The following is a 55434-nucleotide window of genomic DNA, read 5'->3' as shown; positions in this document are numbered from 1 at the left end:
TTCTCCGTCTTTCTGTTGGCCTGGAGAACGCAGACGATATTATGAAAGATTTTAATGCAGCTTTATCTGCAGTCGAACAAACAAAGCAATCCATTTTACAGCGGGGGTGATACTTTGAGTTTCCTGGATAAATTAAAGAATGAAATCATCATAGCAGATGGAGCGATGGGAACTCTTCTTTACTCCTATGGCACCGACAGCTGTTTTGAGGAATTAAATCTATCGCAATCTGAGCAGATCCAGCACATCCATGAAGCGTACATAGGCGCAGGGGCTGAGTTGATCCAAACCAATACGTATGCAGCGAATTATCTGAAGCTGCAGCGATATGGGCTTGAAGACTCTGTGAAAGAGATTAACAGTGCGGCAGCCCGGATTGCCAAAAAAGCTGCCGCGGGACGCGCATATGTTGCCGGTACAATCGGCGGGATCAGAGGATTCAAACCGAACATGATTACACTGGAGGAAATAAAAAGAAGCTTTCGTGAGCAGCTTTATTGTCTGCTGCTTGAGGATGTAGATGGTATTTTGCTTGAAACCTATTATGATCTAGAAGAACTTGAGACGGTTCTGGCAATAGCCAGAAAAGAAACCGATTTGCCGATTATCGCACAGGTTTCACTTCAGGAAGCTGGAGTTCTTCAGAACCAGACTCCTATAGCAGACGCATTAACAAAGCTTGACGGCATGGGCGCAGATGTGGTGGGAATCAATTGCAGGCTTGGCCCCCATCATATGCTGAAAACGCTCGAAAGTGTACCTTTGCTAAAACATGCCCATTTATCGGCATATCCAAATGCCAGTATTCCAGCTTATACGGACGGCAAATTCCATTATGAAGGTGATGCGGAATATTTCCGGCAGTCCGCAATAGAATTCCGGAATCAGGGTGTCCGCCTTCTTGGAGGGTGCTGCGGAACAACACCTGACCATATCAAGGCGTTTGCTGATGTATTAAAAGGACTTCCTCCAATCGAGGAAAAAGAAATAAAGGCAGTTAATAAAGTCATAGTTTCAGAGAAACCGGAATCATCCAGAGAGCTTCCTCCTCTTCAGGATATTGTCAGAGAGAGGCCATCGGTAATTGTTGAGCTGGATCCGCCAAGGAAGCTTGATACTGCCCGCTTTTTCGAAGGTGCAAAGGCATTGAAGAATGCTGGAATCGATTCTATTACTCTTGCAGATAATTCTCTTGCTTCACCAAGGGTATGCAACTCTGCACTTGGCTATCTTGTCAAACAGCAGACTGGACTGCGCCCCCTTGTGCATGTAACCTGCAGGGATCGAAATATAATAGGGCTTCAATCCCATTTAATGGGTCTTCATGCCCTCGGTTTAAATGATATTCTTGCTGTAACAGGAGACCCTGCCCGTGTCGGTGATTTTCCTGGCGCCTCTTCTGTCTATGATGTTTCTTCATTTGAATTGATCAGTATGATCAAGCAGTTAAATGAAGGATTATCGTTTTCAGGGAAAGACCTGGGCCAGAAAGCAGCCTTTTCAGTTGCAGGCGCTTTTAACCCCAATGTCCGCTCTTTGGAAAAAGCTGTCGGGCGGCTCGAAAAGAAACTGGAGCATGGTGCGGATTATTTTATCTCGCAGCCTGTTTTCTCTGAAGAAAAACTGCTTGAGGTTCATGAGGCTGTGAAAGATTTAAAAGCACCTGTCTATATAGGCTTAATGCCTCTTACCGGCAGCCGGAATGCAGAGTTTCTTCATAATGAAGTTCCGGGAATCAAAATTTCCGACAGTATTAGAAGCAGAATGGCTTCATTAAAAGATGATCCAGCACGAGCTGGCGCTGAAGGCATTGCCATTGCCAAGTCGCTGATCGATGCTGCGGCAGAGCTGTTTAATGGCATTTACCTTATCACTCCATTTATGCGTTATGAAATGACTGTCGAGCTATCAAATTATGCCCGTGAGACAACCGAACGGCTTTCAAGGAGGAAACAGCATGCATAAACCATCACTGCAGGAGCAGCTAAAAAAGAAGATTCTGATCATGGACGGAGCAATGGGCACCATGCTTCAAAGAGCCAATCTTTCAGCGGATGATTTTGGCGGAGAAGAATATGAAGGCTGCAACGAGAATTTAAATATTACAGCTCCATCGGTTATTGAACATATTCACCTTGAATATTTAAAAGCCGGCGCAGACATTATTGAAACTAACACCTTTGGCGCAACCAGCATTGTTCTCGCAGATTACGATCTGGAAGAAAAAGCTTATGAATTGAATAAAATTGCTGTTGAAATTGCCAGAGAAGCTGCAGACCGCATGTCTACTCCTGAATGGCCGAGATATGTGGCAGGCGCTATGGGACCAACTACGAAGACACTGAGTGTTACCGGCGGTTCTACATTTGAAAACATGATAGCAGCTTATGAAGAGCAGGCCAGAGGGTTAATAGACGGCGGAGCCGATCTTCTTCTCCTCGAAACCAGTCAGGATATGCTGAATGTGAAGGCTGGTTTTATCGGCATTGAAAAGGCATCAAAAAAGACGGGAATAAAACTTCCGCTCATTGTTTCCGGGACAATTGAACCGATGGGCACGACCCTTGCAGGCCAATCGATTGAAGCCTTTTATATTTCGCTTGAACATATGAAGCCTCTGGCAGTTGGACTCAACTGTGCGACAGGTCCTGAATTCATGCAGGACCATATCCGTTCTCTTTCAGGATTGGCATCCACTGCAGTCAGCTGCTATCCCAATGCAGGATTGCCTGATGAAGAAGGACAGTATCATGAAACTCCCGAATCACTGGCGAGCAAGCTTGAGGGTTTTGCCAAAGAAGGCTGGCTGAATATTGTAGGCGGCTGCTGCGGAACCACGCCTGAACATATCCAGGCAATTGCTGAGTCGGTTAAAGATTATAAACCAAGGAATTATGAGGGGAATTCCCTGCATAAAGTATCCGGAATTGAACCTCTGATTTATGATGATCCAACTTTAAGACCCATAATGGTCGGCGAACGAACAAATGTAATTGGCTCCCGCAAGTTTAAAAGGCTGATTGCAGAAGGAAAGTTCGAGGAAGCTGCTGAGATAGGCCGTGCCCAGGTAAAAGGCGGTGCCCATGTTATTGATATTTGCCTGGCAGATCCTGACCGTGAAGAAATGCAGGATGTTGAGAATTTTATCAAGGAATTAGTGAAAAAAATCAAAGTTCCGCTCGTGATCGATTCAACAGATGAAAAAGTGATTGAAAAAGCTCTCACCTATTCACAGGGTAAAGCCATCATAAATTCGATTAATCTGGAAGATGGCGAAGAACGCTTTGAGGCGATTGCCCCTCTCATCCACCGCTATGGTGCTGCTGTAGTTGTCGGAACAATTGATGAAGAAGGCATGGGTGTTACGGCTGAACGCAAACTTGAGATTGCAAAGCGTTCTCATGATTTGCTTGTAAATAAATATCATATCCCGCCTCAGGATCTTATTTTTGACCCCCTCGTCTTCCCTGTCGGCACAGGGGATGAGCAATACATCGGGTCTGCAAAGGCAACGGTAGATGGAATCAGACTTATTAAAGAGGCTCTGCCGGAGGTTCAAACCATTTTGGGAATCAGTAATGTATCCTTCGGCCTCCCTCCTGTCGGCAGGGAAATATTAAATTCTGTATTTCTGTATCACTGCACCCAGGCAGGCCTGGATTATGCGATAGTGAACACGGAAAAACTCGAAAGATTTGCTTCCATTTCTAAGGAAGAGGTCTTAATGGCTGAAAAGCTTCTTTTCGAAACTACTGATGAATCACTCGCTGTCTTTACTGATTTTTACCGGGATAAGAAGAAAGAAAGCAAAAGTGTTCTTCCGGATATGACACTTGAGGAACGCCTAGCCTATTATATTCTCGAAGGAACGAAAGAAGGGCTCCTGCCTGATCTTGATCTGGCCCTGCAGGCATACCCTGCTCCGCTTGATATCATTAATGGGCCTTTAATGAACGGAATGAAGGAAGTCGGAAGATTGTTCAATGATAATCAGCTGATTGTCGCAGAGGTTCTGCAGAGCGCCGAAGTTATGAAAGCATCTGTCGCTTACCTTGAACCCTATATGGAAAAAGATGCTGCCCAATCTTCATCCAAGGGAAAAGTCATCCTGGCGACCGTTAAAGGCGATGTTCATGATATAGGGAAAAACCTTGTGGATATTATTTTAAGCAATAATGGATATGAAGTGATAGATTTGGGAATCAAGGTCTCCCCTGCTGAACTGATTGAAAACATCAGGCGTGAGAAACCGGATATGGTCGGTCTATCTGGGCTCCTTGTCAAATCAGCACAGCAAATGGTCATCACGGCCCATGATATGAAACAGGCTGGCATCGATGTCCCGATTTTAGTAGGCGGCGCAGCCCTCTCAAGGAAATTTACTGATACTAAAATTTCCAAGGAATATGACGGTCTCGTGCTGTATGCCAAGGATGCTATGAACGGTCTCTCTTTAGCCAATCAGCTTCAGGAGCCGGAAGAAGCTGTGAAGCTGCGAATCCAGCAGGAAGAAAAACAGGCAGCAGCGCTAAATGCTGTACCTTATGACCGCGGATCAGTGGCGGTTGCAGTAAAGCCTAAACCAACAGTAAGCACACAAGTACCTGTATTTGTTCCAAAAGATTTAAAACGGCATTTGCTGAAATCCTATTCCCTTTCACACATTGAGCCGTATGTGAATAAGCAAATGCTGATTGGCCATCACCTTGGCTTAAAAGGAAATCTGCAAAAGCTGCTTGCGGAAAAAGATGAAAAAGCCATTAAAATTAACGCGGTGGTTGATGAACTGATTGCTGAAGCAAAAGAGAAAAACTGGATTGAGCCTAAAGCAGTTTATCAATTCTTTCCTGCCCAGTCAGATGGCGATAAGGTGTTTATCTATGCTGAGGATGAAAAAACGGTCATTGAGACATTCGAATTTCCGCGCCAGGAAACAGAGCCATTCTTATGTCTGGCAGATTTCCTTAAATCAAAAGAAAGCGGTCAAATGGATTATGTTTCCTTCTTCACTGTGACAGCCGGGAAAGGAATACGCGCTATTGCAGATCGTTTAAAAGCCGAAGGCAGATTCCTGGAAAGCCATGCCCTGCAGTCGCTGGCTTTGGAGACGGCTGAAGGTCTTGCTGAGCTGATCCATCGACAGATCCGCGATCGCTGGGGCTTCCCTGATCCGGTTGAAATGACGATGAAGGACCGTTTTACAGCGAAATACCAGGGGCAGCGCTTTTCGTATGGCTATCCTGCGTGCCCTGATCTTGAGGACCAGAAAAAGCTGTTTAAGCTTATACAGCCTGAGGATATAGGTGTTCAGCTTACTGAAGAATGCATGATGGAACCTGAGGCTTCTGTATCTGCAATGGTGTTTGCCCATCCTGAAGCAAGATATTTTAATGTATTGAGATAATAGATACCCGGCAGGTAAAATGGCCGGGTATTTGCCTTTGCCTCTTCACAGCCTATACAATGAATACATAGTAAGGAGGGAAATTTTTATGAATGTTCTCTGGGATTTAGATGGCACGATTCTGGATACCTGGCCGACTTTGGTTCAGTCTTTTATTCGCATATCCGGCAAAGAGCTGGATCCTCACGAAGTTCTCACGCCCCTGAAAAACGGGACAGCCTATCAGAAATTTGATGTTCCTCCAGAAAAAATTGCTGATTTTCGTCAAACGGAAGCAACTTTTATGCATGATGAAAAGCCATTGTTTCCACATGTAAGGGGAATATTAGAGCAAAATAATGTTAACGTGCTTGTCACCCACCGTAACCGGCAATCCACGGAGGAACTGCTGGAGTATTGGAAACTTACTTCCTATTTTGAAGAAGTTATCTGCCCGGAATTTGATGGTTTCTCCTTAAAGCCGCATCCGGAGTCCTATGAATATCTTCACCGGCGTTATCATATTGATTTGGCCATTGGCGACCAGGATACAGATTTAATGCCTGCCAGACAGATCGGCATCAGCACATGTGCTTTCCGCAGCACTAATCCCTATGCAGACTTCTCGATTGATTGTTATTCGAAATTTGAGCTTGCGATAAAGTGAAACTTCAATCAGTGGGGGTGTTCCTTATCCCCCACTGATTGTTAGTCGCGTTCTAGTGTCGCTAAGATCTCCGCTAGCGCTTCGATCAATCGACACTACGAACCCGATTGGTTCAACTAAGCCTCTGCCTGCGCGTCGGCAAGTTTCACTGTATCTCACCAATCGGGCCTTTACGGGAAGTTTGACCCCCACTTATCCTCCTTTGGCTCCTCTGAGTCTTGAAGTGGGGGTCTTACTGCCCGTTAGACTGCGATAAAAGGAAACAGGACTTCACCTTGGTGAAGTCCCGCTTTGCTTCTGAGTGAGCTAATTAGCTGATTTTCGCGTATTGATCCTGACAACTCTGTCAGTTTTTGAATCAAATTCAATATCAATGTACAAACCGAACTCTTTGCCGCCATCCTCTACCCATAGCTTAAACCTTTCGATATCTGTTGTTTGTCCCTTTTCTCTGCCGATATGCAGGTAGTCAAGGATTTTAGCCCTCGGGTATTTCTCTTTTGCCGTTTCCATAGCCAGTCTGCCCCATTTTGCATAGGCTGGTTCCGGTCTCTCTGCAAAAGCTTCTCCAGTAATTGCACGAATGGGAGTATATTCGGTTAAGATCATCAATACCATTAGACTGATCATTAATTTCTTCATCTTAAACCTCTTTCCGGGAAGGATCCTAATTGCTATTGCCGCTCTTCAGAGTTTCTTCCTTCATCCGTTCTTCCTCTTCTTCCACACAGATATAAGCAATTTGTTCTTCCATTAAATGATGAAGAATATCCTTATCATCTGTACAGGAAACGTCTTTTCTTTCTTGCATTTTTCATCTCTCCTCTCCCTTATTCAAAAGGGTTTTTTTTAAACCATTCGCTAACCTGGATATTGTTTTTTTATCCACAAAGATGAGGTGGAAAACATACATGAAGATTGACTTCAGCAAAAACAGCATAAACAGCTTCATTTGTGAAAAGCGCCGAAGTTTCCAAATTCCGATCTTTTTGAACCAAGTATAAAAAGGATAGGCGAAAAAGGCATCGACCACCCCATTTAGAAGTAAATACAGTAACGGCTTTCTATAGGTTAATTTTAATATCCATATAGACCCTGCAAAAAAAGGTCCTAATACTAATGGCAGTTCACCACTAAGCTTGGGATGAAATCTTTCCTTAATCGTCCACCATTTGTTTTTTTCAGCTATAATCCCTTCTATTAATACATAAAACCCCATAAATAAAGCAGCAGGATAAAATCGCTTAAAATCCTTTTTGCCTATAAATGGAACAGTCAGCCAGGAAAGGAGAATTATCAGCAGCAAATATAGCTTCTTTTTCATCTTACCCCACCTTTTTTTAAAGGTTTTGTATTTAGAGGAATTTTATTCATCCTTTTTACGGGAGCCAATGAATTTTTTTCGAAATTGCTTGAAAATCGTGTTTTGAAAGTTCCAATATGTGTAATAGATTAACAAGCATAGAAGGAGCTGATCAGCATGATGACAATGTACAAGTGCAAGAACTTCAACAAAACGGGTAAAATTCTTCTTCCGAGCAAGTGGCGCAGCCAATTTGGCCTTTTGCCGGGAAAACTGGCTGATCTTCGCTTCGATCATGATCAGATTATTATTGAAAGAGCCAATTTGGAATCAACCCACAATAAAAGGCTAATTTCTGAAAATGGCTCCATCCATATCCCTAAAGAACTTCAGCAGCTGCTGGATATTACAGAGGAAGAAGAATATTGCCTGTATATTGATGAGGAAGATAAGAGCTTTGTTTTAAAGATAGTTTCAGAAAACTAAAAAGCTGCAGCCAGTTTCTCAGCAGCAGCTTTTTAACAGATATATTTTCCAGTAAGATTCGTAAGTGCCATGCAAAACTTTTCCCAGCCATTAGGGAAAGACTGTATCCCCTGACTCTCAAAAATGTTTTCCTTCGTGACCAGCCTTATGGACCATGTGACACTATCCATTAAAATCCCTGGATTTTTATATTCCTTCTGCCATTTCCAAATTTTCAGCCGGTATAATTCTTTTTTAAATTCCTCAATGCTTCCTGACTTTTTCGGCAGCTCATTTCTTGATGAAAAATTACTTAAATGCCATTCAAAATAAACAAAGCGGCTATTGATGAAATCCACTTCTATTTTGTACCAGGGCCCCGGATAACCGCCGAGGCTGACGCTTAAAAGAATGGGATCTTTATCAGGATCAATCGTAACAATATTATTTTTAATATGGAAGAGCTCTCTTTTCCTGCTGATGACTGATTTTACATGCGATAATTCAACAGGTTTTGCACCGCTTCTCTGAGAATTACTTGCCCTATTCATTTCATCCAGCAGAGAAGGGATGGAGATAGCCCCCTTTTCCTCCAGGATATCTAAAATATTCTCAAAAATACTCATTTATCTTCCTCCATCAAAACAGGGTAGGTATATGTAACACCAAGATAGTTTTCTTCCCTAATATCCTTTTTTTCGCCTGTGCAAACATTCTTTCGTACTTAAGGGGCTATAATGAATAAATTGTACCTGCTCATTGCACGCTATGGAATGGGAGGTGCAGCCATGGATCCAATAAAACCAGGAAGCAAAAAGCTGCCGGACTTCGGAGAACTGGATGATCGGATGATTGCCGGGCATACTTCGGGGCCGACACTTGTAATAAAGACCAATCTTGATCCCGAAAATTCGACTGAAGATAATCCTTACTACAAAAATAAAACTGAAACGGATACAGAAGAATTTCGGGATTATTTTGAGGAGTAAAAGGAAACCGGCAGGCTATTTGCCTGCCGGTTCCTGTATTATTTAGAAATCAAAGTTGTCAGGGTCGGGACCTACTCGTCTATTTTCATTTAAGCTGCTGATTTTGTCCATATCTTCTGAAGAAAGTTCAAAGTCAAATACATCAGCATTTTCAATGATGCGATGTTCTTTTACTGACTTTGGAATAGTAACAATTCCGTTCTGAAGATCCCACCTTAAGATAACCTGTGCAACCGATTTTCCGTACTTTTGGGCAATTTCCTTCAATACTGCGTTTTCAAGAAGCTCTCCCTGTGCGAGTGGTGACCATGCTTCTATCTGAATTCCCTGATTTCTGCAGAAGTCTCTAAGCTCAGACTGGCTGAGTAAAGGATGAAGCTCCACCTGATTGACCATCGGCTTTATCTCGGCATCCTTCATTAGATCTTCCAGGTGATGAATCTGGAAGTTGCTCACACCAATTGCTTTTACTTTCTTCTCTTTATAAAGAGTTTCGAGTGCTTTCCATGTTTCTTTATACTTCCCTTTCACAGGCCAGTGAATCAGGTAAAGGTCAATATAATCGAGACCAAGCTTTTCAAGACTGGTTTCGAATGCCTTGATTGCAGAATCATAGCCCTGGTCAGAATTCCAGACTTTCGTTGTAATAAATAGCTCTTCCCGAGGTATGCCTGCTTCCTTGATTGCCTGGCCTACACCTTCTTCATTCTGATAGACTGCTGCCGTATCAATGCTTTTATATCCTGCTTTCAGGGCTGATTTAACTGAATGGACAACTTCGTCCCCGTCCTTAACTTTAAAAACACCAAGACCAAGCCAAGGCATTTTGACACCGTTATGTAATGATACAGCTGATTGTAAATTTTCCATTCTTTCACCTCTTTTTAGCAATTGGATTACTGGATAATTTTCTCACATTCTTTTCAGTTATCAAAATTTTATGCTTGAACATGAAAGTTTTGGCGGATGTTTGTCTAAGAATAACTTTATACTGTGATTTATATCACGTTTCAGCTAGAATATCTTCTATATAATGACAATAAAATAATGAATTACAAGCAGGTGAAGAATCATGCACGATTTTAAAACACTTTTTGAAGAAATAGGCGGAACTGAAACAATTGAAAAACTTGTCGAGGCGTTCTATCCGCGTGTGTATGCAGATCCAGTTTTAAGTCCCCTTTTTGAAGGAGACATAGAGGATATTAAGCGAAAGCAAAGGATGTTTCTTACACAATTTCTTGGAGGACCGCCTCTCTATAGCCAGGAGTTTGGCCCGCCGGCAATGAAACAAAGACATCTTCCATTTGAAATTACACCATTAAGAGCGCAAAGATGGCTTGCCTGTATGAAGGAGGCCTTTCAGGAAACAGGGCTTGAACAAAATCCTGCATCTGTCCTTTTCTATGATCGATTAATGCAGGTTGCAGCGATTATGGTAAACAGCCCAGAATGAAACTGGACCTTCCTTCCAGAAGGTTCAGTGTTCATTAAAGTGATTCAAAATATTCTTTTGCATGCTCTGCCGACTGAAACATTTTTACTTCCGTAACTTCTTTTTCGTCATATGCCACTCCTAAAAATCCATCAGCAAGCTGAAGAATATCTGCAGATGAGGTATTTTCATCTTCAACGACCACTGTTTCTTCCATTTCCAGCTGACCCTTTTCAGCCCATGACTGTACTTCGGCAGAGTACGTATCAATATTCATACCCTCATCAATCCGGTCATCCAGCTCGGCAATAGAGAGCGGCTTCTTTTCACCTTTTGTGTTTGTGGCTTCATTGTATTCCTGGCTGCTGTTTTCCTTTTTAGCAGTTTCATCTTTTTTCTCTTCTCCCTCACTGCAGGCTGTCAGCATCATGCATGCAGTAAAAGCAAGCATCGATTTATGCATTCTGTTTCATCTCCTTCTTTATTTTGTAAGCTAGTATTCTATTACCCCAATTATTGGGTGGCACACATAAAAAATGAAGCATCCCCTCTAAAAAGATGCTTCACTGCTATTTTTTCCTGAGTTCATCTCTATCAAGTGATTGAGGCGGGTTTTCCAGCCAGCCGTTGTCAATCATAATTTTGGCTCCGTCGTCTGCGAAACTGCCGACTTTGATCATCATTTTAGCATACTGGATAGCCAAATCTTTTCTAACGCTTGCACCGATCGCTATTCCAAAGTCCATTACCCCGACTGCAGTTATACTTGCGATCAGAAACATCATTAATTTATCCGAAAAAGGTGAGATCGTTGAGTCTGTAATGGACCCATCCCATGTGCTGGGATAGGCTACATCGTCATTTTTTAAGACATTGAGAAAATATTCAACATGCTCCAGGCTCATGTCATAGCCTTTTTTGAAATAATTGCTTACCATTTTTTCTTTAGCTACCTGGCTGAATGCTAAAAGCATAGTTTTGGCAATATTGGATAACTCGATATTCGTTCCCAGATGGGCAATTTCGATAGCCAGCAGCTGACGTTTTTTGCCTGCAATCCCGCCAAGGAAACTATGGTCTGATACATACTTTACCTTTTTAGGATATTCAATATAGGGTGATCGAATGAAGATCCCCTTTTCCTGCATAGCCTCAGCTGCCATATCAAAGAGTTTTTCGGTTTGTTCATAGTATTTCTTAAACATGCTGCGAACGTCTTCTCTTGCAGAAACTGATTTAGCAAGTGAATAGGCATTCAATCCGGTTCTTCCCAGATGGTGCATGAATCTTAGATAGGTTATGTCTGAAAATAACTTGGGAGCGTCAATGTGCAGGTCTTGCTCATTAAATCCATCAGGGATGGGAAATTCCTCTGTCTTAAAGAGTGAGGCAATATCGTCTATGTGATCCTTCGCGATAGTCAGTGCGTAGTTCAATACCGGAAGCACATCCGGATCTTCATTTGTTTTTATATAGTGCTTTATGCAGCAGACTGCTGCTGTATCTGCTACATAGGTATTCCAGAGCATGGCCATTTCAGACGATATTAATTTAGGGATACTGCTGCCGTTCATATACTCACCAGCCATTTAGTAAAATTATATTTATATACTATATACGTTATATTAGCCGTTTTATATTAAATTTATTCAAAAATATGGAAATTCTATTCCGATATTCTTTTCGTTATACAGAAAAAGAACCAGCCGGAAGGCCAGTTCTGTTAAATTAATTTAACCTCAGTTCTCCTGATTTTTGGAACCCCTCTGTATGATAGGCATCAACTTTTTGAGGTGAAATGCTATAAATGTAATCACCTATATAGATAAGCCTCTCGATTGCATCTTCCCATTCTTCATAGATTGCTTCTTCTGTCTGATGGGTAATTTCACTTTGGAGCTCTATTCCGTTTTGGACAGTAATTTTGTATACTAACGCACCCTGGAAGTCGAATGTGGATTCAAACTGGCTTCCTTCTTTATTCTGGTAGATCGAAATGGGGAAACCATATAGATTTTTCTTTTTATCAACGAGAAGCGCTTTATGGTCGTAGTTTAAAGGCGAGTAGGTGCCGCGTCCTCCGATTATTTCTGTATCCTTTTCAACAGGATTACTTGTATCACTTACATCAAATAAAGATATTTTAACACCGTCCGTTGTAATAACAGGCTGGCTGCCAGCTCCTTTGCCTCCAGTAATCTTTGTATCATGACCAAAACCAATGAGATGATTTTTATCCAAAGGGTGCAGATAATTGCTGAAGCCGGGAATTTTTAATTCACCGAGAACACAAGGTTTTTCAGGATTTGAGCCATCAATAACAAAGAGAGGATCGGTTTCCTTAAAAGTAACCATATAAATCCGGTCATTCATAAACCTTGCGGAGTAAATCCTCTCCCCTTTTGCCAGGTCTTCAAGCTGGCCAATCTGTTTTAAATTTTTATCCAAAATGTAAAGGCTATTGGATGAAGGAGTCCGTTCATCCCAGGCTTCCCCTTTGGTTGTCACGACTCTGAAGTTCCCATTGTATTCATCCATTGAAAACTGATTTAAAACGGTGCCTTTTATTTCCGCAGATGTCTGGAATTCTACTTCTCCGTCTTTTATATTGAACTTAAAGATGCTCGTATCCGGATGTGGCATCTGTCTGTCGGCAATGATTTCATTATTGTATTGGGTGGCAGCTAAATATAAATTGTTTTGGGACATATAAAATTCATTTCCGCTGCCTAAGTAGCTTGTGACAGCTAATGGCTTCCTGCCGGCATTTAAATCCAATACAGCTATATTAATATAATTTGCATTTTGAGAACCGGGAAAATATTTTATTTCATTGTAATCAACGATTTGCTGCTCTTTACTCCCGGCAGTATCGTAATAACGGGGACGCAAATCGGCATTTTCATTTCTTTCCAGTATCCAATATTCGGGATGATAGCTTGTAATTAAATATACTTTTCCATCCATTAGCCTCGAAGCAAGCAGGCTGCCCTCAATGTCTGCTTCTCTAATTTGTTTTGGTTTTTGTTTGTTTTCGACATTATAAACAATTGTTTTGACCGATTGAAATGCAGGTGCAATCTTTTTTTCCGAAGACTCCTTCCCAATGGATCCAGGTATATCTTTATAGCTGTGACCCAAAATGATTAATTGGGTGCCTTCTATAAATAACTGATAGGGAGAAAAGTCTCCATTAAAAGTTAATTGAGATTCCAGTTCCATTTTATCTGCCGGAACTGCCTTGATAATCTGGACTTTATTTTCGGAGATTTTGTATATGTGCGTTCCATCTGTTTTTATCAGATCGGCTTCATCAATACCCGATACTTGCACATTTGTCCCCGAAAAATCTGTCCCTGCAGAATCTTCTGAGCTCTTTGCACTGCTGCTCTCCTCGCTTACCGCCATATCCCTTCCGGAAAAGAAAGTCCTTTCTTCCTTAAGCATTCTTGAAAAATAACTGTTCAATTCTTCTCTTGAGCCGATTGCCGGCAATGTATTAATAACTTTAAAGGCTGTTTTTACTGATTGATTCAGATTTTGTCCTCTCTTTGTTTTAATATCATTTGTGATCACCAATGTATAATGAGGTGAATGCACATTATATCCTTTCTCTGGCGGCTGAATTTCAATGGATTTATTATTGTTTTCCAGTGAGATTCTTACCTGCTCTTTTTCTCCCTCCTCATTCAGAATATAAACAGAGCTATTGTTAACACTATCCGGATTAAGTTCTTTAGAGATCGCAATCTCCCACACTTTATTGTTTAAAACAACTAATTCTTCATTAGTTCCTGCCAGAGTACTCACAATTTTTAATCTGTTAAAGAATGAAAAAGATACAAGTGTTATAAGGATTAATGTGATACAACCAAGAAAAAGCCATTTATTTTTCATAACAGACACCCCTTTTTAAGTAAGTTGACGCACTGCCTCTTCCAATAGTTACAAATTTTTCAAGAAATTTTTTTCTGAAATTAGTGAATTTTCTTGATGGCAGAGTTAAAATTTTATTTATTAAATAGAGGAAGAAGGTTTTCATTATTGCTGGATGAGAGAAACAAAACAAACGGCTTTCTATTGCTGATATTAGCTAATATGATATGGGGAGGTAATTTTGTTATAGGGAGAATTGGTGTTGATTATTTTCCGCCGGTCCTTTTTTCCCTTATGCGCTGGATCATTGCCTTTTTGCTTTTAACTCCTTTTTTGATAAGGCAGCTTAAAAATGATTGGAATGTTATAAGGAAGCATATGAAGATCCTTTTGCTCTTGGCTGTGACCGGTATTGCCGGTTACAATACAATCATTTATGTTGCACTGCAATACACCACATCTATAAATGCTTCAGTCGTAAATAGTACAACTCCGCTTTTTATCGCCATTTTGGCCGTGTTTTTATTAAGAGAAAAGCTTCTGGCCCACCAGGCAGCTGGAATTATCCTGTCAGTCTTTGGGATTATATTTGTCATTTCAAAGGGATCGTTTGAGGTGTTTCTTTCATGGAAAATAAATGGCGGGGATCTTTACGTTTTGGCAGCGGTTTTTATGTGGGCTATTTATTCTGTGATTGGCAAAAAATATGCAGACGTGCTGCCTTTGCTATCTGCTTTTTATGTATCTGTTTTTCTTGGCATTTTACTATTGGCGCCCTTAAGCCTGGTTGAATACTTTTTGCTGCAAGCAGCAAAACCTGTCTTCACCCTTCACTCTATAGGGATCTTGCTGTATGTTGGGTTTCTGGCTTCCATTATGGCTTTTCTATCATGGAATTTTGGAGTTCACATAATCGGAGCAGCCAAAGCGGGGGTTTTTCTCAATCTGCTTCCTGTTTTCGCTATTATCTTCGCCTTGTGTTTTACACAGGAAAAATTGTATTTATATCAGATAGTTGGCGGGGGCATTGTAATTGTCGGCGTAGTCCTGTCTTCCAGGAAATCTATGCGATCTAAGAGTCATTCGCAAGAAGATCCGTTTTCAGCATAAAAACTCCCCTCAGCTCTGGCTGAGGGGAGTTTTCTTTTATATATCACCAATCCTGGGTACGCTCTAATAAATGATCAATTTCCACCTGTCTGATCATATAGCCAAGATCTTCTTCGGCAATCTCAGATGTGGATTCCAATAGCTGATCAATATCCATTTGCACCAATCTCATAACCAGACCTCCATTTTAACAAAGTAATCATAATCTATAATCTCTTTCCTGCTATACTATTCGCTGTTCATATGACAGGTATGGGGGCAGCCGAGAATTATTATAAATATTTAATACCCGATTTTCTGAGAGAGTAATCCTTTATGCAAAAATCAGGTTGAATGAATATTCATTTTTATTCACAGCTCAGCTGGCAGGTTAATAGTATATAGTGAGTTTTAAAAAATCGTAACAGGGTATAGAGTCATAAAATACATTGCTGTTTGAAGGTGTCTATTATGAAATCTAACTTTAGTGATTTTGCAAAGCTATTGGAATCTGCTCTTGATAAAGGGCAAACAGATACAGACATGACTATTCATGAATTGCTTGATGATATAAAAAATCAGCTTGAACCTTTAATAAACAAAAAGGAAATCGACTAATGCGCCGATTTCCTTTTTGTTTTGCTTTATTTTGCAATAAACATTTGTGTCCAATAAGATCCCTCATCCGTATATCCTACACCAATATGTGTAAAGGTGCCGTTTAAAATATTTTTCCGATGCCCTTCACTTTCCATCCATGCCTGCACCACTTGTTCAGGAGACTGCTGACCCATGGCAATATTTTCGCCTGCGGTGCTGTAATTGACCCCAAAATCCCTCATCATATCAAATGGCGAACCATAAGTGGGACTTGTATGGGAAAAGTAATTTTTCTTCTGCATATCATTTGATTTTGCCTGTGCCACACCGCTTAGCGGTTTATCTGATTTTAGTGCATTAAGCCCATTTTTCTTCCGTTCTGCATTTGTTAACTGGATTACTTTAGATTCAAAGTTATTTATGTCATCATTTTGAGCAGCTGGTGTCTGTTCACCTTGTCCTTGAGGCGCCTGTTCAGTCCCTTCCTGTGTAGGGTTTTCTGCAGGTGCTTGGGGCTGCTGACCCTCTTGGCTAAACGGCTGAGCAAATTGACGCCCTTCAGTTTGTCCGCCTTCCATTCCCTGATTTTGCTGTTGGCCCTCTCCAAATTGGTACAACGGCATACCGCCATCATCAGCTAATTGACTATGAGGGAATTCCTGGCTTGGTGTTGCAGTACTATATGAATTAGGATCAATAGTGAGGTACCCATTATTTACTTTTTGTAACTCAAGCGGAGCTGTTCCCCGTCTTTCTCTGTCCACATTCACATTATTGGTATTGCTAATTTCCTTCAGGTCATCACCGGTTAATTCCCCAGTATCCATGCCCTGCTGATTATTATTACATGCAGCAAGCGTTAGAATAAGGAAAATACCAATAAAAAAGTTTTTCTTTAATAACATGGTCTTATTCTCCTTTAAAAAGTGTAAGTTTTACTCTTTTATCATACGGAGAAGGACGAAAAGTATAGGTGGAAAAATTGAGCAGTCATTTAGAGGACACTTTAAAAGGCTTTGCATAGTTTATTTATAAAAGATGAGAAGGAGGATTCTCTTTGAGGCAATATGTTATTACCGGCATGAATGGTGCCCATTATTACGGATATTCCCAGACGCAGTATGGTCCCTGGTGTCAGCCTATTCAACAAGGATATCCCTATCACAGCATTTGGCATCCGAGTCACTATCATTCCCTGCACTATACTGCTGCGCCGCTGCAGAGATATTTCTAAATATAAAAAACGCATGCCGGCAGATGACATGCGTTTTTTTATCTGATTATATAACTTGATCAGCTATTTTTTGAATCGCTGTAATGGCTTGTTCAAGCTGGTTTCTGTTCACATCATAGTGCGTAACAAAACGTACATAACTAGGTCCAAAAGTTCCTGACAGAACGCCTTCCGCCTTTAGTTTTTCAACAAATTCCGAAGAATTGGTCTTAAGTTTTTTTACATCTGCCACAATGATATTCGTATCCACCTGGTTTACAATTTCAATGCCTTTAATTTGGCCAAGCTGCTGTGCAAGATATTGGGCATTTTCATGGTCCTCTGCCAGGCGTTCTCTCATTTGTGTTAATGCAATAAGGCCTGGAGCAGCCAGGATGCCAGCCTGGCGGAGTCCCCCGCCAAGTCTTTTGCGCCATTTTCTGGCGGCTGTTATGAAATCTCTATTTCCTGCCAGTATGGATCCCACGGGAGCACCAAGCCCTTTGGACAGGCATACCTGGACTGTGTCGCAATGCTTAGCAAATTCGGACGCCGGGAGATTCAATGCTGCTGCGGCATTGAATAATCTTGCTCCATCTATATGTACAGGGACATTATTTGCTTTTGCGATTTTATGAATTTCTTTCATATTATCGGTGGGAATTACAGCACCGCCGGCTCGATTATGCGTATTTTCCAGACAAATCAAGCCGGTCTCAGGAAAATGCTGATCCTCTCCCCTAATGGCATACTCCACATCAGAAGGATTCATGGCCCCTCTTGTTCCATTTAACGTTCTCGTCTGGACACCGGCAAATGCAGAAGAAGCTCCGCTTTCATAATAAAAAATATGGCTTTCTGCTTCGAGGATAATTTCATTGCCAGGGCGGCAATGTGTTAAAATGGCGATCTGGTTTCCCTGTGTGCCGCTCGTTACAAAAAGAGCCGCTTCCTTTCCAAGCACTTCAGCAGCTGTTTCCTCCAGTTGATTTATGGAAGGATCCTCCCCATAAACATCATCTCCAACGTCGGCTTCATAAGCCGCTTTTCTCATAGCTTCAGTCGGCTTTGTGACTGTATCGCTTCTTAAATCAATCATTTCCTCACCCTGTCTCTATCTATTTTTACTTCATGTTACTGTACTATTCTGTATTTTTCAATTAATAAAAAGAGCCATTGCAGGCTCTTGATAATTTTTTTACAATCTATATAAATATGCCGGTCCATTTTTTAGTTGATAATGCCGTTTCCGGCTATATCCACTTTAACTTTTACGTTTATTGGCAGATTTGGGTATACATCGTCCTTCCATTTTATTGATTCCCATACAGAAGGGTGCATGGCAATGAGTCTTCTCCCGATACCCAGACCATCACAATTTGCAGCCTGCATTTTTTTTATTGTTCTGTTCGCATCCTTAGTCAGCTCTTGAGATAATTTTTTAATTAATTCTTTAATTTTATCCTGCTTATCCAGCTTATTCTGGGGAAACTCTGAAATATTAATTTTCATTTTTACTTTTATATCCGCACCCTGTATTGAATTGTTGCTGATTTGAAGCTTTAATTTGCTTGAAGACTTTATTACATCGAATGATATAAAGTTTAAATGCCCTATTTCTTCATTTTTTGTCGCTTTTTTTGTGAATCTCATGGTTTTCCCTAATTGATTATCCATAAGGATATACATTTTTGACTCATCTTCCCCAAGACTTTCACCGGTAAATGACCTTTCGTTGAACATGGCAAGTCCTTTAACTTGGACTTCATTATCCGAGGTCAGGCCGAGATATGGCAAGAGGAAATCTTCGCCGGGATCAAACAGCTCAGCGCAAATCGATTGGATATTTTCTTCTGTGATAAATGATACTATTTCTGTACTTACTATTAAGTTATGTAAATAATCACTAACCTTCCCTTCCTCCTGCAGCCTGCTTTTAAGGATTTCATCTCCTCTTCCTTCAGCAATCGCGATTTTGGCACTTAAGGAGCTTTTGGGATCGCGATAAAAAACGTCAAGAACCGGATATATATCCTGCTTTGCCAGTTCACTGCCAATAATCATTATTCTTAATTTGGAAGCATCAAATTTTTTTGGTGCTTTTTTGTCAATATTTACTCTTCCATCCCTGGGAGTGTTCCCCGTGGCTGTAACATATTCTGAACGGGCTTTTGATGGGGAATCCGGGCTTGTTCCCAGAACTGGTGATGTAACGCCATCACGTATTCTGCCGTCCGGTTCAAGATCAAAGCTTGCGCTCATATAAAGCCTTGCTTCTTTTAATAAGTTCTGATCCCAGCAGCCGGTCAGGAAGATGCTGATCATCAGGAGAAGAAGTATTCTTTTAAAGGTAATCAAAACGGCTGCTGCCCCCTTTTTGTTTTCTCTTGAATACGTAAGAAAAGACCAGCAATAGGAATGGGATTATAATGATAAAAAGTAAACTGACATAAGACATCAGTTGGGATAACTTCTCCGTTAATCCTATAATTGGCTTGATTCCACTGGCGCCAAGGAAAATTACAGCTGCAAAAATATAAACAAAGAAGCGGTTTTTCCCCTTAGGGATCAGTTTTTTTGCACTTTTTGCAGACATATAAAGGTAGCTCACAAAAGAAGTGAACACGGAAATAATCCAAATGGACAAAAAGAATAAATCGGTTCGTTCGATGATTTTAAACGAATAGGACTTTAAAATAAATAACATCGGTTCAGGAACGAGCGCAATCTCTTCTGGGCTGTAATAAATAAAGTGGATAATGATCAAATAGGTGTAAAGTAAAGTAATTAGCGCATTGGCACCGGTCATTATACGGTATCTTCGCTTGTGTTCAGCATTTGTCAATGAATAAATAACCAGAACCATCTCAAAGCCAAGCATAGCAATAACAGCTTCCTTGCTTCCCAGTAAAATATCCTTGATGCCTTCTTTACCGATAGGAAAAAGAAAATAAATATTTGCATCCTTTATCGTATATGAGATTAAAAAGATCAGCAGGAGCAGTAAGGGTGTGACCAATGTATAAAATCGGCCAATGACTCGAATTCCCTCCCTGCAAAGAGCGGCGGCCAAAAAAGAGAACATGCCTCCAATTGCCCAGCTTGGAGTTCTGGGAAGTATCCATGTGGCAATAATTTTGTTAAAGAGCGAAAGGATCATGACTCCAATCAATAAGAAATACAGAAGATATAAGCATATAATAAAGTTTCCGATTATCTTTCCAGCTGTTATTTGGGCGATGTCAAATATATTACGTCCATTAAATTTTTTCAGCAGGAAATAATACATAGTCAGAATGAGCTGAACAAAGACCCCTGCAACCATTAAAGATATCCAGCCGTCTGTCTTTGAAGCCTTATACATCGTGAAGGGAAGAGATAAAACTCCTACTCCAATTTGTGTTTGAATAATGATAAAAAAAAGCTGAGGAAGATCGATTGATTCTTTATTCTTCATGCTTCTTCCACCCTCTTGAATCCTTCTGCCTAAAAAGATCAATGGCACCCGAGCTTTGCGGGCGTTTATTCATCATCCAAAGCGGAATCCTGATAAATGTGTCTTTTATTTCCTTTAGACGAAATGGTGCAAACGGGGCAAAATACGGAACGCCAAAAGACTCCAGTCTGCATAGTGCAATTAATATATAGATGATCCCAAACATTAAACCGACAAAGCCCATTATGGAAGCGAGAATCATCAGAGGGAAACGAAGGAGCCGGACGGTAGTGCTCATTTCATTTGACGGTACCACAAAAGAGGAAACCGCAGTTAAAGCAACCACAACAATCATAATATTTGAAATGAGCCCCGCATTGACAACCGCATCGCCAATGACAAGTCCCCCTACTATTCCAATCGTTTGCCCAATCGGCCTTGGCAGACGTATTCCTGCTTCACGAATTAATTCAATGGTCAGTTCCATCATGAACGCTTCCAATAATGGCGGATACGGTATTCCCTCAACTGAATTTTTCAGCGGAATCACTAATTCATGGGGAATTACCTCAAGATGGAAGGCATTAATGGCGATATAAATCCCCGGAAGTGTAATGGCTATGATAAAACTTAGAAACCGGAGAACACGGATAAATGTTGCCGGTATCCATCTGCTATTGTAATCGTCAGGTGACTGATAGAAAGTAACGAACGTGGCAGGCATTATTAAAGCTGTAGGGGTGCCCTCAGCCATTAAGATAATCCTGCCTTCCGTTAAGTTTGCCATTACACGATCCGGACGTTCTGTATTAAGGATTTGCGGGAATATGCTGAATGCATTATCCTCAATAAACTCTTCAATATAACCGGGACTAATAATCATATCTGTTTTAATAAATGAAAGTCTTCTCTCAATCTCTCTGACAATTTCCTCATTTGCAATTCCTTTCAGGTATACTAATGAGATTTTCGTTTTTGACTTAGTCCCAATTGTCATATAACTGACAGTTAAATCCGGGCTTTCGATGCGGTTGCGGATCAGAAATATATTGGTCTGCAGGTTTTCTATAAAACCATCATGCGACCCTCTAACCACAACTTCATTTACAGGCTCCTGAATCGTTCTTTCCAGCTCTTTTGGGAAGCTTACCATATAAATTTTCTGTGAATCAGGAAGGCAGACCGCAAAGCTGCCTTTTAACAATAAATTGACTATTTCTTCTTCATTTTTTGTCTCCTTGCCGTGGAGAGAAACCAAAAACTCTTCAATGTGTTCCCCTTTTAAGTTGGATAAGGGCACAAATACAACCTCATAAAATTTCTCTTTTGAAACAACAGATTCAAGGTAAAATATCCTGATTTTTTGGTCATTAACTTGAATATTCCATTCCCTGAAATCCTGTGTGTCTTTGAATTTGCCCACAAAAGATAATAGCGGCTGCTGCATAGATTGATCCGTATTTTTATTGAGTTTGCGGATTTTATTGATTTTCATGCTGCGAAAGTTCATCTTGCTGCACCACGATTCGGATTTTTTTTGTATTTTCTCCTTATTTATCGAAAAAATTCCTTGGGAAAAATTAACTGAAACAAAGTTCATAAGTTGTTCAAAAGTTTATTTTGGTGTTAGAACGTTGTCGTAATGCTATTTGCAGAAAATGAATTCATGTCAAGAAGCTTTACATTTTTTTCCTTCTAAGTTTTGTCACAACTTTTCATATTTGCTTATGTTAATATCATTTACACAGTGATAACTAAGTTAAATAAGTGCTTTAAGGATGTGTAAGTTTTCAATAAATATATTTTTTTGACATCTTTGTGAAAACACGCACATTATTTGTGAATTATTTAACAATAGTTTTGTTTAAAGGAGATGAAACAACAGATGAAGAAAATGCTGCTCTCATTAACAGCTATATTACCGATGCTTATTCTCAGCGGCTGTAATATGGTTGTGTTTGAACCGCAGGGCCCTGTTGCTAGAAGCATTACCGAATTAATTAACTGGTCCCTGATCTGGATGCTTCTTGTTGTAGTCGTCGTATTTGGATTATTTGGCTACATCGTCTGGAAATATCGCGAGAAACCAGAAAATAAGGATTATGAACCGCCTGAGGAACATGGAAGCACACTCCTTGAAATTATCTGGACCGGGATTCCGATCTTAATTGTCATTGCATTAACGATCCCGACCGTAAAAACACTTTATGCTCTTGAAGAAGCACCAAAAGGCTACGAAGAAAAAGAGCCTATTACCATACATGTAACCTCTGCAGACTGGAAATGGATTTTCAGTTATCCAGAAGAAGGAATTGAGACGGTGAACTATGTCAATATTCCTGAAGATAGACCTGTGCTGTTCAAAATGACTTCTGCAAGCACCATGCAATCGTTCTGGGTGCCTGCACTTGGCGGACAAAAATACACCATGCCGAAAATGGAAACAGAATTATATCTTGTCGCAGACAACCCTGGATCTTATGAAGGCCAGAATACGAACTTTAACGGCCGCGGCTATGCGGATATGAAATTTGAAGTGCTCGCCCAAACCCAGAAAGATTTTGACCAATGGGTTGAAGATGTTAAGGATACAGCGCCTAAATTGACTGAGAAAGAATACGTTGGGCTGCTGAAGCCTACTCATTTAGGAAGACTGACCTATTCAAATACTCATTTGGAATGGGTTAACCATGCCGATCCTGACTCTAAGGCATATACAAATCCTGAACTCTACAGAGGTCATGGATATCAGGGTAAGACGTTCGAAGAAGACGATAATTATAAAAATAAGAAACCGAATGTAATTGAAGGTCATGGCGAAGATAAGGGCCATGATGTGAGTGAAGAAAACCATGGAGGTGACCATCATGGGCATTAAATGGGATGAGTTTTTTATTACGGGAGATCCCCTTATACTAGGTTCTCAGATTGCTATTTTGCTGACAATGATCGGTGCAGTGGCTGGGATTACCTATTTGAAAAAATGGAAATACCTGTGGACAGAATGGCTGACTACAGTTGATCATAAAAAAATCGGTATTATGTATATTATCTCCGCTGTATTAATGTTTTTCCGCGGCGGGATGGACGGGTTGCTGATGAAAGCTCAGACATCACGTCCCGAAATGGAATTCCTGAATTCCCAGCATTACAACGAAATTTTCACAACACACGGCGTGATTATGATTCTTTTCATGGCGATGCCGTTTTTGATTGGTTTAATGAACGTTGTCATTCCGCTGCAGATCGGTGCCCGTGACGTTGCCTTCCCTCAGCTGAATGCTCTAAGCTTCTGGCTGTTCTTCAGCGGAGCTATGCTATTCAATATTTCCTTCGTTATCGGAGGGTCACCTGATGCTGGCTGGACTTCCTACTTCCCTCTTGCAGGCAAGGAATTCAGTCCAGGCATTGGCAATAACTATTATGCAGTTGCCCTTCAGATTGCCGGTATCGGTACATTAATGACGGGTATAAACTTTATCGTCACGATTTTGAAAATGAGAACAAAAGGTATGACACTGATGAAAATGCCGATGTTCACGTGGACTACTTTCGTAACATCCATTTTGATTGTGGCTGCTTTCCCTATTTTCACTGTCGCATTGGCATTAATGACGTTTGACCGTCTATATGGAACACACTTCTTTACCGTATCCGGCGGAGGCATGGATATGCTTTGGGCTAACCTGTTCTGGCTATGGGGGCACCCTGAGGTATATATTGTTGCCCTTCCTGCTTTCGGGATTTTCTCAGAAGTCATTGCAACTTTTTCAAGAAAATCATTGTTTGGATATAAATCGATGGTATTTTCCATCCTTGGAATTGCGCTATTAAGTATGGTTGTATGGGTTCACCATTTCTATACAATGGGTTCAGGACCTGCAGTTAACTCATTCTTTTCCATCACGACGATGGCGATTGCCATACCGACTGGAGTTAAGATGTTCAACTGGCTGTTTACGATGCGTAAAGGCCGCATAAAAATTACGTCTGCAATGCTTTGGGCACTTGCATTCGTTCCTTGCTTTGTCATCGGCGGGGTTACAGGCGTTATGCTGGCAATGGGTGCAGCGGATTATCAGTATCACAATACCTTATTCCTGGTTGCCCACTTCCACTATGTATTAATTCCGGGTGTCGTGTTTGCAGTATTTGCAGGCCTGTACTACTGGTGGCCAAAAATGTTCGGCTTCATGCTGAATGAAAAAATCGGAAAATGGCATTTCTGGCTATTCGTTATCGGCTTTAATGTAACATTCATGCCTATGTTCTTCCTTGGATTAAACGGAGCAGTAAGACGTGCATACACTTACTCTGCCGAGTCAGGCTTTGCACCTCTATTCATGCTTTCGGCCATTGGTTCTATTGTTCTTGCAGCCGGATTCGCTGTCTTCTGCTATAACATTTACTGGAGCATCCGCTATGCGGACAGAAACATCTCAAGCGATCCATGGGATGCAAGAACTCTGGAATGGTCTACTGCATCACCTGTTCAGTTCTATAACTTTGCGAAGCTGCCGGAAGTGAAATCTCTTGATCCATTCTGGCACATGAAGAAAAAGAATGAAGGTTTAACATTGCATGACAGTGAAATTGAAGAAATTCATATGCCAAGCAACTCATGGGTACCGATTTATATGGGTGTTATCTTTGGCATCGCAGGTTTCTTCCTTGTGTTTGAATGGCACATCGCGGCTGCTGTTGCCGGTATCGGCATCTTTGCCGGATTGATTATCCGTTCATTCGATTACAACGAAGGATTCCATGTTTCAAAAGAAGAAATTCACCGAATTGAAAACGCGTGGAGAAAAACAGAAGGAGAGGTGCACGATCATGTCAGCTAAAGTGGATACGTCTCTGCCGCTTGAATATCAAACTGAGCAGGACCGCATGAATATTCTCGGCTTCTGGGTTTTCCTTGGCGCTGAAATCGTCCTGTTCGCCACTCTGTTCGGAGTATATGGAGTTTTATATGAACGCTTTGCAGGAGGGCCAACACATAAAGATATCTTTGTCATCAAGGATGTCATGATTCAGACAGTCCTCCTTCTGACAAGTAGCTTTACAATGGGTATTGCCATTTTTGAAATGCGCCGGCATAACCTTAAAGGGCTAATCACCTGGCTGGTGATTACCCTCGCTCTTGGCGCAGGCTTCCTTTTCATGGAGATTAATGAATTCGTCCATTATGCCCATGAGGGTGCAACTATGCAGACAAGCGCATTCCTTTCCAGCTTATTTGTTTTGCTGGGGACACACGGAGCTCACGTAACTTTGGGCATCGGCTGGGCAACGATGGTCATCATTCAGCTTCTAAAAAGAGGCCTTACCCCTACTACAGCAAGAAAGACGTTTATTATCGGCCTTTACTGGCACTTCCTTGATGTAGTCTGGATCTTTATCTTCACATTTGTGTATCTGAAAGGACTGGTGGCTTAAATGGAACATCATCAATCAAAAAGCTTCCCGATAAGCCATGTCATTGGATTTGTAGTTTCCCTTGTGCTGACTTTTGCAGCAGCAGGAATTGCATTAAAAACGAACCTTTCTTTTAAAGTGATCATGTGGATCATCGGCTCACTGGCTGTCGTTCAGGCAGGGATGCAGCTGTTCATGTTCATGCACTTAAGAGAAGGTGAAGACGGCAAAACGAACCTGGTCAATATGATTTATGCCGTATTTATGGTAATTGTCATTGTAGTTGGTTCTATTTGGGTGTTAACCTCTGGACATGCTTCACATTAAGTTATGAAAGCACAAGTGCCTTGATCACGGCGCTGATGCTAGGCATTACAAAAAAACCGGTCTCCCCATTGGAGGCCGGTTTTATTTGTATTGTCTGATTCCCTTGCTTCCCTTTGTCATTTCTTCCATTACGTTGATAAAAAATCCGAATCCGAACAATAGCATGGAAGAAACCATAATGCTTAAGCCGATGGATAATACATATTCGCCTGTGATTCCGCTTACAAAAAAGCCTGATATAAAAACAATGAAACCTACTATAATACCTGCTGCTGTACTATTCCTGAAAAAATGCAGTACACGCTGCTGTTGAAGTGTCATTTCCCCATCTCCTTTTATTTAATATTCTAACTATGTTCACAAATTTGTCAAACTTTTTGTCACAAATTTGTCAAAATTATTTTCGTAAAAAAAAAGCTCTGCAAGCTGCAAAGCGATTTTCTACTGATATAGCTTTTTAATGTTCTCCAAATCTTTCTTCAGACTGCATATTTCCTGCCGGGTCAGCATGAGCGGCATTTGATCGTAGAGTGTAATAATTTGTCCTCCCTCATCTTCTTCATGAAGGGATAGATAGTTATACAGAGTTTCACATTGGTTTTTGTTGAGGACTGACTGGGTACTGAAGCTTTTTACTTTCTGGATTTCAAAGGCACTGGCTTCCGCATGAAAAACACCTGTGATAATGTTTCCCTGCAATGTATTGGCCAAAGTCTTCACTCCCCTTTTTTAAGTAATATACCCATTTTTCAGAAGTAATTGCCTAATATATTGGATTTGTTTAGAAAGATTATTATCCGGTAAAGGCATTTAAATCAAAAATAGGGAAGGGAAAAACTGTATAGAAAGGAAATATATGATATATCGAATTAAATAAAGGGGAGAATTCTATGAGTAAATCATTTATTGAACAAGTACATTATATTAGAATTCCTGTAAAAGATTTAGAACTGTCTGCCCAATGGTATAGAGATGTATTAGGGCTCCAGTTACTAAACAATACTGGAAAACTTGCAATTTTAAAAGTAAATGAAGGACCTTTCTTACTGATCTTAGTTCCTACCGAAGATGAAACTTTTGCTCATTTTACAATTGATAATGAACAAGAATTTAGCATTGGGTTTACAAGTCCAGAATTATCTAAATTTCATCAGCACTTAATTGATAATCAAGTTAAGGTCGAGGATATAAAAGAAGATAATGGTCATGCCTTTTTCCATTTTTATGACCCAAATGGCAATAAACTTCAAGTACACTGGTGAGATTATAATAAATAGTTCATTTTGAACGGTATTGGAACGGGAACGCCCTAACCAGACGTTCCCATAATCCTTCCTGAAAACAACTTTTTATCAATCAAAGCCGATATATAAAAAACCTCTCTGAAATATTTCAGAGAGGCGGATATTATTAGGAAGCAGTCTTTTGAGTTTGAAGTCTTTCATCCGATTTCTTTATGATTAATCTCGGTGCCGATGAAATAATTAATACGGCCAGGACTGAGCAGAGAATTGCCGCTCCGAGCATGGTTGCTCCGTTTGCCAGGAAGGAAAAGAGAATCGGTGACATCCCTTCCGGCGCATAGCTTCCGAAGAAGATCACACCTGCAATGAAATGCCAGAAATATCTAGCCAGGCTTCCAGCGAATACGGCTAAGACAACCCAGGCCAATGCCTTCTTCTTGTTACCTGCCTGCAGCTGATTTTGGATGACCCGATAAAACAAACCGGCAATACCGATACAGGCAAATGCCACAAAATACTCAATAAATGCCTGAAGCGGAGTGGCAATCCAGGCATCCCCCATGGCAATCTGCAAGATTCCCCATAAGAGGCCTGCAATGAAGCTGACCTTAAAGCCCCGCCTGAAAGCCAGAATGAAAATCGGAATCATCGCGGCAGATATGGAAATGGATGGCGACAGCTTGATGGATGGCAGAAAATCAAGAATGATAGCAAAGGCAGCAAAAAATGAGGCCTCTATCATCGCCGTCAGGCTTAATTTTTTCATAAAAAAATCCCCCTTCAATCGTATGACGATACCCCAAGGGAGAACAAGCAGGCAGAAAACTACCTGCCTATCATTCCACATTCCTGCGCTAGCATTAACTAACAGGTTCAAAGGGTCAGAACAGCGGACTGTTCACTCTCAGCGATATGCTCCCCTTGTGGCACGTTATTAAATTATCCGCTTTTAGTATATATGAAATTCATGATGGTGAAAAGGATTTATTTTCCCTCGCTTATGATAACCTGATTATCCCACTTTCCGGTGCGGTAATACATATAGGCGATGAAACTGCTTATTGCAAAGCTGACACCCATACCTGCAGCTATGCCTTTATCACCCATAAACTTTGAAAATAGAAATGTTAAAGGATAGCGCAGGATCCAGAATGAAACGATATTCAGTATCAGCACTTGAAACATCGCACCAGAAGCTCTAACCACACCATTTAATACAAAATTAATGCCGAGAAGCGGATAAAAAAAGGCAATGATCTTTAAATATTCAGTGCCGTAGTGAACTGATTCTTTATCCTGGATAAACAGGCGCACCCCGTGTTCTGCAAATAAGACCGTCCCAAAGGCGATGAGAAACATGATTCCAAGATTGTAAATGACTCCGTACAACGCAATCTGATGCACCCGTTCCCATTGATGTCCCCCTATATTTTGACCCGCCATACTGTTGACTGCAGTTCCCAATGCCATCGCAGGAAGCATAATGATGCTGTCAATGCGCTGTGCGGCACCAAATCCCGCTACCACGTCACTGCCAAAAGAGGTGACGACAGACATAATGGCCATAACACCAGCTGATATGACAGTCATTTGGAGCCCTGAAGGGATGCCAAGCTTGAATATCAATGCTGCCTCCTCTTTATGCGGCCAAGAAGGAATAGTAAATGGTGCCAGCTTTTTGCGGAGTATGAATACCATTCCGATTATAAATGCAAAGCCCTGTGATACGACTGTTGCATAAGCGGCTCCTTCAATACCAAGCTGGAATACAGAAATAAAAAGAGGATCCAGGATTGCATTTAATACAACTGCTATCAGGACAAAGTATAAAGGATTTTTGCTGTCTCCGAGCGCCCTGAGTATAGTTCCTATAAAATTGTAGCCAAATAAAAACAGAATTCCAATAAAGTTAATCTGCAAATAGGATGCTGCACCTTCGGCCATTCCCGCAGGTGTGCCCATTAAGGCCAAAATCCTTTCAGCAAGCAGGAATCCGGCTGTTCCGAGAACAACTGACAAAATTGCCTGAATGACGGTAAAGGCATTTAGATATCGTTTCAGCCCCTCTTCGTGATCTCCTCCCTTCTGCTGGGATAAAATCGTTAATGCCGCATTGTTTATGCCGATGATAAAAGAAAGTACTGTAAAAATTACAGTGCCTGAAACTGCGGCAGCTCCCAATGCATCAGCCCCCAGCAGATTCCCGACCCACAGACTATCTGTAAATTGATAGGATATCTGCAGGAAATTTGTGAGCATAATGGGAGTGGAGAACACCAGCAGCTGTTTGAATATGTTTCCTTTTGTAAAATCCTGCTGAGCCATCTATACACCTTCCTAATTTTTTTCACAGTTTCTATTATTAACTATTTCACTTTCAGTTTCCATTTTTATGGTTTTGTGTGTTTTTAAGTTTCTAAAATTTTTTTCTTAACCGCTGTCACATTTTTTTCACATATTACTGGCGTCTGAACGCTGTTGTAGCACACTTTGTAAAAAGCAAAATTATTTTTCCATAATTTACAACGTTTAAAAAGTGTAAAACCCTGTATTTAACAATTTTAATTTCTTATAATGTAGATATGTTCAATGAGGAGGGAAATAGTTGAAATCACGTCTTAAGAAGCCTTCGACGATTATTTCTATTGCATTGGTGGTCACGGTGATTTTGGCAGCGGTTATTTGGACCGTACAAGCAGGAAAAAAGGATGTGACAGTTCCGTTTTCTTCTGTGGAAAAAATTATTGCCTCCCAGGATGGAAAGACTGTTGCAGTACAGGAATATAAAAATGGAAAACTGCTCATTACAGCTCCTGATGGCGAGTACATTTCTCATGTGCCTCCCAACAGTGAGATGGTTGATAAATTAGTAGAAACCTATAATATACAATATACTTTCGCAACCACAGGACCATATACCCCCTGGATTCTGGGCGGTGTAGTCCTCTTGTTTATAGCCATTGGAATTTACCTGTTTAAATCAGGTAAAGGCGGAATGGGCGCTACAAATACAATGAAGCAAAGTGTCTCGAAGCCTAAGGCCCTTCCTTCCGTTTCACTTGAAGATGTTGGCGGAATTCAGGAAGAAATGAAAGAGGAAATCATGCAGACTCTTTCCATCTTAAAAGAACCTGAGAAATCTTTAAAAATGGGGATCAAGCCGCCGAAGGGAATTCTTTTATACGGACCTCCCGGAACGGGAAAAACCCTGCTGGCTCAGGCAATTGCCAAGGAGCTTGGTGCCACTTTCTTTTCAACAAGCGGTTCCGGGTTTAATGAATTATTCGTAGGTGTTGGTGCATCCCGTGTCAGAAACCTTTTCCAGAATGCCAGAAAGCATTCTCCTGCTGTCGTCTTTATTGACGAGGTAGATGCACTTGCAGGACGGAGAAAGCAACATGGCGGAGAAGAAAGTGAAAAAACGTTAACTGAACTGCTGGTCCAGCTGGACGGCGGACATTCCAATGATGGAATATTATTTATTGCCGCCACAAACCGGAAGGATATGCTCGACGAAGCATTCCTGCGTCCTGGACGGATTGACTTCTCCTTCAACGTTCCACTTCCAGATACAAAGGGACGGAGAGAGATTATTAACATTCATACACGAAACAGGTTACTGGCTGAAGATGTAATGACAACTCTGGGCGATCTGGCAGAAAGCACCTCTGGTTTTTCAGGTGCAGATCTTCATTCTCTCTTCGAAACGGCAAGCCGCAGAGCAGTCCGAAACGGCCAGGAAATTATCTCAAAAGAAGATTTGGATTACGCTCTGGACCGTACTATTCTAGGAACCACCACCCGGGCTTTACAGGATGCCGGAACGAAGCAGCGGGTTGCAATCCATGAAGCTGGCCATGCATTAGTGGCTGCTTTAACAAAACCTGGATCCGTCCGGAAAGCAACCATTATTCCGCGTGGCGAAGCGCTTGGGTATGTAGCTCCTATCCAGAAAGAACTTCATTTATCGACAACAAGTGAATTGCTGGACCAGGTCGCGATGATACTCGCTGGCGGTGTATCAGAACGAATGATTCTTGGCGAGCACAGCATTGGGGTAAGCGGTGATGTTAAACAAGCGAAGCATATCATTGAGCAAATGGTTGATACAGGGTTACTTGATAACGGCTTCGAGCTTACTTTCAACAAAGGACAAAAAGAAGCTAAAATGCAGGATCTATTCCAAAAAGCATTAGAAAGATGCGAATTGATTATCGCTAATCATCAGCCTCAATTTGAGAAACTGGTAGAAGCCCTTCTGGAGAAAGAAACATTGGAAGGCAGTGAAGTCCAGGAGATTGCTGGAGAATTGAAGGCAGAAATGGTTATAGCATGATAACGGAACCGGCTCCTGCCTTGGGGCTGGTTTTTCTTTTTTAACTTTGTCTATTATAATAATATTATGTAAAGTGTATTTGAAAAGCCTTCTAATATAGAAGGCTTTACCTGCTATCCCCTGCCGGATGCTCTGCCTCTGATAAAGTTAACCACAATGATGATTGCTGCGATTACCAGCAGAATATGAATAATGCCTCCAGCTACTTTAAATATTAATCCAAGAATCCATAATACAAGCAGAATACCTGCTAAAGTCCAAAGCATACAGGTCACCCCCTTCGCTTTTGATTTATTCCTTACATACCCCTTTATAGGCAAGAAAATTCCTTAACTGCTGAAATACTGACATTGTTATGTTTTACAATGGATAGTTATTTTAATCCTGAAAGTTTTTCAAATACCCGTATTTTTCATCAGCAGTATCTGCATCCTTTCTCCGTCTTTGCATATACTATATTCACGGCCGCCCACCTCTTCTAACGCTATCGTTGCGGGACTAACCAGACCGGAATGTGGGCGGCCACCTGTATAGGTGACAAGTACCTATACCACCACTAGACCACTTTCGCACACACCATTAAAGCTGCAAACCGCTCAGGGGTTGCAGCTTTTATTTTTAAGGTCCGTCATCAATCAGTTCGTAGCCTGGAATCAGTTCTGACAGCGGAACAATTTGGGCTTTCTCTTTATATACAGGTATATACTCTTTTAGCACACTAACCATCTTTGTACCTGTTATGCCGACATGGCCGATTGCGATGATGCGTTCGTTTTGCACGAGTTTTTCAGCAAGTCTGTCAGCCTGTTTGGTGATATGTGCTGTCGTATAAATATCATCGAAGAAAATATTGTTTTCGACATAAGGAACACCTATTTCATTTGCCAGCTTGCCGACGACGCTTTTTCCGGTTGTTTTGCTGTCAAGATAAAATAATCCGTGTTCTTTACATACTTCAAGGACAACTCTCATGACCCGTTCATTTTCAGTGGCTCTTGAACCCATATGATGATTCATGCCGACCGCATGGGGCACTTCTTTAATGGCGCTCTCTACTCTGCTGCGGATTTCTTCATCTGTTAAATCTGTTGTGATGGCCCCCGGCCCAAGCCAGCTCCTTTTTCCTCTTTTCGGCTCCATCGGCATATGAACGATTACTTCATGCCCGTTTTTATTTGCCAGTTCTGCATCTTCTTTTGTCGTTGGCATGAAGGGCATGATGGCAGCCGTCAAGGTCACCGGCAGTTCCATCATTTCTTTTGTTCCCTTCATATTGTTCCCAAGATCGTCAGTGACAATGGCCAATTCAGGTTTTGGAGAAGCAGCACTTATGGGAGTTCCTATACTTCCGAATGAAAAAATCAATACAAATATGCTGAAGAATCTCTTCATTTTTCCATCCTCCTTTGCGCTAGCATTCCCTGATTCCCTAAATCCGTTCCAATACAAAAACTGCCAGGATCTTAAATCCTGGCAGTACCCTATTTCTTATGCATTTTAAACTCAAGGAAAAGCTCATTATAATAAGCAAGCATCCTTTTTCCCAGGTTCTCGTAAACCTCCAGCCGCGCTGTCATTTCTTCATCCGGATAAAAACGTTCGTCAGAGATTGTTTCTTTGTCCATATATTTCAGCGCCTCTTTATTTGGCGTTGAATACCCGACGTATTCTGTATTTTGCGCCGCATTTTCCGGGTCAAGGATGAAATTCATAAACTGGTGGGCCGCTTCCGGGTTTTTAGCAGTCTTAGGGATGACCATATTATCAAACCAGAGATTGGAGCCTTCTTCCGGAACTACATATTCAAGATTATCCTTCTCCCACATAAGCTCCTGTGCCGTGCCGGACCAGACCACGCCAATGCCGGCTTCATCATTTTCCATCAGCATTCTGATTTCATCACCCACAATGGCCTTAATGTTAGGTGTAAGACGATCGAGTTTTTCTTTAGCTTCCATCAAATGGCCTTTATCTTTGTCATTAAGAGAATAATGAAGACTGTTGAGCCCCATGCCCATTACTTCCCTTGCTCCATCAATCAGGAGGATCTGGTTCTTTAATTCAGGGTCCCATAGATCATTCCAGCTCGTGATTTTTTTATCACCTAAAATATCGGTGTTATAAAGAATACCGACTGTGCCCCAGAAATAGGGAATTGAATACTCATTTTCAGGATCAAAAGGCAGGTCCATAAAACGAGGATCAATATATTTCAGGTTTGGAATTTTAGAATGATCAACCGGCAGCAGCAGGTCATCTTCCTTCATTTTTTCAATCGCATATTCTGATGGAACTGCAATATCATAAGCTGTTCCGCCCTGTTCAATTTTCGTCATCATCGCTTCATTGGAATCGAATGTTTCATAGATGACTTTAATGCCTGTTTCCTGTTCGAACTTATCCACCAGGTCTGCATCAATATAATCGCCCCAGTTAAAAATGGTCAATGTATTGCCGCTTGTGTAGCCCTGGGAGGAATTCAGCCCGGAAACGATGTACAACAAGGCGAATGAAACGATTAATACGGCGGCGAGCGCCTGAATAAGCTTCTTCATTGCCTTACCCCCATTCCATTCGGCTTATCATTGCGCTTTGTAATAAAGTAATAGCCTGTCACCAGAATGATGGTAAATAGGAAAAGCAAAGCGGATAAAGCATTGATATTTAGTGAAACTCCCCTTCTTGCCAGGGAATAAATCTCAACTGACAAAGTGGTAAAGCCATTGCCTGTAACAAAGAAAGTGACGGCAAAATCATCCAGAGAATAGGTCAGGGCCATAAAAAAGCCTGCGAAAATTCCAGGTGTGATATAAGGGAGAATGACCTTAGTCAGCACATCCAACCTGCTGGCCCCAAGATCCATGGCAGCATAAATCATCGATGTGCTCATTTCTTCAATCTTAGGCAAAACCATCAGAACGACAATCGGAACACTGAAGGCGATGTGTGCCAGTAAAACAGATACAAATCCAAGCTTAAGTCCGATCATCGTAAAAAGAATTAAAAACGACGCGCCAATAATGACATCCGGACTGACAATCAGCACATTATTCAACGACAGGAGCGTGTTTTTCACTCTGCGCTTTCGTGCATAAGCAATCGCAAGTGCCCCAGCCACTCCAAAGATGGTCGATATCGCTGCAGATAAAAGAGCAATAATAACCGTGTTCAGGACAATGATGAGCAATCGGGTATCCGCAAACAGCTCCCGATACCAATCCAAAGTAAATCCTTCGAATTGATACATGGTTCCTCCACTGTTGAAGGAATAAAATATTAAGTAAAAGATCGGGGCGTACAGGATGATAAAGATAAGAGCCAAATAAACTGCCGGCCATTTCCTGTTCTTTTTCATTTATAGGATCCCCCGCTTTCTTCTGCCTGTCAGCACCATAATGAGTACCATGGCAATAATCAGGAAGACGGCAATGGTAGAGCCCATTCCCCAATCCTGTGTTACAAGAAAGTGCTGCTCAATGGCGGTTCCAAGAGTAATGACACGGTTTCCAGCAATCAGTCTTGTCAGCATGAATAATGATAGAGCAGGGATAAAGACAATCTGGCATCCTGCTTTAACGCCATCCAGTGTCAATGGAAAGATAACACGCTTGAATGTTACCCAGGAAGAACCGCCCAAATCATTGGAAGCATCCAAAAGCGTTGGATTCAATTCATCTAAAGAATTAAATATCGGCAATATCATAAAAGGAAGAAATATATAGACCGACACAAAGATAAAGCTGAAATCCGTAAACAGGATTTGTCTTCCGCCGATTCCCATCGCTTCCAGAAAGTTATTCGCAGCGCCATAGGTTCCGAAGATGCCAAGGAAAGCATAGGCTTTCAAAAGCAGATTAATCCAGGATGGCAGGATGATCAATAAGAGCCACAGCTGCTTATGCTTCGTTTTCGTCAGCAGGTAGGCCGTCGGATATGCGATCAGTAATGAAAATAACGTTATTAAAAAGGCATACCAAAAGGAGCTTAGCGTCATTTTTAAATAAACAGGCGTAAAGAATTTCCGATAATTCTCCAATGTGAAATGCCCTTCAATATCAAAGAATGAATAATACAGAACAAGAAGCAAAGGCGTCACAACAAAGAGGGCAATCCAAAGCACATAAGGAATTAAATAAAAATTGCGGGAATTAGTTCTCATGGCTTCCCTCTTCATAAGCTTCCAGACGCTTATCAAATTCCTCTTCGGTTTCCCCATGCCTCATGACGTGAATCGCTTCAGGGTCGAAATGAAGGCCAATTTGATCCCCGACGGTCGCCTTTTTGGTTGAATGGACGAGCCACTCATTGCCATCGCTGTCATAGCAGCTGATCTCATAATGTACTCCCCTGAATAGCTGGGAGTCAACTTTAACCTTCAGCTTCCCATCATCCGGGGCTGTAATAGCCAGGTCTTCAGGCCGGATTACAATCTCAACTTCTTCATTCGGCTCAAAGCCTCCGTCAACACACTCAAATAACCTTCCGGCAAACTGTACCTGATAATCCTTGATCATCGTTCCGGCAACTATATTGGATTCACCAATAAAATCTGCTACAAAGCGATTGATCGGCTCGTCATAAATATCAGTAGGAGTACCGCTCTGCTCAATGCTTCCGCTGTTAAGCACGAAGATTTCATCTGACATGGCAAGTGCTTCCTCCTGGTCATGTGTGACGAAAATAAACGTGATGCCAAGATTTCTCTGCAGCTCCCTAAGTTCATACTGCATTTCGGTCCGCAGCTTCAGGTCAAGAGCGGATAGGGGCTCATCCAGGAGAATGACCTCAGGCTCATTGACAATGGCCCTTGCGATGGCAACACGCTGGCGCTGCCCTCCTGACATTTCTTTAATTTCCCGGTTTTCATAGCCTTCAAGGTTTACAAACTTCAGCGCTTCTTTTACTTTTTTCTCAATCTCCGCTTTCTTCATTTTTTTGATTTTTAAGCCGAATGCTATGTTTTCATACACATTCAGATGCGGAAACAGGGCATAGTCCTGAAAAACCGTGTTTACTTGCCTTTTGTTGGCGGGAACATGATTAATGACTTTTCCATTAAAATAGATATCCCCATCAGAAGGTTCAGTAAAGCCGGCAATCAGCCGCAATATCGTCGTTTTCCCGCAGCCCGATGGACCCAGCAGGGTATAAAACTTCCCGCGTTCAATTTCAAAGCTGACATTTTTTAAAACTGGCGGATCATTATCATATCTTTTTGTCACCGAATTAAAACGGATAATGGTGTTATCTGTCATCTAACTCTCCCTATCTATAGAAATTTACAGCACGTATGCCTTGTTAAGTTCAAACGTATAATATCATAGATTGCCCGAAATCTGTCATATATTGCAATTTGCCTACAAAAATAACCCCGCATCTTGAATGCGGGATTATAGATGCTACACTCCCCGCTTATTGCCCCATACATAGGTATGCAGCTGCGGAAGAACTTTCACATCTGTCAGCTCACTGTCATGAATCGTTTTTTCAATAAGCCAATCATATTTATCAAGCAGCCTCTGCAGTAAATTCCGGTCGTCTGCTGTTACCGTATCATCATTTCCCACCTGCAGATAAAACGGAACCCCTGGATAGCGCTGATATACGTTTTTGGCATATTCATAATCCTCATCATCAAAAACAACGATCTTCAGGGAGAACTGCTGATCTTCTCTTCTGCCTGCCTGCAGTTTATTCACGATCAGATCAAGCACTTCAAAGTCCGTATTCATGCCTGAACTCGGCGGCTTTGGGGACAGGGTCAGTTCATCAATATCATAAAACCAATCCTGCCAGCGGCTTCCCTGTGTTTCGAGGCAGAGCTTAATACGTTCAGCTTTAAGCAGAGAAATTAATTCACCCAAATTTTTCAGAAGAGCCGGATTGCCGCCCGAAATGGTTACGAAAGAAAATCCGTCCCCGCCGAGTTCTTTAAGCTCCTTCCAGATTTCATCCGGTTCCATTTGGCGGATGCTGTCCTTCGCACTTCCATCCCAGGTAAAAGAGGAATCACACCAGCTGCAGGAATAATCACATCCTGCTGTACGGACGAACATCGTTTTTTGGCCGATCACCATTCCTTCCCCCTGAATAGTCGGCCCGAAGATTTCCAGTACAGGAATCTTACTCAATTTCCATCCACTCCCTTCTTGCTTCAGCATAGCTAGTAGGAGTTTCAAAAAGGCGCACAAATTCAACTCTTGCACCGTCATATTGCTCTATTCTGTTTTGCAGGCTTTCTTGCATTTTTTCATAAATCCAGACAACCATATTCTCGGCTGTCGTATTCATTGGGGGCAGCGTTTCGTTCAGGTACTTATGGTCAAGAAATATCTCAATCTCGTTTTTCCAGATTTCTTTTATGTCGCCGAAATCAATCATTAACCCTCTGTCATCCACGAATCCGCTTATGCCAAAAATCACCTTATAGGTGTGGCCATGCAGGTTTTTGCATTTTCCTTCATAGCAATGCAAATGATGGGCTGAATCAAAAGTGAATTCCTTGCTGACCATTACACGCTTATGGTGGTATTTCAGCTGATCCGGCTTAATGTCTTCATTAATTTTTTGGAGTTTTTCAACAATCCTGAAACCGTACATAGCTTAAAGCTCCCCCTTTTCACTGAGGTATTCTTCAAGGCCTTTTTGTCTTAAATGACATGCAGGACACTCACCGCAGCCATCTGCCGGAATGCCGTTGTAGCATGTCAGCGTATTATTACGCACATACTCAAGGGCATCCAATTCATCTGCAAGCTTCCATGTTTCAGCTTTATTGAGCCACATTAAAGGCGTATGGATCACAAACTGTTCATCCATTGACAGATTCAGTGTGACATTCAGTGATTTGATAAAAATGTCCCGGCAATCAGGGTAGCCGCTGAAATCTGTTTCACATACACCGGTAATAATATGCCTGGCATTGATCTGACTGGCCAGTACACCGGCAAAGGACATGAATAAAAGGTTTCTTCCGGGCACAAATGTCGATGGAAGCCCGCCTTCCTCTCCATCCTTTACTTCAATATCATCACGGGTCAGTGCGTTTGGCGCAAGCTGATTCAATAGGGACATATCAAGGATATGATGCCTGATTCCCAGATCTTTTGCTATTTCCTTGGCACATTCAATTTCAAGTTTGTGCCGCTGATTATAATTAAAAGTGACTGCTTCCACCTCGGCAAAACGTTCCTTTGCCCAGAATAAGCAAGTAGTACTATCCTGGCCGCCGCTGAATACAACGAGCGCTTTATCATTTTTCATAAAAATATTCTCCTTTAACATAGAAAAACAGGACCACTAAGAAAGCAGACCTGTTTTCCTTAGTTTTTTAAAGAGGGTAGCTAGAACCTCTACCGTGTACACGGATTTTCTATTGAACTATCAGTTTATATTATCATCTTTACAGGAATTTTAGAAGATATTACTTATATTCAAACGAAAAGTTTTATAATTCAAAATCGTGGAAAAGTATTAATACATCGCCGATTTCAAAAGGAGGGATTGAAGCCATGATCAGGTTTACATCGACTTCACGCTATTCCTTTGGCATTGCAAAAAAAGGGACATTTGCAAGAAGGTCTGCAGGAATGAATATTCAGGACAGGTCTGCTCTGATACGAATGGGACTGCTCCAATAAAAGAAACCGGTAAAAAAAGGTGCGGCTATTGCCTGCACCTTTTTTGCGTATCAATTTTCTGAATCAGCCTCCAGCAGATCCCAGGCAGTAATGATGCCTTTTGGTTTTTCAGTGGGCTTTCCATTCTCGGTTACAATGATCCCTTCAAGTTTTTCATTATTATTTCTGCTCTCCTCAAACATATCCTCCAAATCGAAAATAGAGGTATTCGTACCGGCAAAGGCTATTTGATGCTTGGATTTCTTGTTGTAAAGCTCTTTGATTTTCACCTTTTTCAGCTGGATCGTTTCTTCCGTAAAATGCTCTGCCATCCATTTTACAATATCCGCCGAGGTTAATAGCCAGGAATATTCCTCTTCCCGGGAGTAAATGGGAAACTGGGAATGTGAAAATTTATTGATAATGGCAAGTACATCTGAAAGCTTGCCATCTTCATAAAAATAAAACACCGGTGTGGCAGCAATCGAAATCGCGGTTTTGGGCTTTTCAAAATGGCCGGCAATCAGTTCAATTTTTTCCACCGTTTCCAGGTGCGGTTCTGCTATATAATAATCCAGATCAATTTTTTCATGAACAATAGCATTTCTCAGTTTGGCAAACTGATATAAATCGTCCTCATATAATCGAATCAGCGAATGGTTTTTCTGTATTTCAATCAGCTTATAAAACCTGTCAGTTCTGGCTTGTTTAGCAGATTGTTTCAAAGCCTTGTGAATTCGGTTAAAGGCTGCCTCAAATCTTTCTGATAAGTTCATTTTTATATCTGTACCCACAATAATCTCTCCCTAATTCATAATGTCCCTACTTTATTCCCATATTAGAGGACAAAATAAACTATGAAGATTCTGGCTCGCCTTCCGGCAGAATAATTTGCACAAATAGAATTTTCAATCTATTATATGATATTATATTGTTTAGCTGAAGACATTGCATAAATATATAAGTTTACTAATAAATTTTTTCGTTCTAACGTTAATAAACATAGATTTCCTTTGTTTTAGGAAAGAATAATATGTGTATTTAGTCTCGGCGAAAATGGATATTTATTATTACTGAATAATATTTTACAACCTTCAGCTACCTACAATTATTGAGAAAGCTGGTGAAATCATGGAGTATACTGTACATCCTTTAGGAGATAATGCCGTTCTTATTGAACTTGGGAACGAAATCAGTGAGGATGCACATCAAAAAGTGCAGACACTGACAGCCTTTCTCGAGAAACATCGTCCAGATTGGATGATTGAATACATACCCGCTTACACAACCGTCACTGTTTTTTATAATCCATTCGAGATCTATCAGCTTTCAGATGGAGAACTTCCATTTGACTTCATATGTTCTCTCCTAAAACCGCTTATGGAAGAGCTGGGGGAAAATAAAGCAGTGGAAGCAAGAATAGTGGAAATTCCGGTTTGCTATGGAGGAGAATTCGGTCCTGATCTTGATTATGTTGCCGAACATAATGGACTTACCCCTGATGAAGTAATAGACATTCACTCTTCTGGCAGCTATCTGGTCTATATGATCGGCTTTGCGCCAGGCTTCCCTTTTATCGGCGGAATGTCAGAACAAATTGCCGCACCAAGACGGGATACACCACGGTTAAAAATTCCCGAGCGTACAGTTGGAATTGCCGGGATGCAGACCGGGATATACCCAATTGAGACGCCAGGAGGCTGGCAGCTGATCGGCCGTACTCCTGTTAAGCTGTTTCGCCCAATGGATGAATCCCCTACCTTGTTAAAAGCTGGCGATAAAATCAAATTCAGGCCAATCAGTCTGGAAGAATACCATCATTGGGAGGAGACGGATCAATGATTAAAGTGTTAAAGCCTGGACTCCTTTCAAGCATTCAGGATCTGGGAAGAACCGGCTATCAGAAGTTTGGCGTCATAGCCAGCGGGGCAATGGATCCTTTTTCACATAGGATGGCCAATCTGCTGTCCGGAAATGAGGAGAATGATCCTGCATTGGAAATAACGATGATGGGCCCAACCCTGACATTTGAAGAAGACACATTAATTTCAATTTGCAGCGGTGATCTTTCCCCTTCGATCAATGGCCAGCCTATTCGGACATGGCGGTCTGTTTTTGTGAAAAAAGGCAGCGAACTTAAATTCGGAGGATGCCAAAAAGGGTGCCGGGCCTATCTGGCTGTTTCCGGTGGTTTTGACGTTCCGGAAGTAATGAACAGTAAATCCACCTACCTGCGCGCTGGTATTGGCGGCTTTAAAGGCAGAGCATTAAAGGCTGGAGATGTGGTGGAAACCGGCAAACCTTCCCTCCAGTCTTTGAAAATGAAGGACTATTTATCAAAGCAGCTCCTTGATAAAGTTTTTGTTGAAAACGACTGGGGCATTGCTTCAAAACTCATTCCGGAAACTGTGGGGAATCCGGAAATCAGAATCACCAGGGGACGTCAATTTGATTTATTTACCCATGAAAGCAGGATTCAGCTTTTTAATCACGCATTTGAGGTGACAGCACAATCTGACAGGATGGGATATAGATTGAAGGGCCCTGCCCTTGCCCTGTCAGAGCATGCTGAACAAATATCTGAGGCCGTCAATTTTGGTTCCATTCAGGTTCCGCCTGATGGAAATCCGATTGTCCTGCTTGCTGACAGGCAGACAACCGGCGGATATCCGAAAATTGGACAGGTTGCCGCTGTCGATCTTCCCCTTCTGGCACAAGCTAAACCCGGGGATGCCTTACGGTTTGTGGAAATATCAAATAAAGAGGCGCAACAGTTACTTATAAAGAGAGAACTGAAATTAAAGGAATTAAAACAAGGGATATCTTTAAAAACCAGAGGAGGAAATTAACATGCACATTGTAGATATTAACTGTGATATGGGAGAAAGCTTTGGTTCCTACAAGATGGGACGCGATGAGGAAATCCTGGACCACATCACCTCAGCCAATATCGCCTGCGGCTTCCATGCCGGCGACCCTGCGACCATGCGAAAAACAGTCAGATTGGCGCTTGAGAAAAATGTTGGCCTGGGTGTCCATCCGGGACTCCAGGACCTGCACGGGTTCGGCCGCAGGGATATTAGTATTACACCTCAGGAAGCCTATGACCTGGTGGTCTACCAGATTGGCGCTTTATATGCTTTTGTTAAATCAGAAGGCGGTAAGCTTCAGCATGTTAAACCACACGGTGCACTGTTTAACATGGCCTCAAAAAGCGCACCATTATCGGAAGCAATTGCAGAAGCTGTTTACAAAGTGGATCCAGAACTGATTCTGTTCGGTCTCTCAGGGGGCGAATTGGTTAAAGCCGGCAGGAAAATTGGCCTCCGGTCCGCCAATGAAGTATTTTCAGACCGGACCTATCAGGAGGACGGATCGCTTACGTCAAGACGGGAAAGCAATGCACTGATTACTGATCACAGCGCTGCTGTTAATCAGGTAATCCGCATGGTCAAGGAAGGAAAAGTTCATTCTGTTCAAGGCACTGATGTATCCATTGAGGCCAATACGATCTGCATCCACGGTGACGGGGAAAGCGCTCTTGAATTTGCCCAGTACATTCCGAAGGCATTGAATGAAGCTGGTATCCAGGTAGCAAAAATCAGTGATATTTTGAAATAAAATTGGTATTGATGGAGAAAATTAATGCTTGTGCGAATGGCACCCCATCAGCCCCTGCAGGCTGATGGCATAAAAAAATAACCACAAATTGAATTATTGGGGGAAAATGCATGAAAAAGCAATCTAATGCCAGTCTTTTACTTGGCGCTGCCTTCCTTATGGCTACATCTGCCATTGGCCCGGGCTTCCTGACTCAGACGACTGTATTTACAGAAACCCTGCTTGCGAGCTTCGGGTTTGTCATTTTAATTTCTATTATTATTGATATTGGTGCACAGATGAATATCTGGCGAATTATTGCTGTGTCTGAAAAACGGGCCCAGGATATTGCCAATGATGTCCTGCCGGGCCTCGGATATTTCCTGGCTGCCCTGATTGTTATGGGTGGACTGGCTTTTAATATCGGAAATATTGCAGGTGCCGGGCTGGGTACTAATGTTATTTTCGGCATTTCGCCTGAATTTGGCGCCCTTTTAAGCGGAATTCTGGCAATTGGCATTTTTCTTGTAAAAGAAGCCGGAAAATTAATGGACCGCTTCACACAGATTTTAGGATTTGTCATGATCGGATTAACTCTTTATGTCATGTTTACGGCACAGCCTCCTGTTGGTGAAGCTGTCGTCAAAACGTTTGTTCCAGACAAAATTGATATTCTGGCCATTATTACACTAGTCGGCGGTACGGTCGGCGGCTATATCACTTTTGCTGGCGGCCATCGCCTAATTGATGCAGGTGTCAAAGGAAAAGAAGCTCTTCCTGAAGTCACAAAGAGCTCTGTGAGTGCAATCGGGATTGCTTCCATAATGCGTATCTTCCTTTTCCTCGCAGCCCTAGGTGTAGTTTCGCAGGGCTTGGCACTGGACCCATCCAACCCGCCAGCTTCTGTTTTCCAGCTGGCTGCGGGCAATATTGGCTATAAAATGTTTGGAGTTGTAATGTGGGCAGCAGCCATCACTTCTGTAGTCGGTGCAGCCTATACCTCAGTCTCATTTATTCGGACATTGAGTCCTTCTATTGAAAAATATCATAAATGGGTGATTGTCGGGTTTATTGCCGTTTCTACATTTGTCTTTGTTTTAATTGGAAAGCCGGTAAAAATACTGGTTTTAGTTGGTTCATTAAATGGTCTTATCCTGCCAATCGCATTAGGTGTCATGCTGATTGCTGCCTATAAAACCAAAATTGTCGGTGACTACAAACATCCTCTGTGGATGACAATTTTCGGTGTCATTATCGTGGTTGCCATGTCTTACATGGGGGTTTACTCATTAATCAACGGAATCCCTGAGCTGTTTAAATAAACATGAAAGGAGATTTTTATATGAACTCCCCTTCTCTATTGAAACCTGATGAGTCGCGCAAATTAATTCGCAGCGGCGAGTGGGATAAGCCGACTGCTGGAATGGCAAACGGCTACATTCAGGCCAATCTTGCCATATTGCCAAAGGAACTGGCTTTTGAGTTTCTCCTTTTCAGCCAAAGAAATCCAAAATCCTGCCCAATCATCGATGTGACAGAACCTGGGTCTCCTGTGCCGATGCTGTCAGCCCCAAATGCTGATATCACAACCGATTTGCCCAAATACAGGATTTATAAAAACGGTGTTCTCTCTGAGGAGCTTTCGGACATCACTTCTTATTGGGATGGTGATATGGTGGCATTTCTGATCGGCTGCAGTTTTACCTTTGAAGAAGCATTGCTGAAAAATAATATCCCTATCCGCCATATTGAGGAAAATCGGAATGTCCCGATGTTTAAAACCAATATTGAGTGTGTGAAGGCAGGCCGGTTTGAAGGGCCAATGGTTGTGAGTATGCGGCCGATGACAGAGAAGGAAGCTATTCGGGCTGTCCAGGTGACTAGCCGCTTCCCTTCTGTCCATGGGGCCCCTGTCCATATTGGGAACCCTGAAGCAATCGGCATTCATAATATTCATCAGCCCGATTTTGGCGATGCCGTGACGATTAAAGATGGAGAGGTTCCGGTCTTTTGGGCTTGTGGCGTCACTCCTCAGGCAGTTGCCATGCATGTAAAGCCGGAAATTATGATTACACATGCACCGGGACATATGTTTATTACTGATTTAAAAAATGAAGAGTTTTCGGTTTTATAGGAAAAAGGCGTCCATTGGGCGCCTTTTACTTTTTGTGTTTTAAAAAATCCAGTGCATCTTGATGATCCTTTTTCATAATCTGCTCTATTAATGGGTCAGCCGGGATGACTTCCTTCTTTTTACTTTTGATAGTCCGGTAAACAGGCCTGATGGTGGATAGACTGCTTTTTACTTTCCATTCTCCACCCTGAAAGACTATTTTCAAATCGATGAGACCGAGATGATTGCCCCAGTATCCAGCCTGTACAGCAGCTGTTCCATTAATGGTTCCTGTCTTCAAGTCGATCCCCGGCACCTTTTGCAGCTCATCTTTGACAGGAAAAACAGAATGGCTGTGACCGAATAAAATGGCATCTATTCCTTGAACTTTGCTGAGTGCCTGAACTGAATTGCCCTTTTTCTCCTCCAGCCCTTTATCGGATTGGAGGCCGGTATGTGCAAGGGCCACAATGATATCCGCCCCTTTGCTTTTCATTATAGGGATAAAGTGCTCTGCCGTTTCTTTTATATTTTTCACTTTAAGGTTCCCGCGAAAATACTCTTTATTCCACTCCGCAACAATCGGAGTAATAAAGCCGATGACTCCGACATTCAGCTTTTGCTTTTCTCCAGCTGTATCTGTCACTTCTTTCTCTATAATGGTGTAGGGGTTAAAATAATTGAGGTCATCTTCTTCAAGCTGATTGCCGTCTTCCACATAGATATTGGCATTCACATAAGGAAAATTGGCTCCCCTGAGGCTTTCTTCCATAAAATCAATTCCGTAATTAAATTCATGATTTCCCGCTGTTGCAGCATCATAAAGCAGCGTATTCATAGCCTTAAAAACAGGATGGACATTAGCCATATCAAGAGGATGGCTTCTATAGGCATATTCATCGAGCCCATTGCCTTCAAGAATGTCCCCGTTATCAAATAAAAGGGAGTTAGGAGACTCATTTCTAGCCTGTTTAATCAGGCTGGCCGTCCTGGAAAGCCCAAACTCCACTGTTTTCCTGCGGTCTTCATAATCATAACCAATCATATTTCCATGCAAATCAGTGGTTTCCATCACGCGCAGATGGATGGTTGGCGGTCCGGATACTTCAGCTTCCGTCTGGTTCCAGACAAGCAGAAGGGCTATGAATGATAACAGCGTGATCGTATATTTTTTCATTCCCTTTTTCATTCCAACTCCCCCAGACGATCAAAGATTAGTTTTCTTATTTTCTCTAGATGCAAGAAAATTAATCAGAGATTGGGGACTTAAGAAAAAAGAAGAAAAAAAGGAAAATTTTGAAACCTTTTTCCTCTTTATTCGGTATAAAAAAGAAATGAAATAAGGAGGACCTCTTATGGTTAAACAAAGAAAGTTTTGGATTTGGTCATTATTATTTTTTGTTTTAGAATCCATTTTAGCAGCGGTTGTGTCATTACTTCTCAACTTTCCTCTTCTTGATACCTTTGCCTACAGCAGCTTTCTCCTATTTGCAATGAGCTTATTTGCTTTTTCGCAGGGCGATGCCTGGACAAATAATGTAATTGCCGATTCAAAATTAAATATGATGACTCATATGAATGAAGAAGAAAGAGCAGATTTCTTCATTAATCTCAATCCATTTCTTGCTGGGACTTTTGTCTTTTTTATCGTTGGGTTAATCATTACCGGCTATTTGTTTATCAATTAATCTTTATAAAGTGTCTTGAATATGAGTTTCTCCCAGCTTTTCCAGCTCAGAAGGTGTTTCAAACGAATTCTTGTGCGGACACCCTTTCCTACCGGGTATCTGAGTGCGGGTTCTTTTTCCCTGATAATGTCCACTGCTTTTTTCGCAACAATAATTGGATCTTCATAAAAGGGCTCTCCTTGTTCAAGGTACCTCTGTATTTTTTTCATATAAGAGTAATAAGGTGAGTCGTTTTTCAAAGAGGGTTCCGCGATCTTTTTGCCTGTTGTCCAAATTCCTGTCCTGAAGGATCCTGGCTCAATCAGCACCACATTTACTCCAAACGGTTTGACTTCAAGCCTAAGTGATTCACTCCAGCCTTCTACCGCAAATTTTGAGGCGGCATATGGCGATAAGCCTGGAAAACCTACTCTTCCGCTGATGGAGCTGATGTTTAGGATAGTACCTGATCCCTGTTCCCGCATAAATGGCAGAACTGCCTGTGTCACGGCGATCGTTCCAAAGACATTTGTTTCAAACTGTTCTCTATACTCATCCAACGGGATTTCTTCTGCAAATCCTGCGCCCGCATAGCCTGCATTATTGATTAAAACATCAACCGAAGGCAATTGGAGCAGCAGGCTTTTTAGATTTTCAATAGAAGCTGATGAAGTGACATCCAATTCGTGAATGGAAATCTGAGCAAGTACTCCCTCTTTATCAGCTTTCTCCATTAAAGCTTTGCCTTTATCCAAGTTTCTCATTGTTGCAAGAACTTGAAAATCATTCTTTGCCAGCTCAATGGCCATTAATATTCCAAACCCGCTGGAACAGCCGGTAATAACTGCATATTTCCTTTTCAAATACCTTCATCCTTTCTCCGGTCTTAATTTTTTTATTTCGAACGTAAATAGATATATAATTAAATGTAAAAGTATTATAAAATAATAAATATATTGAAAATAAGAGGATGAACAAGTTGGCTCACATATTTATCAGCATTTTCCTGCTTTTATCCGGTTTGATTCCGGCAGTGCAGCAAAGCCAGGAGCAGATAGATTTCAATGACCTGGGAAGAGATGCCATTGTGATCGATTCACCAGCTCTGAAAAACCCTGCTTTTTGCAGCACACTGGTAACTGCAGTAAATACTACCGCCAAAACAACCAACTTTAAAGCACGGCGCATGTATTTTCAGAGTCTTACATCTGCTGCATTCCATAGAAGCAATGAATACATGACACCCTACATGTTTCAGAGTAACTATCTCCGCATTTAATGGAACCTTGAAGAAACTTACTAAAGTGTGGAGGAATAGAATTGGAAACGATTAAATCACTATTCAATAATAACGGCTTTAAACGATTCATCATTTTTGGAATTATAGTTCTGGCTCTTTACCTGTCGAGAAGCATGATTAATTTAATCCTGATAACTTTTATTTTTTCCTTCTTGATGGATAGGCTCGTGAAACTGGTCCTTTCTAGATTTAAACTGAATAGAAAACTGACTGTCGTAACCCTTTATATAGGAATTATCGGCCTGCTTTCTATCGGGATTATTAAATATCTTCCTTTAATAGTAACTGAGATTTCTCAGCTGTTTAAGCAGGTTGAAAGCTTTTATACTCAGAAGCATGACAATCTTGTTATCACTTACATTGTACAAATGCTTGAAAGAAATGAAATTACGAAGTATCTCGAACAGGGCTTTGCGTTCCTGCTTCAATATTTTTCCGATATTAGCCATATTGCGATTCAAGTATTGCTGTCGCTTATCCTTAGTTTGTTCTTCCTGCTTGAAAAGCCTAAACTTATGGAGTTTACTTTAAAGTTCAAATACAGCAAAATGGCTGCCTTTTATAATGAGATTTCCTATTTTGGAAGTAAGTTCGTGCAAACATTTGGAAAGGTTATTGAAGCTCAAGTGGTCATTGCCACAGTGAATTGTATCCTGACAACACTTGCCCTTTGGATCATGGACTTCCCTCACCTGATGGGCTTGTCAATACTTATCTTCCTGCTTGGTCTGATCCCGGTAGCAGGCGTGATTATTTCCCTGGTTCCTTTATGTACAATTGCCTATTCACTAGGCGGCTTCATCCAGGTGTTATATATCCTCCTGTTAATTATGGTGATTCATGCGATTGAAGCCTATATTTTAAACCCGAAGCTTATGTCTTCCAAAACGGATTTGCCAGTATTTTATACGTTCATCGTACTGATTTTCTCAGAGCATTTCTTCGGTGTTTGGGGATTGATTGTCGGTATACCGGTGTTTGTGTTTCTGCTGGATGTACTTGAAGTCAAGAGCAATCCTCCGAAAATACAGTAACTTGAAAAACACACAGTCTGCTGTGTGTTTTTTATTTATTCACTGCGCCTCTTTTATTTTCAGGCTGCTTCAGCCAATGCCTGAGCCCTTTTCCTGCGTGTGTTTCATCATTATATCTGGGTATGACGTGCAGATGGCTGTGCAGAATGGATTGATTTGAAGCTTCACCGACATTCCATCCAAGAGTGTACCCATCCGGAGCATACTTTTTATCCAAATAATCTTTTGCTTTTTGAAGAAGTTCATATGTATCCTTCCACTCTTCAGCCGTTAAGTGAAAGGCATCTGCATGGTGTGCTTTTGGCACAATAACCCCGCAGCCCTCCAAAACGTCCTGTTCTTTATCGTGCTGAAGAAAATAACAAGTACGATTTTCAAAAATGATATTCTGTTGAGGATCCTTGTGCGGACTGCAAAAAGGACAATTTTCCTGATGGATCATTTAAACATTTCCTTTCCTTACAGGGTTATTGATCAAGACATTCTTTAAAGCGATTCTGTGGGAATGCTCATCATATGCAGTGTTATTGATTAGGTTCTTTCGGATAGTCAGTTTTTTCAGGATCTCTTCTTCAGCCTTTCTCCTTGCTTTTAGAACCTTTATGGTGCCTTCTTCCCCGCTTAGATGATTCTGTTTTCCATATCCTTGCTGGGTATAATAATGGATAAAACCCTCAGACCAGCTTTTCGGCCGTTCTTTTATTGCTCTTTTGAAGGAGTAGTCTATGTTATCCTGATTGATATAAATTAGCATCGGATTGAGCCTTTTCACCGATTTTTCCAGCGCTAAAACATAATCCAGCAGCTTTGTTTGGGGAGCCCCATATTTAATCATTCCGATCGTAACGGGATTCTGGATAAAACAGCATTCGAGAATATGAACTTTATTGCTGTTTTCAGCTTGCCTGGCGAATCTTGCCCACTTTTGAGTAATGAGCTTTATATTTTGCTCTAATGGCAGCTCATAGATATCATGTTTAAATGCTTTTTCAAAAAATGTATCAGGCATATCAGATCCAAGCTTTTTATAAGGCAGCAAAAAGCCATTATCTTCTGAAATGCTTTTCTCTGATAGTTGATCTCTGAAGGGGCTAAATTCTTCTATTAAGAGCTGCCACTCTTCATTAGTAAAGTAAGCTGCACTTTCATAATCGGCCGGGTGGTCGAGATCACCTTCGTAATATACTTCTGCTTCGATGCCGTTTTGCCTAAGCACATCATAGGCCAATCTTGCCGTAGTGGATTTGCCGGAACCCGGCAGACCCTCGATTAAAATTAGTTTTGTTTCCATAGATTCACCTTCATAATATTTAGAATTCACATTCTATTGTAAGCCATAAAAAGAAAAACAAACAGTGTTAATTACTGTTTGTCTTTGGAAGGAAGTTTTATTATGGAAACGGCTTAAATGGACTTATCCAGGCAGGCAATCAGGCGCTTCTCTATATCTGATGCCATTTCTTTAAGTTTCTGACTTTCCATCATGCTCATTAACATACTTGGCCTTGGCAATCCTATCTTTGTTTTGCCGCTTTCTTTATATACAACGATTTTACAGGGGAGAAAATAGCCAACTTTTTTTTCTTCTTTCAGTACTCTCTCCGCCTCCTGGGGATTACAAACTTCAAGGACCTTAAATTCTTCTTCCAGATGAAAGCCCTTCTCCTCCAGCTTCTCTTTAATATCAAAAGTCCAAAGTACACCAAACTTTTCATCTTTTAAATGTGTTTCCAATGCTGTAATTGCTTCTTCAATGGATTTCTCTGATTCAACTGTGTAATCAAAATTCATAGCAGTCACCTCTTTTTCATGTCCTTTTTAATATGAACAAACTTCTGTTTTTTTACTATGGAATGCTGGTGAACTGCTATGAGATGTTGATGGCGACCGTTGTTTAGTGAGCCCGGGTTTCTTATCTAAGACACAAGTTTTAGTCCAATCGCTGCACTTAATACCATTGCAATAAAGAATATACGTTTGGCATCTTTCGGTTCTCCGTACAGGATCATGCCAAGGACCGCTCCACCGGCGGCGCCGATTCCGGTCCAGACGGCATAAGCTGTGCCCATCGGCAGTTCTTTCATGGCCAGAGACAGGAACAGGAAGCTGGCGCCAAAGCCGCCAATTAGCAGAAGCAAGGACTGCCAGTTCTTTTTTTGATGCCAGCTGTTAATCATGGTGACACCTGTCATTTCAAAAATTCCCGCTAGAATCAGATACAGCCAGCTCATGAACTTTCAGCTCCTTTTGATTCGTCCTCATTTGTCACCAGCTTTAAGCCAAGTACTCCTAATAATAAAACAAGAACCAGAATGATTTTAGATAATTTCAAAGGCTCTCCGAAAAATATAATTTCAGATAGTACTGTCCCGGCGGTGCCCATGCCAACAAAGACAGCATATACCGTCCCTACCGGCAGCACCCTGCCCGCCATGATCATCAGATAAAAACTGACAGCGATGCTTATGATGGTCCCTGTCCATGATAAGGGATCATCCGCATGCTTTAAGCCAATGACCCAAAAAACTTCAAAAAATGCAGCAATAAATACCTTTAGCCACTGCATGAAATCAGCTCCTTTATTAATTTTCCTGAAAAAGAAAAAAGCCCGGAAGATATCTGATAATCAGTATCTCCCAGGCTTTTATCCCTCCGTGGCATAGCCATAAAGGCTATGAGTTTTCTCTCGGACCAGGCCAGCAGCTGCTGCGGAACCCTAGAAAACCTTTATTATCGCAGTCTAACGGTCAGTAAGACCCCCGCTTCAAGACCCAGAGGAAACAAAGGAGGATAAGTGGGGGTCAAACTGTCCGTAAAGGCCCGAAAAAAAGAACAAAGACTAAGAACGCCACATCCTGTGGCAACGTCTTTGTGACCCACTTTCCGTGGGCCTCAACTAACAATCAGTGGGGGAAAGGAACCCCCCACTGATTGAAGTTTCACTTTATTTGATTTACACGCATTATAACAAATTTACAAAACATTTTCCATTAATATCAACACACATGATCAGCAAGGACATACTCCTGTTCCCAATTTCGGCAGTCTGCCATTTCAGCAGAGCACCCGATATGACTGATAGATGGAGGATACGGACTTTTCCTGATATGCTCTTTTATGCTGTTGAAGGCTTTTTCGTAGTCGAACTCCAGACAGTGATCAAAATAATGATGAACAATTTCGTTTTTGATCCGGAAAGGCGGATACACTCTCTCAATAAGAACAAAAAGCTTCAGCATTTCTGTTTTGTTCATATAACCATTCCTTTAGATAATCTTAATTCAATTATTGCCTGTTTTCCTAAAACAAAACCCCTGCACATCGCAGAGGCTTCATCATAGATCCAGTTCAAGGGCTACCGGGCAATGGTCACTTCCCATAATGTCGCAATGAATTTGTGAATCTATTATTTTTTCCTGAAGCTTTTCTGAAACTATAAAATAATCAATCCGCCAGCCGATATTCCTCTCCCTTACTTTTGCCATATAGGACCACCATGTATAGGCTCCCTCGGCTTCCGGGTATTTATAGCGGAAAGCATCAACAAACCCTGAACCAAGTAATCTGGTCATTCTGTCGCGTTCTTCATCGGTAAACCCGGAATTTCCACGATTGGATTTTGCATTCTTTAAATCTATTTCATTATGGGCCACATTTAAGTCACCGCACATAATAACAGGCTTGATTCCATCCAGCTCATGTAAATATTCCCTAATCCGCTCTTCCCATTCCAGACGATATGGAAGACGGGCGAGGTCACGCTTCGAATTCGGCGTATAGACATTCACGAGGTAAAAGTCTTCATACTCAAGCGTAAGAATCCTGCCCTCGGGTTCTGTTTCATCATCGCCCACCCCATAGCGGACAGAAATCGGCTCTTTTTTCGTAAAAACAGCTGTCCCGGAATACCCTTTTTTCAGAGCATAATTCCAATATTGGTGATAGCCATCCAAGATGAGCTCAATCTGCCCCTCCTGTAATTTAGACTCCTGGATACAAAAGATGTCTGCATCCACCTCTTTGAAGTAATCGATGAAGCCTTTTTTCACACAGGCCCTAATGCCATTCACATTCCATGATATGAGTTTCATTGCAATTGTATCTCCTTACGAAAAAATCTGTATGAGTACAACATTACCATGGCTTTTCAATAATTGCATAGTAATAAACACTGATGCTTGAAAGGCAATCGAATACTGATTTTTTTATAAATGCCCAAAATTAATGGATATTTCTCATTACTGCTCCTTTTAGCTCCCTGGCTGATTTTTCCGGGGAATCCGCCTGGCTGATTGCCGTAATGACAGAGACACCGTCTGCTCCTGCGTCCATAATGGGAGGTGTGTTTTCAGAATGAATTCCCCCTATTCCTACAACAGGAATCTGGATATCAGCAGCTCTCAATTCCTTTAAAAAAGTAAGACCCTGAACGGCTTTGGCATCTTTTTTTGTGCTTGTCGGATAAATAGGGCCAATGCCCAGGTAATCTGCCCCCTGCCGGATTGCTGCTTCTGCTTCAAGCATATTATGCACGGAGACGCCAAGGATTTTGCTGCCGATTTTCCTGCGGACCACATCTGCCGGTTCATCCTCCTGGCCTATATGGACGCCATCTGCGTTGATACTAAGTGCCAATTCAATGTCATCATTTACAATAAAAGGAATATTGCTCTCTTTGCAGATTGCCTGAAGCCTTTTTGCAAGAGATTCCTTCTCTTTGCCGTGCAGGCATCCTGCACCTTTTTCACGGAATTGAAACAGGGATATGCCCCCTTTAATCGCTGACCGGAGAATATTTTCAGGCTTATAGCGGCAATTTACGGTCCCCATTATGAAATACACTTTAAGCCAGTTTCGTATTTGCTTAGGGTTAACTTCCATATATGAAGCTCTCCTTTTTCTTCAAATTATAAGCCCAATGATTGGTTGGTCCATGACTGCTGCCAATTCTTAAGTCATTTTCTATTGCTGCCTGAATAAATTGCTTTGCGCGATCAACAGCCTGTGGCACAGAAAGATCGTCAGCGAGGCCGGCTGTGATTGCAGCAGAAAAAGTGCAGCCTGTCCCATGTGTGTTGGCTGTTTGGATTCTATTACTCTTGAATTCGGTAAAACCTTCACCGTCAAATAATAGATCGGCAGCCATTTTTCCCTCCTCATGACCGCCCTTAATGATGACATGTTTCGCACCAAGCCTATACAGTTCTTTTGCTGCCTTCCGTTTATCATCCATTGAGCGAATGGCAGTGTCCGTTAAAACCTCCGCCTCGGGTATATTGGGTGTGATGACCATTGAGAGGGGAATCAGAAGCTTTTTCATCGCTAAAATGGCTTCAGTCTGCAGAAGGCTAGCTCCGCCCTTTGCAATCATCACCGGATCAATGACGATTTTGTTCCAGCCGTATTTCGCAATCTCCTTTGAAACCCTTTCGATAATCTCTGCACTGAAGAGCATTCCTGTCTTGACTGCATCCGGCCATAAATCCTCTCCAATGGATTGCAATTGGGACGCAACAGCATCTGGGGTCATTGGATAAACTCCCTGCACTCCCCTGGTGTTTTGGGCAGTTACGGCAGTTAACGCTGACATGCCGAAAACGCCGAGTTCCTGAAAGGTTTTTAAATCTGCCTGAATACCCGCACCGCCGCCGCTGTCTGATCCTGCTATGGTTAAGGCTTTATTCACCTTCATAGTTATTCCCCTCCTATCTGACTAAAAGAGCCGCGCAACTCAACATCTGCGGCTGAAATAGTATATAAGCTATTCAAGAACTCTATTTGGAAAGTGCCCGGGCCCCTGCCATCCGTTTTTTCTGCAGCGATTTCGGCGGCAGAGCCATACACGACCAATGAAGCAGCTGCCGCTTTTACTGGATCCTTTTCAACAGCAGCGAAAGCTCCAATGACAGAAGTCAAAAGACATCCGGCACCTGTTACTTTCGTTAACAGGGGATGGCCATTGTTGACCGTAAAAGTGGAATGTCCATCTGAAACGATGTCCTGTTTCCCTGTAATGACGGTGACTGCACCAAGTTTATTTGCTGCCGACTTTGCAAGATCTGAAGTGTTTCCTTCTGCTTCTCCGGCATCGACGCCCTTAATATTCCATTGCTGTCCTGCAGCATTGGCAATTTCTGCAGCATTGCCTCTTATGATGCTAATATCTAATTCTTCCATTATTCTATTGGCTGTTTCTGTTCGATAAGCTGTCGCGCCGGCACCAACCGGGTCAAAGATTACCGGCACACCATGCTGATTGGCAGACCTTCCTGCGATAAGCATACTTTTCACTTCTTTTTCAGTCAGTGTTCCCATGTTGA

At 41.7% G+C, this 55434-nt stretch carries 65 protein-coding genes and 3 riboswitches (2 of these 68 running past the window's edge); of the genes, 25 read left to right on the top strand and 40 right to left on the bottom strand.

Features of this window, described 5'->3' with window-relative positions:
* The 4 genes from metC to ACTHRG_RS03705 all read left to right on the top strand — a co-directional run.
* Positions 1-110: the end of a cystathionine beta-lyase gene (metC, locus tag ACTHRG_RS03720; protein WP_076262323.1), read on the top strand. It extends 1075 nt beyond the left edge of the window; only the last 110 of its 1185 coding nucleotides appear in the window; its start codon lies off the left edge, out of view; it ends in the stop codon at positions 108-110.
* A gap of 4 nt (positions 111-114) precedes the next feature.
* A complete protein-coding gene (locus tag ACTHRG_RS03715; protein WP_076262321.1) occupies positions 115-1965 on the top strand; it encodes a bifunctional homocysteine S-methyltransferase/methylenetetrahydrofolate reductase in 1851 nt (616 codons plus the stop codon).
* Positions 1958-5404: a methionine synthase gene (gene metH / locus ACTHRG_RS03710; protein ID WP_076262319.1), complete on the top strand. Its 3447-nt coding sequence runs from the start codon at positions 1958-1960 to the stop codon at positions 5402-5404. The genes ACTHRG_RS03715 and metH overlap by 8 nt, the downstream gene beginning before the upstream one ends.
* An 88-nt stretch (positions 5405-5492) precedes the next feature.
* Positions 5493-6050: an HAD hydrolase-like protein gene (locus ACTHRG_RS03705; protein ID WP_440230591.1), complete on the top strand. Its 558-nt coding sequence runs from the start codon at positions 5493-5495 to the stop codon at positions 6048-6050.
* A gap of 306 nt (positions 6051-6356) precedes the next feature.
* Here the strand turns inward: ACTHRG_RS03705 and ACTHRG_RS03700 are convergent, their stop codons facing one another.
* Genes ACTHRG_RS03700 through ACTHRG_RS03690 form a run of 3 tightly spaced genes read right to left on the bottom strand, consistent with a single transcriptional unit; the run spans position 6357 to position 7374 of the window.
* The gene (locus ACTHRG_RS03700) at positions 6357-6692 is read right to left on the bottom strand and encodes a DUF3889 domain-containing protein (RefSeq protein WP_076262315.1); all 336 of its coding nucleotides are present in this window, start codon (positions 6690-6692) and stop codon (positions 6357-6359) included.
* Positions 6693-6717: 25 nt separating this feature from the next.
* Positions 6718-6861 carry a hypothetical protein gene (locus tag ACTHRG_RS03695; RefSeq protein ID WP_175609165.1) on the bottom strand — a complete coding sequence of 48 codons (144 nt, stop codon included), beginning with the start codon at positions 6859-6861 and terminating at the stop codon, positions 6718-6720.
* A 3-nt stretch (positions 6862-6864) separates the two neighbouring features.
* The gene (locus ACTHRG_RS03690) at positions 6865-7374 is read right to left on the bottom strand and encodes a hypothetical protein (RefSeq protein ID WP_076262313.1); all 510 of its coding nucleotides are present in this window, start codon (positions 7372-7374) and stop codon (positions 6865-6867) included.
* A 156-nt stretch (positions 7375-7530) separates the two neighbouring features.
* Between ACTHRG_RS03690 and ACTHRG_RS03685 the strand changes: the two genes are divergently transcribed.
* Entirely contained in the window at positions 7531-7839 is a 309-nt protein-coding gene (locus ACTHRG_RS03685; RefSeq protein WP_076262311.1) for a hypothetical protein, read from the top strand.
* A 32-nt stretch (positions 7840-7871) separates the two neighbouring features.
* Here ACTHRG_RS03685 and ACTHRG_RS03680 read toward each other — a convergent pair whose 3' ends face one another.
* Entirely contained in the window at positions 7872-8444 is a 573-nt protein-coding gene (locus ACTHRG_RS03680) for a hypothetical protein (RefSeq protein WP_076262309.1), read from the bottom strand.
* Positions 8445-8606: 162 nt separating this feature from the next.
* On the opposite strand from ACTHRG_RS03680, the gene ACTHRG_RS03675 reads away from it, so the two are divergent.
* On the top strand, positions 8607-8807 hold the full coding sequence (locus tag ACTHRG_RS03675; RefSeq protein WP_076262339.1) for a hypothetical protein: 201 nt from the start codon (positions 8607-8609) through the stop codon (positions 8805-8807).
* A 42-nt stretch (positions 8808-8849) separates the two neighbouring features.
* Here the strand turns inward: ACTHRG_RS03675 and ACTHRG_RS03670 are convergent, their stop codons facing one another.
* Positions 8850-9677, bottom strand: coding sequence for an aldo/keto reductase (locus ACTHRG_RS03670; RefSeq protein WP_076262307.1), 828 nt, complete (start codon positions 9675-9677; stop codon positions 8850-8852).
* Positions 9678-9879: 202 nt separating this feature from the next.
* Here ACTHRG_RS03670 and ACTHRG_RS03665 point away from each other — a divergent pair, with 202 nt between their 5' ends.
* Positions 9880-10263, top strand: a complete 384-nt coding sequence (locus ACTHRG_RS03665; protein WP_076262305.1) for a globin domain-containing protein — start codon at positions 9880-9882, stop codon at positions 10261-10263.
* A gap of 34 nt (positions 10264-10297) precedes the next feature.
* Here the strand turns inward: ACTHRG_RS03665 and ACTHRG_RS03660 are convergent, their stop codons facing one another.
* The 3 genes from ACTHRG_RS03660 to ACTHRG_RS03650 all read right to left on the bottom strand — a co-directional run bounded on the left by ACTHRG_RS03660 (position 10298) and on the right by ACTHRG_RS03650 (position 14139).
* Positions 10298-10705 (bottom strand): hypothetical protein, encoded by a 408-nt coding sequence (locus ACTHRG_RS03660; protein WP_076262303.1) that lies wholly within the window; start codon positions 10703-10705, stop codon positions 10298-10300.
* 106 nt (positions 10706-10811) lie between these two features.
* Positions 10812-11816, bottom strand: a complete 1005-nt coding sequence (locus ACTHRG_RS03655) for a DUF3231 family protein (protein ID WP_440230590.1) — start codon at positions 11814-11816, stop codon at positions 10812-10814.
* A gap of 154 nt (positions 11817-11970) precedes the next feature.
* The gene (locus tag ACTHRG_RS03650; protein ID WP_076262298.1) at positions 11971-14139 is read right to left on the bottom strand and encodes a beta-propeller domain-containing protein; all 2169 of its coding nucleotides are present in this window, start codon (positions 14137-14139) and stop codon (positions 11971-11973) included.
* Positions 14140-14235: 96 nt separating this feature from the next.
* On the opposite strand from ACTHRG_RS03650, the gene ACTHRG_RS03645 reads away from it, so the two are divergent.
* Complete coding sequence (locus tag ACTHRG_RS03645) at positions 14236-15228, top strand: DMT family transporter (RefSeq protein ID WP_440230589.1); 993 nt, start codon at positions 14236-14238, stop codon at positions 15226-15228.
* A 43-nt stretch (positions 15229-15271) separates the two neighbouring features.
* Here ACTHRG_RS03645 and ACTHRG_RS03640 read toward each other — a convergent pair whose 3' ends face one another.
* Complete coding sequence (locus tag ACTHRG_RS03640; RefSeq protein ID WP_258750318.1) at positions 15272-15400, bottom strand: hypothetical protein; 129 nt, start codon at positions 15398-15400, stop codon at positions 15272-15274.
* Positions 15401-15678: 278 nt separating this feature from the next.
* On the opposite strand from ACTHRG_RS03640, the gene ACTHRG_RS03635 reads away from it, so the two are divergent.
* Positions 15679-15825: a hypothetical protein gene (locus ACTHRG_RS03635; RefSeq protein ID WP_175609164.1), complete on the top strand. Its 147-nt coding sequence runs from the start codon at positions 15679-15681 to the stop codon at positions 15823-15825.
* Positions 15826-15851: 26 nt separating this feature from the next.
* Here ACTHRG_RS03635 and ACTHRG_RS03630 read toward each other — a convergent pair whose 3' ends face one another.
* Positions 15852-16712 carry a CAP domain-containing protein gene (locus ACTHRG_RS03630; protein WP_076262294.1) on the bottom strand — a complete coding sequence of 287 codons (861 nt, stop codon included), beginning with the start codon at positions 16710-16712 and terminating at the stop codon, positions 15852-15854.
* A 152-nt stretch (positions 16713-16864) separates the two neighbouring features.
* Between ACTHRG_RS03630 and ACTHRG_RS03625 the strand changes: the two genes are divergently transcribed.
* Positions 16865-17041 (top strand): hypothetical protein, encoded by a 177-nt coding sequence (locus ACTHRG_RS03625; RefSeq protein ID WP_175609163.1) that lies wholly within the window; start codon positions 16865-16867, stop codon positions 17039-17041.
* A gap of 46 nt (positions 17042-17087) precedes the next feature.
* Here the strand turns inward: ACTHRG_RS03625 and ltaE are convergent, their stop codons facing one another.
* The 4 genes from ltaE to ACTHRG_RS03605 all read right to left on the bottom strand — a co-directional run bounded on the left by ltaE (position 17088) and on the right by ACTHRG_RS03605 (position 21966).
* Entirely contained in the window at positions 17088-18119 is a 1032-nt protein-coding gene (ltaE, locus tag ACTHRG_RS03620) for a low-specificity L-threonine aldolase (protein WP_076262292.1), read from the bottom strand.
* A gap of 131 nt (positions 18120-18250) precedes the next feature.
* Positions 18251-19378 carry a Ger(x)C family spore germination protein gene (locus tag ACTHRG_RS03615; RefSeq protein ID WP_076262290.1) on the bottom strand — a complete coding sequence of 376 codons (1128 nt, stop codon included), beginning with the start codon at positions 19376-19378 and terminating at the stop codon, positions 18251-18253.
* Positions 19365-20477 carry a GerAB/ArcD/ProY family transporter gene (locus ACTHRG_RS03610; protein WP_440230588.1) on the bottom strand — a complete coding sequence of 371 codons (1113 nt, stop codon included), beginning with the start codon at positions 20475-20477 and terminating at the stop codon, positions 19365-19367. The genes ACTHRG_RS03615 and ACTHRG_RS03610 overlap by 14 nt, the downstream gene beginning before the upstream one ends.
* Positions 20467-21966: a spore germination protein gene (locus ACTHRG_RS03605; RefSeq protein WP_440230587.1), complete on the bottom strand. Its 1500-nt coding sequence runs from the start codon at positions 21964-21966 to the stop codon at positions 20467-20469. The genes ACTHRG_RS03610 and ACTHRG_RS03605 overlap by 11 nt, the downstream gene beginning before the upstream one ends.
* 375 nt (positions 21967-22341) lie before the next feature.
* Here ACTHRG_RS03605 and qoxA point away from each other — a divergent pair, with 375 nt between their 5' ends.
* The 4 genes from qoxA to qoxD are packed head-to-tail and all read left to right on the top strand — an operon-like array spanning position 22342 to position 26201.
* Entirely contained in the window at positions 22342-23334 is a 993-nt protein-coding gene (gene qoxA, locus ACTHRG_RS03600; RefSeq protein WP_440230586.1) for a cytochrome aa3 quinol oxidase subunit II, read from the top strand.
* The gene (gene qoxB, locus ACTHRG_RS03595; protein ID WP_076262282.1) at positions 23324-25300 is read left to right on the top strand and encodes a cytochrome aa3 quinol oxidase subunit I; all 1977 of its coding nucleotides are present in this window, start codon (positions 23324-23326) and stop codon (positions 25298-25300) included. Before qoxA ends, qoxB begins: the two co-directional genes overlap by 11 nt.
* Positions 25290-25895, top strand: coding sequence for a cytochrome aa3 quinol oxidase subunit III (gene qoxC / locus ACTHRG_RS03590; RefSeq protein ID WP_076262280.1), 606 nt, complete (start codon positions 25290-25292; stop codon positions 25893-25895). Before qoxB ends, qoxC begins: the two co-directional genes overlap by 11 nt.
* Positions 25896-26201 carry a cytochrome aa3 quinol oxidase subunit IV gene (gene qoxD / locus ACTHRG_RS03585; protein ID WP_076262278.1) on the top strand — a complete coding sequence of 102 codons (306 nt, stop codon included), beginning with the start codon at positions 25896-25898 and terminating at the stop codon, positions 26199-26201.
* Between the two features lie 81 nt (positions 26202-26282).
* On the opposite strand, the gene ACTHRG_RS03580 is transcribed toward qoxD, so the two are convergent.
* Together ACTHRG_RS03580 and ACTHRG_RS03575 are read right to left on the bottom strand one after the other, a co-directional pair.
* On the bottom strand, positions 26283-26522 hold the full coding sequence (locus ACTHRG_RS03580; RefSeq protein ID WP_076262276.1) for a hypothetical protein: 240 nt from the start codon (positions 26520-26522) through the stop codon (positions 26283-26285).
* A gap of 120 nt (positions 26523-26642) precedes the next feature.
* Complete coding sequence (locus ACTHRG_RS03575; RefSeq protein WP_286149065.1) at positions 26643-26921, bottom strand: hypothetical protein; 279 nt, start codon at positions 26919-26921, stop codon at positions 26643-26645.
* A gap of 170 nt (positions 26922-27091) precedes the next feature.
* On the opposite strand from ACTHRG_RS03575, the gene ACTHRG_RS03570 reads away from it, so the two are divergent.
* The gene (locus ACTHRG_RS03570; protein ID WP_076262272.1) at positions 27092-27463 is read left to right on the top strand and encodes a VOC family protein; all 372 of its coding nucleotides are present in this window, start codon (positions 27092-27094) and stop codon (positions 27461-27463) included.
* A gap of 148 nt (positions 27464-27611) precedes the next feature.
* Here ACTHRG_RS03570 and thiT read toward each other — a convergent pair whose 3' ends face one another.
* Together thiT and ACTHRG_RS03560 are read right to left on the bottom strand one after the other, a co-directional pair.
* Entirely contained in the window at positions 27612-28211 is a 600-nt protein-coding gene (gene thiT / locus ACTHRG_RS03565; RefSeq protein ID WP_076262270.1) for an energy-coupled thiamine transporter ThiT, read from the bottom strand.
* Positions 28212-28274: 63 nt separating this feature from the next.
* A riboswitch (TPP riboswitch) is annotated at positions 28275-28377 on the bottom strand.
* Between the two features lie 52 nt (positions 28378-28429).
* Positions 28430-29770 (bottom strand): MATE family efflux transporter, encoded by a 1341-nt coding sequence (locus ACTHRG_RS03560; RefSeq protein WP_076262268.1) that lies wholly within the window; start codon positions 29768-29770, stop codon positions 28430-28432.
* 280 nt (positions 29771-30050) lie between these two features.
* Between ACTHRG_RS03560 and ACTHRG_RS03555 the strand changes: the two genes are divergently transcribed.
* Positions 30051-31781: an AAA family ATPase gene (locus tag ACTHRG_RS03555; RefSeq protein WP_440230585.1), complete on the top strand. Its 1731-nt coding sequence runs from the start codon at positions 30051-30053 to the stop codon at positions 31779-31781.
* Between the two features lie 113 nt (positions 31782-31894).
* Here the strand turns inward: ACTHRG_RS03555 and ACTHRG_RS03550 are convergent, their stop codons facing one another.
* The 9 genes from ACTHRG_RS03550 to queC form a co-directional block, all read right to left on the bottom strand.
* Positions 31895-32047 (bottom strand): lmo0937 family membrane protein, encoded by a 153-nt coding sequence (locus ACTHRG_RS03550; protein WP_113880971.1) that lies wholly within the window; start codon positions 32045-32047, stop codon positions 31895-31897.
* A 352-nt stretch (positions 32048-32399) separates the two neighbouring features.
* The gene (locus ACTHRG_RS03545) at positions 32400-33173 is read right to left on the bottom strand and encodes a divergent polysaccharide deacetylase family protein (protein WP_076262264.1); all 774 of its coding nucleotides are present in this window, start codon (positions 33171-33173) and stop codon (positions 32400-32402) included.
* Positions 33174-33262: 89 nt separating this feature from the next.
* Positions 33263-34336, bottom strand: a complete 1074-nt coding sequence (locus ACTHRG_RS03540) for an ABC transporter substrate-binding protein (protein ID WP_076262263.1) — start codon at positions 34334-34336, stop codon at positions 33263-33265.
* Positions 34333-35136, bottom strand: a complete 804-nt coding sequence (locus ACTHRG_RS03535) for an ABC transporter permease (RefSeq protein ID WP_076262262.1) — start codon at positions 35134-35136, stop codon at positions 34333-34335. The genes ACTHRG_RS03540 and ACTHRG_RS03535 overlap by 4 nt, the downstream gene beginning before the upstream one ends.
* A complete protein-coding gene (locus tag ACTHRG_RS03530) occupies positions 35137-35940 on the bottom strand; it encodes an ABC transporter permease (protein ID WP_076262261.1) in 804 nt (267 codons plus the stop codon).
* Positions 35930-37036 carry an ABC transporter ATP-binding protein gene (locus ACTHRG_RS03525; RefSeq protein ID WP_076262260.1) on the bottom strand — a complete coding sequence of 369 codons (1107 nt, stop codon included), beginning with the start codon at positions 37034-37036 and terminating at the stop codon, positions 35930-35932. The genes ACTHRG_RS03530 and ACTHRG_RS03525 overlap by 11 nt, the downstream gene beginning before the upstream one ends.
* A gap of 144 nt (positions 37037-37180) precedes the next feature.
* Positions 37181-37912 carry a 7-carboxy-7-deazaguanine synthase QueE gene (gene queE, locus ACTHRG_RS03520; RefSeq protein WP_076262258.1) on the bottom strand — a complete coding sequence of 244 codons (732 nt, stop codon included), beginning with the start codon at positions 37910-37912 and terminating at the stop codon, positions 37181-37183.
* Positions 37905-38381, bottom strand: a complete 477-nt coding sequence (queD, locus tag ACTHRG_RS03515) for a 6-carboxytetrahydropterin synthase QueD (protein WP_076262256.1) — start codon at positions 38379-38381, stop codon at positions 37905-37907. The genes queE and queD overlap by 8 nt, the downstream gene beginning before the upstream one ends.
* A 3-nt stretch (positions 38382-38384) precedes the next feature.
* Positions 38385-39044 carry a 7-cyano-7-deazaguanine synthase QueC gene (queC, locus tag ACTHRG_RS03510; protein WP_076262254.1) on the bottom strand — a complete coding sequence of 220 codons (660 nt, stop codon included), beginning with the start codon at positions 39042-39044 and terminating at the stop codon, positions 38385-38387.
* Positions 39045-39097: 53 nt separating this feature from the next.
* Positions 39098-39140: riboswitch (PreQ1 riboswitch) on the bottom strand.
* A 152-nt stretch (positions 39141-39292) separates the two neighbouring features.
* Here queC and ACTHRG_RS03505 point away from each other — a divergent pair.
* The gene (locus ACTHRG_RS03505) at positions 39293-39421 is read left to right on the top strand and encodes a hypothetical protein (RefSeq protein WP_286149064.1); all 129 of its coding nucleotides are present in this window, start codon (positions 39293-39295) and stop codon (positions 39419-39421) included.
* Between the two features lie 50 nt (positions 39422-39471).
* Here ACTHRG_RS03505 and ACTHRG_RS03500 read toward each other — a convergent pair whose 3' ends face one another.
* On the bottom strand, positions 39472-40194 hold the full coding sequence (locus tag ACTHRG_RS03500) for a CBS domain-containing protein (protein WP_286149063.1): 723 nt from the start codon (positions 40192-40194) through the stop codon (positions 39472-39474).
* Between the two features lie 337 nt (positions 40195-40531).
* Between ACTHRG_RS03500 and pxpB the strand changes: the two genes are divergently transcribed.
* From pxpB to ACTHRG_RS03475, 5 genes are all read left to right on the top strand, one after another.
* Positions 40532-41242, top strand: a complete 711-nt coding sequence (pxpB, locus tag ACTHRG_RS03495; protein WP_076262252.1) for a 5-oxoprolinase subunit PxpB — start codon at positions 40532-40534, stop codon at positions 41240-41242.
* The gene (locus ACTHRG_RS03490; protein ID WP_440230584.1) at positions 41239-42249 is read left to right on the top strand and encodes a biotin-dependent carboxyltransferase family protein; all 1011 of its coding nucleotides are present in this window, start codon (positions 41239-41241) and stop codon (positions 42247-42249) included. Before pxpB ends, ACTHRG_RS03490 begins: the two co-directional genes overlap by 4 nt.
* 1 nt (position 42250) lies before the next feature.
* Positions 42251-43021 (top strand): LamB/YcsF family protein, encoded by a 771-nt coding sequence (locus tag ACTHRG_RS03485; protein WP_076262248.1) that lies wholly within the window; start codon positions 42251-42253, stop codon positions 43019-43021.
* Between the two features lie 110 nt (positions 43022-43131).
* On the top strand, positions 43132-44322 hold the full coding sequence (locus ACTHRG_RS03480) for an NRAMP family divalent metal transporter (protein WP_440230583.1): 1191 nt from the start codon (positions 43132-43134) through the stop codon (positions 44320-44322).
* 20 nt (positions 44323-44342) lie between these two features.
* A complete protein-coding gene (locus ACTHRG_RS03475) occupies positions 44343-45134 on the top strand; it encodes a putative hydro-lyase (RefSeq protein ID WP_076262244.1) in 792 nt (263 codons plus the stop codon).
* 25 nt (positions 45135-45159) lie between these two features.
* On the opposite strand, the gene ACTHRG_RS03470 is transcribed toward ACTHRG_RS03475, so the two are convergent.
* Positions 45160-46302 (bottom strand): metallophosphoesterase, encoded by a 1143-nt coding sequence (locus ACTHRG_RS03470; RefSeq protein ID WP_076262242.1) that lies wholly within the window; start codon positions 46300-46302, stop codon positions 45160-45162.
* A gap of 166 nt (positions 46303-46468) precedes the next feature.
* On the opposite strand from ACTHRG_RS03470, the gene ACTHRG_RS03465 reads away from it, so the two are divergent.
* A complete protein-coding gene (locus ACTHRG_RS03465) occupies positions 46469-46801 on the top strand; it encodes a hypothetical protein (protein ID WP_286149062.1) in 333 nt (110 codons plus the stop codon).
* Here ACTHRG_RS03465 and ACTHRG_RS03460 read toward each other — a convergent pair.
* The gene (locus ACTHRG_RS03460) at positions 46798-47643 is read right to left on the bottom strand and encodes an SDR family oxidoreductase (RefSeq protein ID WP_076262240.1); all 846 of its coding nucleotides are present in this window, start codon (positions 47641-47643) and stop codon (positions 46798-46800) included. The two genes, ACTHRG_RS03465 and ACTHRG_RS03460, sit on opposite strands and share 4 nt — an antisense overlap.
* A gap of 107 nt (positions 47644-47750) precedes the next feature.
* Here ACTHRG_RS03460 and ACTHRG_RS03455 point away from each other — a divergent pair, with 107 nt between their 5' ends.
* Positions 47751-48059 (top strand): hypothetical protein, encoded by a 309-nt coding sequence (locus tag ACTHRG_RS03455; protein WP_440230582.1) that lies wholly within the window; start codon positions 47751-47753, stop codon positions 48057-48059.
* A gap of 41 nt (positions 48060-48100) precedes the next feature.
* Positions 48101-49114, top strand: a complete 1014-nt coding sequence (locus tag ACTHRG_RS03450) for an AI-2E family transporter (RefSeq protein ID WP_076262236.1) — start codon at positions 48101-48103, stop codon at positions 49112-49114.
* A 31-nt stretch (positions 49115-49145) separates the two neighbouring features.
* Here ACTHRG_RS03450 and ACTHRG_RS03445 read toward each other — a convergent pair whose 3' ends face one another.
* The 10 genes from ACTHRG_RS03445 to thiM all read right to left on the bottom strand — a co-directional run.
* Complete coding sequence (locus ACTHRG_RS03445) at positions 49146-49556, bottom strand: HIT family protein (RefSeq protein WP_076263315.1); 411 nt, start codon at positions 49554-49556, stop codon at positions 49146-49148.
* A complete protein-coding gene (locus tag ACTHRG_RS03440; protein ID WP_076263318.1) occupies positions 49557-50405 on the bottom strand; it encodes a hypothetical protein in 849 nt (282 codons plus the stop codon).
* 113 nt (positions 50406-50518) lie between these two features.
* Positions 50519-50905: a DUF302 domain-containing protein gene (locus tag ACTHRG_RS03435; RefSeq protein ID WP_076263321.1), complete on the bottom strand. Its 387-nt coding sequence runs from the start codon at positions 50903-50905 to the stop codon at positions 50519-50521.
* A 125-nt stretch (positions 50906-51030) separates the two neighbouring features.
* Positions 51031-51345 carry a DMT family transporter gene (locus ACTHRG_RS03430; protein ID WP_076263323.1) on the bottom strand — a complete coding sequence of 105 codons (315 nt, stop codon included), beginning with the start codon at positions 51343-51345 and terminating at the stop codon, positions 51031-51033.
* Positions 51342-51680, bottom strand: coding sequence for a DMT family transporter (locus tag ACTHRG_RS03425; RefSeq protein WP_076263326.1), 339 nt, complete (start codon positions 51678-51680; stop codon positions 51342-51344). The genes ACTHRG_RS03430 and ACTHRG_RS03425 overlap by 4 nt, the downstream gene beginning before the upstream one ends.
* 65 nt (positions 51681-51745) lie before the next feature.
* A riboswitch (guanidine-I (ykkC/yxkD leader) is annotated at positions 51746-51845 on the bottom strand.
* A gap of 265 nt (positions 51846-52110) precedes the next feature.
* Positions 52111-52368: a hypothetical protein gene (locus ACTHRG_RS03420; protein ID WP_076263328.1), complete on the bottom strand. Its 258-nt coding sequence runs from the start codon at positions 52366-52368 to the stop codon at positions 52111-52113.
* A gap of 81 nt (positions 52369-52449) precedes the next feature.
* Positions 52450-53205, bottom strand: a complete 756-nt coding sequence (locus ACTHRG_RS03415) for an exodeoxyribonuclease III (RefSeq protein ID WP_076263331.1) — start codon at positions 53203-53205, stop codon at positions 52450-52452.
* A 130-nt stretch (positions 53206-53335) separates the two neighbouring features.
* Complete coding sequence (gene thiE, locus ACTHRG_RS03410) at positions 53336-53995, bottom strand: thiamine phosphate synthase (protein WP_076263333.1); 660 nt, start codon at positions 53993-53995, stop codon at positions 53336-53338.
* On the bottom strand, positions 53985-54806 hold the full coding sequence (gene thiD / locus ACTHRG_RS03405; RefSeq protein ID WP_076263335.1) for a bifunctional hydroxymethylpyrimidine kinase/phosphomethylpyrimidine kinase: 822 nt from the start codon (positions 54804-54806) through the stop codon (positions 53985-53987). Before thiD ends, thiE begins: the two co-directional genes overlap by 11 nt.
* Positions 54807-54808: 2 nt before the next feature.
* A protein-coding gene (gene thiM, locus ACTHRG_RS03400; protein WP_440230581.1) for a hydroxyethylthiazole kinase crosses the window boundary here: on the bottom strand, positions 54809-55434 show its 3' portion. 190 nt of this gene lie beyond the right edge of the window; 626 of the gene's 816 nt are visible here — the last part of the coding sequence; its start codon lies off the right edge, out of view; it ends in the stop codon at positions 54809-54811.

The organism is Cytobacillus sp. SAFR-174 (assembly GCF_051964675.1).
Lineage (GTDB): Bacteria > Bacillota > Bacilli > Bacillales > Cytobacillaceae > Cytobacillus.
The sequence above is the reverse complement of the archived record's forward strand: the minus strand, read 5'-3'. Positions and strand labels throughout refer to the sequence as shown.

Excerpts from the sequence above, each read along its gene's own strand:
- metH (WP_076262319.1), top strand. The coding sequence starts at position 1,958 with ATGCATAAACCATCACTGCAGGAGCAGCTAAAAAAGAAGATTCTGATC.
- ACTHRG_RS03705 (WP_440230591.1), top strand. The coding sequence starts at position 5,493 with ATGAATGTTCTCTGGGATTTAGATGGCACGATTCTGGATACCTGGCCG.
- ACTHRG_RS03700 (WP_076262315.1), bottom strand. The coding sequence starts at position 6,692 with ATGAAGAAATTAATGATCAGTCTAATGGTATTGATGATCTTAACCGAA.
- ACTHRG_RS03695 (WP_175609165.1), bottom strand. The coding sequence starts at position 6,861 with ATGCAAGAAAGAAAAGACGTTTCCTGTACAGATGATAAGGATATTCTT.
- ACTHRG_RS03690 (WP_076262313.1), bottom strand. The coding sequence starts at position 7,374 with ATGAAAAAGAAGCTATATTTGCTGCTGATAATTCTCCTTTCCTGGCTG.
- ACTHRG_RS03685 (WP_076262311.1), top strand. The coding sequence starts at position 7,531 with ATGATGACAATGTACAAGTGCAAGAACTTCAACAAAACGGGTAAAATT.
- ACTHRG_RS03680 (WP_076262309.1), bottom strand. The coding sequence starts at position 8,444 with ATGAGTATTTTTGAGAATATTTTAGATATCCTGGAGGAAAAGGGGGCT.
- ACTHRG_RS03675 (WP_076262339.1), top strand. The coding sequence starts at position 8,607 with ATGGATCCAATAAAACCAGGAAGCAAAAAGCTGCCGGACTTCGGAGAA.
- ACTHRG_RS03670 (WP_076262307.1), bottom strand. The coding sequence starts at position 9,677 with ATGGAAAATTTACAATCAGCTGTATCATTACATAACGGTGTCAAAATG.
- ACTHRG_RS03665 (WP_076262305.1), top strand. The coding sequence starts at position 9,880 with ATGCACGATTTTAAAACACTTTTTGAAGAAATAGGCGGAACTGAAACA.
- ACTHRG_RS03660 (WP_076262303.1), bottom strand. The coding sequence starts at position 10,705 with ATGCATAAATCGATGCTTGCTTTTACTGCATGCATGATGCTGACAGCC.
- ACTHRG_RS03655 (WP_440230590.1), bottom strand. The coding sequence starts at position 11,816 with ATGAACGGCAGCAGTATCCCTAAATTAATATCGTCTGAAATGGCCATG.
- ACTHRG_RS03650 (WP_076262298.1), bottom strand. The coding sequence starts at position 14,139 with ATGAAAAATAAATGGCTTTTTCTTGGTTGTATCACATTAATCCTTATA.
- ACTHRG_RS03645 (WP_440230589.1), top strand. The coding sequence starts at position 14,236 with ATGGCAGAGTTAAAATTTTATTTATTAAATAGAGGAAGAAGGTTTTCA.
- ACTHRG_RS03640 (WP_258750318.1), bottom strand. The coding sequence starts at position 15,400 with ATGAGATTGGTGCAAATGGATATTGATCAGCTATTGGAATCCACATCT.
- ACTHRG_RS03635 (WP_175609164.1), top strand. The coding sequence starts at position 15,679 with ATGAAATCTAACTTTAGTGATTTTGCAAAGCTATTGGAATCTGCTCTT.
- ACTHRG_RS03630 (WP_076262294.1), bottom strand. The coding sequence starts at position 16,712 with ATGTTATTAAAGAAAAACTTTTTTATTGGTATTTTCCTTATTCTAACG.
- ltaE (WP_076262292.1), bottom strand. The coding sequence starts at position 18,119 with ATGATTGATTTAAGAAGCGATACAGTCACAAAGCCGACTGAAGCTATG.
- ACTHRG_RS03610 (WP_440230588.1), bottom strand. The coding sequence starts at position 20,477 with ATGAAGAATAAAGAATCAATCGATCTTCCTCAGCTTTTTTTTATCATT.
- ACTHRG_RS03605 (WP_440230587.1), bottom strand. The coding sequence starts at position 21,966 with ATGAACTTTCGCAGCATGAAAATCAATAAAATCCGCAAACTCAATAAA.
- qoxA (WP_440230586.1), top strand. The coding sequence starts at position 22,342 with ATGAAGAAAATGCTGCTCTCATTAACAGCTATATTACCGATGCTTATT.
- qoxB (WP_076262282.1), top strand. The coding sequence starts at position 23,324 with ATGGGCATTAAATGGGATGAGTTTTTTATTACGGGAGATCCCCTTATA.
- qoxC (WP_076262280.1), top strand. The coding sequence starts at position 25,290 with ATGTCAGCTAAAGTGGATACGTCTCTGCCGCTTGAATATCAAACTGAG.
- qoxD (WP_076262278.1), top strand. The coding sequence starts at position 25,896 with ATGGAACATCATCAATCAAAAAGCTTCCCGATAAGCCATGTCATTGGA.
- ACTHRG_RS03580 (WP_076262276.1), bottom strand. The coding sequence starts at position 26,522 with ATGACACTTCAACAGCAGCGTGTACTGCATTTTTTCAGGAATAGTACA.
- ACTHRG_RS03570 (WP_076262272.1), top strand. The coding sequence starts at position 27,092 with ATGAGTAAATCATTTATTGAACAAGTACATTATATTAGAATTCCTGTA.
- thiT (WP_076262270.1), bottom strand. The coding sequence starts at position 28,211 with ATGAAAAAATTAAGCCTGACGGCGATGATAGAGGCCTCATTTTTTGCT.
- ACTHRG_RS03560 (WP_076262268.1), bottom strand. The coding sequence starts at position 29,770 with ATGGCTCAGCAGGATTTTACAAAAGGAAACATATTCAAACAGCTGCTG.
- ACTHRG_RS03550 (WP_113880971.1), bottom strand. The coding sequence starts at position 32,047 with ATGCTTTGGACTTTAGCAGGTATTCTGCTTGTATTATGGATTCTTGGA.
- ACTHRG_RS03545 (WP_076262264.1), bottom strand. The coding sequence starts at position 33,173 with ATGAAGAGATTCTTCAGCATATTTGTATTGATTTTTTCATTCGGAAGT.
- ACTHRG_RS03540 (WP_076262263.1), bottom strand. The coding sequence starts at position 34,336 with ATGAAGAAGCTTATTCAGGCGCTCGCCGCCGTATTAATCGTTTCATTC.
- ACTHRG_RS03535 (WP_076262262.1), bottom strand. The coding sequence starts at position 35,136 with ATGAAAAAGAACAGGAAATGGCCGGCAGTTTATTTGGCTCTTATCTTT.
- ACTHRG_RS03530 (WP_076262261.1), bottom strand. The coding sequence starts at position 35,940 with ATGAGAACTAATTCCCGCAATTTTTATTTAATTCCTTATGTGCTTTGG.
- ACTHRG_RS03525 (WP_076262260.1), bottom strand. The coding sequence starts at position 37,036 with ATGACAGATAACACCATTATCCGTTTTAATTCGGTGACAAAAAGATAT.
- queD (WP_076262256.1), bottom strand. The coding sequence starts at position 38,381 with ATGTACGGTTTCAGGATTGTTGAAAAACTCCAAAAAATTAATGAAGAC.
- queC (WP_076262254.1), bottom strand. The coding sequence starts at position 39,044 with ATGAAAAATGATAAAGCGCTCGTTGTATTCAGCGGCGGCCAGGATAGT.
- ACTHRG_RS03505 (WP_286149064.1), top strand. The coding sequence starts at position 39,293 with ATGATCAGGTTTACATCGACTTCACGCTATTCCTTTGGCATTGCAAAA.
- pxpB (WP_076262252.1), top strand. The coding sequence starts at position 40,532 with ATGGAGTATACTGTACATCCTTTAGGAGATAATGCCGTTCTTATTGAA.
- ACTHRG_RS03490 (WP_440230584.1), top strand. The coding sequence starts at position 41,239 with ATGATTAAAGTGTTAAAGCCTGGACTCCTTTCAAGCATTCAGGATCTG.
- ACTHRG_RS03485 (WP_076262248.1), top strand. The coding sequence starts at position 42,251 with ATGCACATTGTAGATATTAACTGTGATATGGGAGAAAGCTTTGGTTCC.
- ACTHRG_RS03480 (WP_440230583.1), top strand. The coding sequence starts at position 43,132 with ATGAAAAAGCAATCTAATGCCAGTCTTTTACTTGGCGCTGCCTTCCTT.
- ACTHRG_RS03475 (WP_076262244.1), top strand. The coding sequence starts at position 44,343 with ATGAACTCCCCTTCTCTATTGAAACCTGATGAGTCGCGCAAATTAATT.
- ACTHRG_RS03470 (WP_076262242.1), bottom strand. The coding sequence starts at position 46,302 with ATGAAAAAGGGAATGAAAAAATATACGATCACGCTGTTATCATTCATA.
- ACTHRG_RS03465 (WP_286149062.1), top strand. The coding sequence starts at position 46,469 with ATGGTTAAACAAAGAAAGTTTTGGATTTGGTCATTATTATTTTTTGTT.
- ACTHRG_RS03455 (WP_440230582.1), top strand. The coding sequence starts at position 47,751 with ATGAACAAGTTGGCTCACATATTTATCAGCATTTTCCTGCTTTTATCC.
- ACTHRG_RS03445 (WP_076263315.1), bottom strand. The coding sequence starts at position 49,556 with ATGATCCATCAGGAAAATTGTCCTTTTTGCAGTCCGCACAAGGATCCT.
- ACTHRG_RS03440 (WP_076263318.1), bottom strand. The coding sequence starts at position 50,405 with ATGGAAACAAAACTAATTTTAATCGAGGGTCTGCCGGGTTCCGGCAAA.
- ACTHRG_RS03435 (WP_076263321.1), bottom strand. The coding sequence starts at position 50,905 with ATGAATTTTGATTACACAGTTGAATCAGAGAAATCCATTGAAGAAGCA.
- ACTHRG_RS03430 (WP_076263323.1), bottom strand. The coding sequence starts at position 51,345 with ATGAGCTGGCTGTATCTGATTCTAGCGGGAATTTTTGAAATGACAGGT.
- ACTHRG_RS03425 (WP_076263326.1), bottom strand. The coding sequence starts at position 51,680 with ATGCAGTGGCTAAAGGTATTTATTGCTGCATTTTTTGAAGTTTTTTGG.
- ACTHRG_RS03420 (WP_076263328.1), bottom strand. The coding sequence starts at position 52,368 with ATGAACAAAACAGAAATGCTGAAGCTTTTTGTTCTTATTGAGAGAGTG.
- ACTHRG_RS03415 (WP_076263331.1), bottom strand. The coding sequence starts at position 53,205 with ATGAAACTCATATCATGGAATGTGAATGGCATTAGGGCCTGTGTGAAA.
- thiE (WP_076263333.1), bottom strand. The coding sequence starts at position 53,995 with ATGGAAGTTAACCCTAAGCAAATACGAAACTGGCTTAAAGTGTATTTC.
- thiD (WP_076263335.1), bottom strand. The coding sequence starts at position 54,806 with ATGAAGGTGAATAAAGCCTTAACCATAGCAGGATCAGACAGCGGCGGC.